The sequence below is a fragment of the Arthrobacter sp. B2a2-09 genome (assembly GCF_027587375.1).
Classification (GTDB): domain Bacteria; phylum Actinomycetota; class Actinomycetes; order Actinomycetales; family Micrococcaceae; genus Arthrobacter.
On sequence record NZ_JAMXIC010000020.1, the window covers coordinates 1 to 55,574 of the forward strand.

The 55,574-nt window shown below is 63.9% G+C and carries 57 protein-coding genes and 1 pseudogene (1 of these 58 running past the window's edge); 27 read left to right on the plus strand and 31 right to left on the minus strand.

The window, feature by feature from the left end:
* Positions 1 to 517 precede the first annotated feature (517 nt).
* Genes rpsN through rpmB form a run of 3 tightly spaced genes read right to left on the minus strand, consistent with a single transcriptional unit; the run spans position 518 to position 1,229 of the window.
* Positions 518 to 823, minus strand: a complete 306-nt coding sequence (gene rpsN / locus NFJ07_RS18455) for a 30S ribosomal protein S14 (RefSeq protein WP_028267656.1) — start codon at positions 821 to 823, stop codon at positions 518 to 520.
* Positions 824 to 825: 2 nt separating this feature from the next.
* Complete coding sequence (rpmG, locus tag NFJ07_RS18460; protein WP_003798558.1) at positions 826 to 993, minus strand: 50S ribosomal protein L33; 168 nt, start codon at positions 991 to 993, stop codon at positions 826 to 828.
* Complete coding sequence (gene rpmB, locus NFJ07_RS18465; protein ID WP_078107326.1) at positions 993 to 1,229, minus strand: 50S ribosomal protein L28; 237 nt, start codon at positions 1,227 to 1,229, stop codon at positions 993 to 995. The genes rpmG and rpmB overlap by 1 nt, the downstream gene beginning before the upstream one ends.
* A gap of 439 nt (positions 1,230 to 1,668) precedes the next feature.
* Here rpmB and NFJ07_RS18470 point away from each other — a divergent pair, with 439 nt between their 5' ends.
* From NFJ07_RS18470 to NFJ07_RS18480, 3 genes are all read left to right on the plus strand, one after another.
* Positions 1,669 to 3,159 (plus strand): ferredoxin reductase family protein, encoded by a 1,491-nt coding sequence (locus NFJ07_RS18470; RefSeq protein WP_269996557.1) that lies wholly within the window; start codon positions 1,669 to 1,671, stop codon positions 3,157 to 3,159.
* Positions 3,156 to 3,728: an FMN-binding protein gene (locus NFJ07_RS18475; RefSeq protein ID WP_269996559.1), complete on the plus strand. Its 573-nt coding sequence runs from the start codon at positions 3,156 to 3,158 to the stop codon at positions 3,726 to 3,728. Before NFJ07_RS18470 ends, NFJ07_RS18475 begins: the two co-directional genes overlap by 4 nt.
* A gap of 61 nt (positions 3,729 to 3,789) precedes the next feature.
* Complete coding sequence (locus NFJ07_RS18480) at positions 3,790 to 4,563, plus strand: FAD:protein FMN transferase (protein ID WP_269996747.1); 774 nt, start codon at positions 3,790 to 3,792, stop codon at positions 4,561 to 4,563.
* Here the strand turns inward: NFJ07_RS18480 and NFJ07_RS18485 are convergent.
* Complete coding sequence (locus NFJ07_RS18485) at positions 4,560 to 5,321, minus strand: SGNH/GDSL hydrolase family protein (RefSeq protein ID WP_269996561.1); 762 nt, start codon at positions 5,319 to 5,321, stop codon at positions 4,560 to 4,562. The genes NFJ07_RS18480 and NFJ07_RS18485 overlap by 4 nt on opposite strands.
* A gap of 67 nt (positions 5,322 to 5,388) precedes the next feature.
* On the minus strand, positions 5,389 to 5,868 hold the full coding sequence (locus NFJ07_RS18490; RefSeq protein ID WP_269996563.1) for a MarR family winged helix-turn-helix transcriptional regulator: 480 nt from the start codon (positions 5,866 to 5,868) through the stop codon (positions 5,389 to 5,391).
* A gap of 121 nt (positions 5,869 to 5,989) precedes the next feature.
* Between NFJ07_RS18490 and NFJ07_RS18495 the strand changes: the two genes are divergently transcribed.
* Positions 5,990 to 6,622, plus strand: coding sequence for an NADPH-dependent F420 reductase (locus tag NFJ07_RS18495; RefSeq protein WP_269996565.1), 633 nt, complete (start codon positions 5,990 to 5,992; stop codon positions 6,620 to 6,622).
* A gap of 60 nt (positions 6,623 to 6,682) precedes the next feature.
* The gene (locus NFJ07_RS18500) at positions 6,683 to 6,967 is read left to right on the plus strand and encodes a YciI family protein (RefSeq protein ID WP_269996568.1); all 285 of its coding nucleotides are present in this window, start codon (positions 6,683 to 6,685) and stop codon (positions 6,965 to 6,967) included.
* A gap of 32 nt (positions 6,968 to 6,999) precedes the next feature.
* Here the strand turns inward: NFJ07_RS18500 and NFJ07_RS18505 are convergent, their stop codons facing one another.
* The 7 genes from NFJ07_RS18505 to NFJ07_RS18535 all read right to left on the minus strand — a co-directional run bounded on the left by NFJ07_RS18505 (position 7,000) and on the right by NFJ07_RS18535 (position 14,109).
* The gene (locus tag NFJ07_RS18505) at positions 7,000 to 7,818 is read right to left on the minus strand and encodes an SGNH/GDSL hydrolase family protein (protein WP_333482071.1); all 819 of its coding nucleotides are present in this window, start codon (positions 7,816 to 7,818) and stop codon (positions 7,000 to 7,002) included.
* 2 nt (positions 7,819 to 7,820) lie between these two features.
* Positions 7,821 to 8,717 (minus strand): SGNH/GDSL hydrolase family protein, encoded by an 897-nt coding sequence (locus NFJ07_RS18510; protein ID WP_269996570.1) that lies wholly within the window; start codon positions 8,715 to 8,717, stop codon positions 7,821 to 7,823.
* A gap of 159 nt (positions 8,718 to 8,876) precedes the next feature.
* On the minus strand, positions 8,877 to 10,034 hold the full coding sequence (locus tag NFJ07_RS18515) for a siderophore-interacting protein (RefSeq protein ID WP_269996572.1): 1,158 nt from the start codon (positions 10,032 to 10,034) through the stop codon (positions 8,877 to 8,879).
* Entirely contained in the window at positions 10,031 to 10,870 is an 840-nt protein-coding gene (locus NFJ07_RS18520) for an ABC transporter ATP-binding protein (protein ID WP_269996574.1), read from the minus strand. The genes NFJ07_RS18515 and NFJ07_RS18520 overlap by 4 nt, the downstream gene beginning before the upstream one ends.
* Before the next feature lies 1 nt (position 10,871).
* Positions 10,872 to 11,924, minus strand: coding sequence for a FecCD family ABC transporter permease (locus NFJ07_RS18525; protein ID WP_269996576.1), 1,053 nt, complete (start codon positions 11,922 to 11,924; stop codon positions 10,872 to 10,874).
* Positions 11,921 to 13,024 carry a FecCD family ABC transporter permease gene (locus NFJ07_RS18530; protein WP_269996578.1) on the minus strand — a complete coding sequence of 368 codons (1,104 nt, stop codon included), beginning with the start codon at positions 13,022 to 13,024 and terminating at the stop codon, positions 11,921 to 11,923. Before NFJ07_RS18530 ends, NFJ07_RS18525 begins: the two co-directional genes overlap by 4 nt.
* Before the next feature lie 14 nt (positions 13,025 to 13,038).
* Entirely contained in the window at positions 13,039 to 14,109 is a 1,071-nt protein-coding gene (locus tag NFJ07_RS18535; protein ID WP_269996580.1) for an ABC transporter substrate-binding protein, read from the minus strand.
* Positions 14,110 to 14,660: 551 nt separating this feature from the next.
* Here NFJ07_RS18535 and NFJ07_RS18540 point away from each other — a divergent pair.
* Entirely contained in the window at positions 14,661 to 15,152 is a 492-nt protein-coding gene (locus NFJ07_RS18540) for an FBP domain-containing protein (protein ID WP_269996582.1), read from the plus strand.
* 148 nt (positions 15,153 to 15,300) lie between these two features.
* Here the strand turns inward: NFJ07_RS18540 and NFJ07_RS18545 are convergent, their stop codons facing one another.
* The 3 genes and pseudogenes from NFJ07_RS18545 to NFJ07_RS18555 all read right to left on the minus strand — a co-directional run bounded on the left by NFJ07_RS18545 (position 15,301) and on the right by NFJ07_RS18555 (position 21,288).
* Positions 15,301 to 18,765, minus strand: a complete 3,465-nt coding sequence (locus tag NFJ07_RS18545) for an ATP-binding protein (protein WP_269996584.1) — start codon at positions 18,763 to 18,765, stop codon at positions 15,301 to 15,303.
* A gap of 236 nt (positions 18,766 to 19,001) precedes the next feature.
* Positions 19,002 to 19,838 (minus strand): annotated as a pseudogene (locus NFJ07_RS18550) (DUF4194 domain-containing protein); the annotation flags it as partial.
* Positions 19,831 to 21,288: a DUF3375 family protein gene (locus NFJ07_RS18555; protein ID WP_269996586.1), complete on the minus strand. Its 1,458-nt coding sequence runs from the start codon at positions 21,286 to 21,288 to the stop codon at positions 19,831 to 19,833. The pseudogene NFJ07_RS18550 and the gene NFJ07_RS18555, both read right to left, overlap by 8 nt.
* Positions 21,289 to 21,533: 245 nt before the next feature.
* Between NFJ07_RS18555 and NFJ07_RS18560 the strand changes: the two genes are divergently transcribed.
* On the plus strand, positions 21,534 to 21,836 hold the full coding sequence (locus tag NFJ07_RS18560; RefSeq protein WP_269996588.1) for a hypothetical protein: 303 nt from the start codon (positions 21,534 to 21,536) through the stop codon (positions 21,834 to 21,836).
* Positions 21,837 to 21,900: 64 nt separating this feature from the next.
* Positions 21,901 to 23,853, plus strand: coding sequence for an acyl-CoA dehydrogenase family protein (locus NFJ07_RS18565; RefSeq protein WP_269996591.1), 1,953 nt, complete (start codon positions 21,901 to 21,903; stop codon positions 23,851 to 23,853).
* A gap of 24 nt (positions 23,854 to 23,877) precedes the next feature.
* Here NFJ07_RS18565 and NFJ07_RS18570 read toward each other — a convergent pair whose 3' ends face one another.
* On the minus strand, positions 23,878 to 24,282 hold the full coding sequence (locus NFJ07_RS18570) for a YchJ family protein (RefSeq protein ID WP_269996592.1): 405 nt from the start codon (positions 24,280 to 24,282) through the stop codon (positions 23,878 to 23,880).
* A 192-nt stretch (positions 24,283 to 24,474) separates the two neighbouring features.
* Between NFJ07_RS18570 and NFJ07_RS18575 the strand changes: the two genes are divergently transcribed.
* Complete coding sequence (locus tag NFJ07_RS18575; protein ID WP_269996594.1) at positions 24,475 to 25,233, plus strand: hypothetical protein; 759 nt, start codon at positions 24,475 to 24,477, stop codon at positions 25,231 to 25,233.
* 125 nt (positions 25,234 to 25,358) lie between these two features.
* Here the strand turns inward: NFJ07_RS18575 and NFJ07_RS18580 are convergent, their stop codons facing one another.
* Positions 25,359 to 25,850, minus strand: coding sequence for a flavin reductase family protein (locus NFJ07_RS18580; RefSeq protein ID WP_269996596.1), 492 nt, complete (start codon positions 25,848 to 25,850; stop codon positions 25,359 to 25,361).
* Between the two features lie 245 nt (positions 25,851 to 26,095).
* On the opposite strand from NFJ07_RS18580, the gene NFJ07_RS18585 reads away from it, so the two are divergent.
* The 3 genes from NFJ07_RS18585 to NFJ07_RS18595 all read left to right on the plus strand — a co-directional run bounded on the left by NFJ07_RS18585 (position 26,096) and on the right by NFJ07_RS18595 (position 28,351).
* On the plus strand, positions 26,096 to 27,130 hold the full coding sequence (locus NFJ07_RS18585; RefSeq protein WP_269996598.1) for an aldo/keto reductase: 1,035 nt from the start codon (positions 26,096 to 26,098) through the stop codon (positions 27,128 to 27,130).
* A 52-nt stretch (positions 27,131 to 27,182) separates the two neighbouring features.
* Positions 27,183 to 27,578, plus strand: coding sequence for an RNA-binding S4 domain-containing protein (locus NFJ07_RS18590; protein WP_236813437.1), 396 nt, complete (start codon positions 27,183 to 27,185; stop codon positions 27,576 to 27,578).
* A gap of 155 nt (positions 27,579 to 27,733) precedes the next feature.
* Positions 27,734 to 28,351 carry a uracil-DNA glycosylase gene (locus NFJ07_RS18595; RefSeq protein ID WP_269996602.1) on the plus strand — a complete coding sequence of 206 codons (618 nt, stop codon included), beginning with the start codon at positions 27,734 to 27,736 and terminating at the stop codon, positions 28,349 to 28,351.
* Positions 28,352 to 28,364: 13 nt separating this feature from the next.
* Here the strand turns inward: NFJ07_RS18595 and NFJ07_RS18600 are convergent, their stop codons facing one another.
* On the minus strand, positions 28,365 to 29,369 hold the full coding sequence (locus NFJ07_RS18600; protein ID WP_269996604.1) for a glycosyltransferase family 4 protein: 1,005 nt from the start codon (positions 29,367 to 29,369) through the stop codon (positions 28,365 to 28,367).
* Between the two features lie 154 nt (positions 29,370 to 29,523).
* On the opposite strand from NFJ07_RS18600, the gene NFJ07_RS18605 reads away from it, so the two are divergent.
* Positions 29,524 to 30,030, plus strand: coding sequence for a DUF1772 domain-containing protein (locus NFJ07_RS18605; protein WP_269996605.1), 507 nt, complete (start codon positions 29,524 to 29,526; stop codon positions 30,028 to 30,030).
* A 15-nt stretch (positions 30,031 to 30,045) separates the two neighbouring features.
* Here the strand turns inward: NFJ07_RS18605 and NFJ07_RS18610 are convergent, their stop codons facing one another.
* Positions 30,046 to 30,663, minus strand: a complete 618-nt coding sequence (locus tag NFJ07_RS18610) for a hypothetical protein (protein WP_269996607.1) — start codon at positions 30,661 to 30,663, stop codon at positions 30,046 to 30,048.
* A gap of 410 nt (positions 30,664 to 31,073) precedes the next feature.
* Here NFJ07_RS18610 and NFJ07_RS18615 point away from each other — a divergent pair, with 410 nt between their 5' ends.
* From NFJ07_RS18615 to NFJ07_RS18635, 5 genes are all read left to right on the plus strand, one after another.
* A complete protein-coding gene (locus tag NFJ07_RS18615; RefSeq protein WP_269996750.1) occupies positions 31,074 to 31,745 on the plus strand; it encodes a FadR/GntR family transcriptional regulator in 672 nt (223 codons plus the stop codon).
* Between the two features lie 20 nt (positions 31,746 to 31,765).
* Positions 31,766 to 32,791 carry an asparaginase gene (locus tag NFJ07_RS18620; protein WP_442865369.1) on the plus strand — a complete coding sequence of 342 codons (1,026 nt, stop codon included), beginning with the start codon at positions 31,766 to 31,768 and terminating at the stop codon, positions 32,789 to 32,791.
* 68 nt (positions 32,792 to 32,859) lie between these two features.
* Positions 32,860 to 34,284 carry an aspartate ammonia-lyase gene (aspA, locus tag NFJ07_RS18625; protein WP_269996609.1) on the plus strand — a complete coding sequence of 475 codons (1,425 nt, stop codon included), beginning with the start codon at positions 32,860 to 32,862 and terminating at the stop codon, positions 34,282 to 34,284.
* A 135-nt stretch (positions 34,285 to 34,419) separates the two neighbouring features.
* A complete protein-coding gene (locus tag NFJ07_RS18630) occupies positions 34,420 to 35,937 on the plus strand; it encodes an amino acid permease (RefSeq protein WP_269996611.1) in 1,518 nt (505 codons plus the stop codon).
* A gap of 195 nt (positions 35,938 to 36,132) precedes the next feature.
* A complete protein-coding gene (locus NFJ07_RS18635; protein ID WP_269996613.1) occupies positions 36,133 to 36,804 on the plus strand; it encodes a FadR/GntR family transcriptional regulator in 672 nt (223 codons plus the stop codon).
* On the opposite strand, the gene NFJ07_RS18640 is transcribed toward NFJ07_RS18635, so the two are convergent.
* From NFJ07_RS18640 to NFJ07_RS18675, 8 genes are all read right to left on the minus strand, one after another.
* The gene (locus NFJ07_RS18640; RefSeq protein WP_269996615.1) at positions 36,801 to 37,652 is read right to left on the minus strand and encodes an amidohydrolase family protein; all 852 of its coding nucleotides are present in this window, start codon (positions 37,650 to 37,652) and stop codon (positions 36,801 to 36,803) included. The two genes, NFJ07_RS18635 and NFJ07_RS18640, sit on opposite strands and share 4 nt — an antisense overlap.
* Positions 37,649 to 38,602 (minus strand): aldo/keto reductase, encoded by a 954-nt coding sequence (locus NFJ07_RS18645; protein WP_269996617.1) that lies wholly within the window; start codon positions 38,600 to 38,602, stop codon positions 37,649 to 37,651. Before NFJ07_RS18645 ends, NFJ07_RS18640 begins: the two co-directional genes overlap by 4 nt.
* The gene (locus NFJ07_RS18650) at positions 38,599 to 38,913 is read right to left on the minus strand and encodes an L-rhamnose mutarotase (RefSeq protein WP_269996619.1); all 315 of its coding nucleotides are present in this window, start codon (positions 38,911 to 38,913) and stop codon (positions 38,599 to 38,601) included. The genes NFJ07_RS18645 and NFJ07_RS18650 overlap by 4 nt, the downstream gene beginning before the upstream one ends.
* A gap of 1 nt (position 38,914) precedes the next feature.
* On the minus strand, positions 38,915 to 40,198 hold the full coding sequence (locus NFJ07_RS18655) for an alpha-L-fucosidase (protein WP_269996621.1): 1,284 nt from the start codon (positions 40,196 to 40,198) through the stop codon (positions 38,915 to 38,917).
* A 64-nt stretch (positions 40,199 to 40,262) separates the two neighbouring features.
* Complete coding sequence (locus NFJ07_RS18660) at positions 40,263 to 41,057, minus strand: carbohydrate ABC transporter permease (protein WP_269996623.1); 795 nt, start codon at positions 41,055 to 41,057, stop codon at positions 40,263 to 40,265.
* 97 nt (positions 41,058 to 41,154) lie between these two features.
* On the minus strand, positions 41,155 to 42,126 hold the full coding sequence (locus NFJ07_RS18665) for a carbohydrate ABC transporter permease (protein WP_269996625.1): 972 nt from the start codon (positions 42,124 to 42,126) through the stop codon (positions 41,155 to 41,157).
* 73 nt (positions 42,127 to 42,199) lie between these two features.
* Positions 42,200 to 43,450 (minus strand): ABC transporter substrate-binding protein, encoded by a 1,251-nt coding sequence (locus tag NFJ07_RS18670; RefSeq protein ID WP_269996627.1) that lies wholly within the window; start codon positions 43,448 to 43,450, stop codon positions 42,200 to 42,202.
* Positions 43,451 to 43,492: 42 nt separating this feature from the next.
* A complete protein-coding gene (locus NFJ07_RS18675; RefSeq protein ID WP_269996629.1) occupies positions 43,493 to 44,818 on the minus strand; it encodes an L-fuconate dehydratase in 1,326 nt (441 codons plus the stop codon).
* Positions 44,819 to 44,962: 144 nt separating this feature from the next.
* Between NFJ07_RS18675 and NFJ07_RS18680 the strand changes: the two genes are divergently transcribed.
* The 5 genes from NFJ07_RS18680 to NFJ07_RS18700 all read left to right on the plus strand — a co-directional run bounded on the left by NFJ07_RS18680 (position 44,963) and on the right by NFJ07_RS18700 (position 50,030).
* Positions 44,963 to 45,874: a fumarylacetoacetate hydrolase family protein gene (locus tag NFJ07_RS18680; protein WP_269996631.1), complete on the plus strand. Its 912-nt coding sequence runs from the start codon at positions 44,963 to 44,965 to the stop codon at positions 45,872 to 45,874.
* The gene (locus NFJ07_RS18685; protein WP_269996633.1) at positions 45,871 to 46,620 is read left to right on the plus strand and encodes an SDR family NAD(P)-dependent oxidoreductase; all 750 of its coding nucleotides are present in this window, start codon (positions 45,871 to 45,873) and stop codon (positions 46,618 to 46,620) included. The genes NFJ07_RS18680 and NFJ07_RS18685 overlap by 4 nt, the downstream gene beginning before the upstream one ends.
* A gap of 94 nt (positions 46,621 to 46,714) precedes the next feature.
* A complete protein-coding gene (locus NFJ07_RS18690; protein WP_269996635.1) occupies positions 46,715 to 48,040 on the plus strand; it encodes an ATP-binding protein in 1,326 nt (441 codons plus the stop codon).
* 79 nt (positions 48,041 to 48,119) lie between these two features.
* Complete coding sequence (locus tag NFJ07_RS18695) at positions 48,120 to 48,779, plus strand: transmembrane-type terpene cyclase (RefSeq protein WP_269996637.1); 660 nt, start codon at positions 48,120 to 48,122, stop codon at positions 48,777 to 48,779.
* 3 nt (positions 48,780 to 48,782) lie between these two features.
* A complete protein-coding gene (locus NFJ07_RS18700; RefSeq protein ID WP_269996640.1) occupies positions 48,783 to 50,030 on the plus strand; it encodes a low temperature requirement protein A in 1,248 nt (415 codons plus the stop codon).
* A gap of 162 nt (positions 50,031 to 50,192) precedes the next feature.
* Here NFJ07_RS18700 and NFJ07_RS18705 read toward each other — a convergent pair whose 3' ends face one another.
* Positions 50,193 to 50,399, minus strand: coding sequence for a DUF7336 domain-containing protein (locus NFJ07_RS18705; protein ID WP_269996642.1), 207 nt, complete (start codon positions 50,397 to 50,399; stop codon positions 50,193 to 50,195).
* Positions 50,400 to 50,863: 464 nt separating this feature from the next.
* Here NFJ07_RS18705 and NFJ07_RS18710 point away from each other — a divergent pair, with 464 nt between their 5' ends.
* The 4 genes from NFJ07_RS18710 (at position 50,864) to NFJ07_RS18725 (ending at position 53,225) form a co-directional block, all read left to right on the plus strand.
* On the plus strand, positions 50,864 to 51,103 hold the full coding sequence (locus NFJ07_RS18710) for a helix-turn-helix transcriptional regulator (RefSeq protein ID WP_269996644.1): 240 nt from the start codon (positions 50,864 to 50,866) through the stop codon (positions 51,101 to 51,103).
* Positions 51,100 to 52,329, plus strand: a complete 1,230-nt coding sequence (locus tag NFJ07_RS18715) for a type II toxin-antitoxin system HipA family toxin (RefSeq protein WP_269996646.1) — start codon at positions 51,100 to 51,102, stop codon at positions 52,327 to 52,329. Before NFJ07_RS18710 ends, NFJ07_RS18715 begins: the two co-directional genes overlap by 4 nt.
* A 120-nt stretch (positions 52,330 to 52,449) precedes the next feature.
* Entirely contained in the window at positions 52,450 to 52,596 is a 147-nt protein-coding gene (locus NFJ07_RS18720; RefSeq protein ID WP_269996648.1) for a lmo0937 family membrane protein, read from the plus strand.
* Positions 52,597 to 52,682: 86 nt separating this feature from the next.
* Complete coding sequence (locus NFJ07_RS18725) at positions 52,683 to 53,225, plus strand: DUF1003 domain-containing protein (protein WP_269996650.1); 543 nt, start codon at positions 52,683 to 52,685, stop codon at positions 53,223 to 53,225.
* Positions 53,226 to 53,256: 31 nt separating this feature from the next.
* On the opposite strand, the gene NFJ07_RS18730 is transcribed toward NFJ07_RS18725, so the two are convergent.
* From NFJ07_RS18730 to NFJ07_RS18740, 3 genes are all read right to left on the minus strand, one after another.
* On the minus strand, positions 53,257 to 53,790 hold the full coding sequence (locus NFJ07_RS18730) for a phosphohydrolase (RefSeq protein WP_269996653.1): 534 nt from the start codon (positions 53,788 to 53,790) through the stop codon (positions 53,257 to 53,259).
* Positions 53,791 to 53,799: 9 nt separating this feature from the next.
* A complete protein-coding gene (locus NFJ07_RS18735) occupies positions 53,800 to 54,927 on the minus strand; it encodes a serine hydrolase domain-containing protein (RefSeq protein WP_269996655.1) in 1,128 nt (375 codons plus the stop codon).
* Positions 54,928 to 55,018: 91 nt separating this feature from the next.
* On the minus strand, positions 55,019 to 55,574 hold the 3' portion of the coding sequence (locus NFJ07_RS18740) for an NADP-dependent oxidoreductase (RefSeq protein ID WP_269996657.1). Its footprint extends 491 nt past the window's final position; 556 of the gene's 1,047 nt are visible here — the last part of the coding sequence; the start codon falls outside the window, past its right edge; its stop codon occupies positions 55,019 to 55,021.

Genomic DNA, 55,574 nt, shown 5'->3' on the forward strand with positions numbered 1-55,574 from the left:
CAAAATCAACCAATTCATAAAAACAAATCGGTATCAACAAACTTGGCACACTATTGAGTTCTCAAACAACAGACACACCCGGCACCACCCAAACCAAACGGTCCAAGATCGCTCCGGAGCAACTTCACTAACTTACCAGACCCGCCCCATCCGCACAACTCCCGAACCCGGGAACCGCACCGGACAAAACAACATCCGCGACCCCCCGGAAACCACACCGGAACACACAAAAGCGAACCAAGAAATTGGTTTCCATTTGAAAGGGAGTCTGCCGCAATTTTTCCGCATCAGCGGCGGCGACTCGAACTACTCTACACACCCCCAACACCCCACGCAAATTCACCTTCAGGCGAGCAAGAACCTCGGCAATCCGGGGCGAAACAGCCGGTTCCGCGCAAAAAGAAGCCGTCGTCGTCGCAATTCGGCGTTGTGTGCTGCACCACTTAATCGGAAGCAACAGTTAAACGCAAGAAGGGCCGGCAACCAAACAGTTGCCGGCCCTTCTAGTGCTTCTGGATTACCAGGAAGACTTGGTGATGCCCGGGAGCTCACCACGGTGAGCCATGTCGCGGAAGCGAACACGGGAGATACCGAACTTCTGGAAGGTACCGCGCGGGCGGCCGTCGATGATGTCGCGGTTACGCAGACGGATCGGGGAGGCGTTGCGGGGCAGCTTCTGCAGGCCGAGGCGAGCCTCTTCGCGTGCTTCGTCAGTCGCGTTGGCGTCAACCAGGGTCTTCTTCAGTTCGAGACGCTTGGCAGCGTAACGCTCAACGATGACCTTGCGCTGCTCGTTGCGAGCAATCTTGGACTTCTTAGCCATGTTTAGCGCTCCTCTCGGAATTCGACGTGCTGGCGGATCTTGGGGTCGTACTTCTTCAGGACCAGACGGTCCGGGTCGTTACGACGGTTCTTGCGGGTTACGTAGGTGTAACCCGTTCCCGCAGTCGACTTCAGCTTGATGATCGGACGTACGTCCTTGTCTTTTGCCACTAGAGCTTCACCCCACGAGCCAGAACTTCGGCGACGACTGCGTCGATGCCGCGAACGTCGATGGTCTTGATGCCCTTGGCCGACAGAGTCAGCGTGACATTACGGCGCAGGGACGGAACCCAGTAGCGCTTCTTCTGGATGTTGGGGTCGAACCGACGCTTGTTGCGGCGGTGCGAGTGCGAAATGCTGTGTCCAAAGCCCGGCTCGGCTCCGGTCACCTGGCAGTTTGCTGCCATGACGACTCTCCTAAAAATAAAATGAAACGGCCAGCAGAGTTCCTGCTTCCCGTGCAATAGGCGACGTCCGCAACCAGTCCACACCGTTTTCGGTAGTTCCCGCAGGGCTGTATCTCTCGACTGAAACCAGCCAATGATCACCGCTGCGGCGAAGGTAGTGGGTCCGGACAACAGGCCGGAATACTGGGCGAATACTGGAATGCACGCAACTTGAGCCCCTAACTACCGGCCCGCGGATATCCCGTTGTTACCAACAGTCACCGCCAACCGGAGCAATTGCACACGCTCCGCGCCACCTAGCGCCTAATAAGTCTAGGGGCTGGGGGAAATTAAGACCAATCGGGTGTATAAGAACCCAGGGCAAAGCGGTCACCCAAATCATAAGCGGAGGCTAGCCCCCTCACAGGAGAACGAAAGGTTGAGAGTTCAATCTTGAGACATGAAGTCACAACTCCTCGCCTCCCCAGGCCAACGTGTGGGTACGTCCCCGGGTCAGCCTCCAGCGCCCACGAGGCGCAATCCCACCAAGGGAAGGTTCGCTGCGCAACATCGCCGACGCATGTTCCGGACGGACATGCTCACGATTGCGCTATGGGCTTCCCTTGCAGCGGCGCTGGCTTTGTGGCTCGCTGACGGCGGGATGTCGTCAGTCGGGAACCTCACCCAAGCGGTCACCGCCGTCGGGATCCTGGCCGGGCTTGCCGGCATGGATCTGGTCTTCCTGATGCTTCTGCTCGCGGCACGCCTGCCTTTTGTGGACGGCGCGGTTGGGCATGACAGGGCGTTGGAATTCCACCGGAAGCTAGGCAAACCGGCCCTCTACCTGTTGCTGGCGCACGGACTTCTCCTGGCGACCGGCTACGGTATGGCCGAAGGCCTGAATCCCGTCAGCGAGGCCGTCGCGCTATGGACCCTGGTACCCGATATGTGGCTGGCGTTCGTATCCATGGCGTTGTTCATTACGGTTGTGGTTACCTCGCTTGTGGCTGTTCGGCGCCGCTTTCCCTATGAATTCTGGTACTTCGTCCACCTGCTCACGTATTTGGCCGTAGCAGTAGCCCTTCCGCACCAGTTCAGTGTGGGCGGCTTGTTCGCCGAAGGCACCTGGCAGCGCTGGTACTGGCTGCTGCTCTACATAGGAACAGGCTCGGCGCTGGCATGGTTCCGCATTGCCCAGCCGGTGATAGCCACCTACCGGCACCAACTGACCGTGCGCCGCGTGGTGCCTCTTGCGCCCGGCGTCTTCAGCATCGAAATGAGCGGCCTGCGATTGAACGAATTGTCCGGAAACGGCGGCCGGTTCTTCGTGTGGCGCTTCCTCGCGCCCGGCATGTGGTGGCAGGCGCATCCGTTCAGCCTGTCGGCGGAACCGATCATGCCGCCGTCGGGCAGGTCAAACGGGCGGTCCGCCCAACAGCCGGGCTTGCGGATCACCGTCCGGAATTTGGGTGCGGGCTCAGCCCGGCTGGCTTCGCTCAAACCGGGAACAAAAGTTGCCGTCGAAGGTCCGTACGGGGTCTTCAGCACGGCAGCCCGGAGCCGGGAACACGTCGTGATGATCGGGGCAGGAATCGGGATCACGCCCCTTCGGGCGCTCCTGGAATCCACCCCCTTCGCGCCAGGCCAGGCGACGGTCTTGCTGCGCGGCAGCAGCGCCGAAGAGCTATTCCTTGGCGACGAGATCCTGGAATTGTGCCGGAAGCGCGGTGCCACGCTCTTCCATCTGACCGGCCCACGGTCCGCGAATCCTCAGAGCACATGGCTGCCCGCTTCTGCTAACGCCTCGAGGCTGGGGGACTTCGTTCCGGACATCACCGACGCGGATGTGTACATTTGCGGTCCATCTGCTTGGGCCCGCCAGGTGCTGGCCGAGGCAAAAAGGTCCGGCGTGCGCGAGGAACAACTCCACTACGAAAGGTTTGACTGGTGAGACTCAGGGCAGGAATTTCAGCGGCGCTAGCGTCGGCGGCCATCCTCCTGGTCGGCTGGCAGTCGGGTGCGCATGTGGCGGAATCGAACGCGTCGGCGGTCACGACTTCCGCCACAGGAAACACAGGCGGGACCACTTCGGGCACGGGCTCGACGGCGAATGGATCCACCGGGGGCAGCGCTTCCGGATCGTCCTCGGGAACCGGAGCCGCCTCCAGTTCCAGCACGGGCTCCAGTTCCAGCACCGGCACGGGCTCCAGTTCCAGCACCACCCTGGGAGCCTCGGCCAAGGCGGGCGGCACCTACGCAGGCACGTCAGTGGAGACCCGCTTCGGAACAGTCCAGGTCCAGGTAACGATCAAGGCCGGCGTGATCACGGATGTCACAGCCCTGCATCTGACTGACCAAGAGCAACGATCGGTTCAGATCAGTGCCAGGGCAGCACCCCTCTTGCGATCCGAGGTGCTGAGCGCCCAGTCGGCGAACGTGCAGACCATCGGCGGGGCCACTTTTACCAGCGATGCGTATCTGACATCCCTCCAGGCAGCCCTCGATGCAGCCCACTTCTAAGCCAAATGAGCCCGGGCAGGCCAATAAAGAGCCCCGCCTTCGCTCCCGCACGTTCACCAGCATGGGCACCGTGGTGAGCCTCGCCGTCCCAGCTGCTCCGGGGACGGTTCCCCAAGCCGCAGTGGAAGAACTTGAGGCGGCCACCGCCGTCGTCGAGCGCTTGTTCAACGGGCTGGAGCGGACGTTTAGTCTCTACCGTCCCGACTCGGAGGCGAGCGCGATGGCACGGGGCGAACTGGCCTTGGCGGACGCCTCGGCGGACATGCGCCGGCTGTATGTCGAGGCGGCCGAATGGCGCACCGTCACGGAAGGTGCGTTCACGGCGGAACGGCCCGACGGCGTCGTGGACTTGGCGGGGATCGTCAAGGGACATGCGATACGGGAGGCTGGAACGTCGCTGCTCGCTCTGGGCCTGAAGGATTGGTGCCTCAATGCGGGCGGGGACGTCCTGGTGGACGGTTCGCCGACGCCGGGCAGTGCGCGGCCGTGGCTTGCGGGGATTGTTGACCCGGAAGATCGGACGACGCTCCTGACCGCGTTTCCGCTCGACAACAAGGGCAAGCACGCGCTGGCGACCTCCGGAACCAGCGAACGCGGCCACCACATCTGGTCAACAGGCCTCAAAATTGCGCGGGACGAGGGATTCCGCCAGGTTTCGGTGGCAGCGGCCGACATCATCACGGCCGATGTCCTGGCCACCGCCATCATGGCTGGGGGCGCCCGGACCCTAGCGCTGGCGACCTCCCACTGGGACGTGGACGTGCTCGCGGTGAAGAACGACGGCGGACTGCTCGCCACACCCGGCTTTCGAAACCTCGCTCCCCAGAACAGTTAGGGTCGGGTGAGCTGCGGATACTTCGGGCTGAGGCCATCACCTGAAGACTTGCCCGTAACGCGGCGGACGACCCACGGGGCGGCGTGTTCACGGGCCCAGCGCGCGTTGGCCCACAAAGCTTCCACCCGCGCAAGCTGGGGTTGCGTGACCGGCGGCGGGACCTCAAGGGAACCTTCGTGCTCCAGGACGGCCAGCACGCGGTTGGCCATGTTGATGTGACCGGCAGTGGACATGTGCATCCGGTCCTGCGCCCACATGTGCCAGTCGTGGTATTCGCTGAAGCGCCAATAGTCCACCAGCAGCGCACCGTGGTTTTCAGCGATTTCCCGCAGCAACTCGTTGTAGATCGCGGTGCGTCCTCGCATGGTGCCGAAAACCTTGGAACTGCGGGCATCGAAACCCGTAAAGAGAAGCAACGTGGCGCCAGTGGCACTTAGCTTCGCGATACCGGCCTCGTAGTCTTCCATGAGCCTGTCGACATCGACTTTTGGGCGGAAGATGTCGTTCGCTCCCGCGTACAGGGTTACCAGCGTCGGTTGAAGCGCGACGGCGGCGTCCACCTGTTCTGCCATGACTTGCCGGAGTTTCTTACCGCGGATGGCCAGGTTGGCGTAGCCGAAATTGTCGTTGCTTCGAGCCAGCTGATGGGCAACGAGGTCCGCCCATCCCCTGACTCCGTTGGGGCGCGAGGGGTCGGCGTCGCCAAGTCCTTCGGTGAACGAGTCACCCAATGCCACGTACCGGGCAGAAAAATCCATGGCGCCAGTCTTTCATCAGTGCGGGGCGGCCGTCACGCGCGGCGCCCCGTCGCCGGCACGCAACGGCTTAGCGCTCGCGCAGGATCCAGTGATCGTCGTCCAGCCGGGCCACGATCTTCTCGCCGATCCGCGCGAGGTCCGCAACGTCGTCGTCGGTCATGGCGTCCAACATCAAGGCGCGGACGGCATCCACGTGCCCCGGGGCGAGGGACACGATGGTCTCCATCCCGGCTTCGGTCAGGTGCGCCACCGTGACACGTGCATCGCCCGGATGGGCCTCGCGCTCCACCCAGCCGCGTCTCTGCAGCTTGGTGACCACGTGCGACAACCTAGACAGCGAGGCGCTGGTGCGGGCGGCAAGCTCACTCATCGGCAGGAACCGACCGTCCGCTTCGGACAGCATGGCGAGCACGTTGTAGTCGAACAGCGACAATTTGCCGGCCGCTTGCAGCTGGGTGTCCAGGGCTGCGGGCAGCAGAGTGTTGATGCTCAGGAGGGCCAGCCAGGCACGGCGTTCGTCGGCGTTGAGCCAGCGCGGTTCGGTCATGGATTCATCTTAGAAGGAAATCAATGCTTGACACTTCAACTTAAGGTCATTATTGTTTTAGTTGAAGCTTCAAGTAAGTGAATGCGAACCAATCATGAGCACTCAAGCAAAGGAAACAACAATGGCTGACATCACCATCATCGGCACCGGCAACATGGCGTCCGGCATTGCGGCCCGCGCGGCCACGGCAGGCAAGAGCGTCCACATCCTCAGCCGCGACGCCGGTTCTGCCGCTGCGCTTGCCGCGACGGTCAACGGGACCTCCGGCACCACCGGATCTCCGGTGGAAGGCAGCATCGTGGTGCTGGCCACCCCGTTCGATGCCTCCAAGGCAGTCCTTGCTTCCTATGGCTCAGCGCTCAACGGCAAGACGATCGTGGACATCTCCAACCCCGTAAACTTCGAGACCTTCGATTCCCTCACCGTTCCCGCCGGAACCTCGGCAGCCGAAGAACTCCAGGCCCTGGTCCCGGGCGCATCGGTGGTCAAGGCGTTCAACACCGTCTTCGCAGCCACGCTCGCCGACGGCGAAGTGGACGGGCAAACCCTCGACGTACTGGTGGCGGGCGACGACGCCGAGGCGAGCGCCGCCGTCGTCGACTTCGTCAAAGGTGCCGGACTGCGCCCAGTGAACGTCGGGCCGCTGCGCCGCTCGCGTGAGCTTGAGGCCTTCCAGTTGCTCGTCATGACGCTCCAGATCAGCGAAGCCCACCCCGACTACAACTGGAACTCCGCGGTCAAACTGCTGCCGTAGTTCATTGCGGTTTAGGAGGGCGGCCCCTTTTGGCCGCCCTCCGCGTTGTAGGCTGGCGGCATGTTCGTCGTCTCACTGACATACAAAGTTCCCGACGAGATCGTCGATTTCCACCGCCCCGCCCACATGGATTGGGTCAAAGAAGCGTTCGACGCCAGCACTTTCGTTGCGTCCGGACGTCGCGTTCCAGCCATCGGGGGTGTGCTGTTGTCCAACGTCGACCGTGCAACACTGGACGCTTCCCTGGCTACGGATCCGTTCTATGTCAACGGGGTAGCCGACTTCGAGATCATCGAATTCACGGTCACCACGGCATCCACAGGTTTCGAAAACCTGCTGGACTAGTCTGAAGGTGTCAGGCGTGACGCTGACGCATTTCAAAGCCTCGCCGATTGAGTCACTTTGGACGTTCCCAGGCGCTCCGGCAAGACCACCGGCATAAGGGCCGGCCAGCGGGCGCTCAGGTGATCCCCGCTCGAAACTCCCCTGATACGGCGCGAAAGCCACGGTGCCACGTCGCGCCTGAGCCACGCGGCGTCGTCGGCCATGATCTCGGCGCGGCTCCGCGGTTGAAGCGCCCCAAGCACCGGTGAGCCCAGTGAGTGCGCGGCGCCCAACACCTCCAAGACTTTCTTGGCCATGTATTCGTGCCCGATGCCGGACATGTGCAGCCGATCCGGAGCCCACATCCGGCGGTCCTGGTACTTTTCGAAGCACCAATGGTCCACCAGAAGTGTTCCATAGGCCGCGGAAATGCGCCGGATGTGTTTGTTGAAAACGGCAGTGCGCAGCTTAAGCGGCTCCAACACTGGCGAGAGCGGCACGTTGTACTCGGTGAACAGCAGGACTTGGGCACCACTTTGTGCGATCCGGGCAACGGCGTCCTCGAATCCACGGACCAGTATGCGCATGTCCAGCCGTGCGCCGAGGAGATCGTTGCCGCCGGCGTGGAAACTGACCAACGTGGGAGCCATCGCGAGCGCCGGCTCAAGTTGTTCAGCCACGATCTGCCTGAGCCGACGGCCACGGAGGGCCAGGTTGGCGTACTGGGTCTGCGGCCGGTGCCTGGCCAGTTCCTCGGCGACGCGGTCTGCCCAGCCGCGGCAGTCGTTGGGAAGGCGAAGGTCGGTGTCGCCGACGCCTTCGGTGAAGGAATCTCCGGCCGCGACGAATCGCAGCGGTGTATGCATGGCCATGGTCATGTCCCCCCGTTGTTTTGAGCTTTGGGTTGTGCGCTGTTTCCAGCATCGGCTGGGCCCGCCCCGGCTGCTTGGCGTTCCGCGAGCTTTCGCAGCCCGGCTTTCCGCGGCACCTTCACGGGCTCCGGCCAGCGGGGGCGAAGGCTGTCCCCGAGTGTGACGCCGCGAAGCTTCCGGCCGAACAAAGGCAGGACCCAATCGTTCACCCAGCGGCGCTGACGACGTTCCCAGTCGCGCAACTTGAGCCGCTGCGGTGGTTCCCAGTCCTTGGGCGAGAACTTGTGCGGGACGCCGAGGTGATCAAGTACCTGCGCCGCCATGTATTTGTGTCCGGCTTTGGACATGTGGAGGCGGTCCGAGGCCCACATCCGGCGGTCGTGGTAGGCGTCAAGGCACCAATAGTCCACCAGCACGGCCCCGTATTTGGCGGCCAGTTCGCGGACGCGTTCGTTGTAGAGGGCGTTCCGCTTCTTGAAGGGTTCCAGCACGGCCGAGACCTTGACGTCGTACCCCGTGAACAAGACCAACGTGGCTCCCGTGGCCGCGAGGCGGGCCACGAGCCTTTCGTACTCGGCCATGAGTAGGTCCATGTCCGTGCCGAAGTCCAGGATGTCGTTGCCGCCGGCATAGAGCGTGATGAGCGTGGGTTCCATGGCAAGGGCCCGGTCCAATTGCTCGTCGACGATGTGGCGGAGCCGTTTGCTCCGGACTGCAAGGTTGGCATATTCCCAGCCAGGTTCGGCCTTGGCCAATTTCTCGGCAACGCGGTCGGCCCAGCCCCGGACGCCGTTCGGTAGGGCCTCGTTCCGGTCCCCCACGCCCTCGGTGAAGGAATCGCCCAAGGCAACAAACCGCCGTCGTCCGTTCTGGTCAGCATGAAGCACGTTCCCAGCCACCACGCCAGCCTAGCCCCGCCCGGTTGCCCGCCGGCAAAGCCCAGGTTAATTCGACGCTCGCTCATTTATGGGGCCTTTTGGCCGAACCCTCGCTCACCTGATGTGAGCGAGCGTCGGGGAAAAAGACGACATATGTGAGCGAGCATCGAAGGGGGTCAGCTAGAGTTCGGATTTCCCCTTGCGCCAGTAGCCCATGAACGCCACTTGTTTCCGGTCGATCCCCACATCCCGGACCAGGTACCGGCGCAACTCTTTGATGACCCCGGCCTCACCTGCGATCCAGGCGTAGAACGGCAAGGCACCGGTGGGAAGGCCCGGGTTGCGGCTCGCTTCGATCGCGGCCGTGTCCATGCGCAAAGGCGTTTCCCACAAGATTTCCTGGTCCACATTGACGTCTTCGGGCTCGGGGCCGGCGGCGCGGTCGAGCGAGATGATGCCCACCCACCCCGGGACCGGTACGGCTCCGCGGACGGCTTCCTTCAGTAACTCGCCATGGGGTCGGGACCGGCCGAGGGCCGCGCCGCGCGCGAGCCACGTGATTTCGATGTCGGCGTCTGAGGCGAGGTCTTGGAAATCGCCGGCCTCCGGGACCTCAAGGAAGGCCTGGCCGGTGATTCCCACGGGCAAGGATTCCAAGATCGCGCTGATGGCGGGGACCGCTGTTTCGTCGCCGGCAAGGAGGACCCGCCGCGCCAAGCCAGGACGCCACTCGATACCGGAGTATGTTTCGGCGGTAATGCAGTGGGCTGCCCGGTTGTTGGGGCCGATGATAGTGATGGAATCCCCGGGTTTCGCGCCGAGCGCCCAGATGGCCGCCGGCCCGCGTGACTTGCCCGACGCCGGCCCGGTCCGGGGCGCGCCGGCCGCACCGCCGTCGACGTCGGGACCGGCCGCATCGACCCGGGTGCCGCTGCCGTCGCCGTGGACCCCACCGCCGTCGTCGAAGTGCATCACGAAGTCGACGTCGATCTCCGGATAGACGGCGTCGAGCCTCTCGTTCCGCACCGTGTAGCTCCGCATCGATCCGCGCACCGCGGGATCCATCGCCAACCACTCTTGGTACCAACCGGCATCGCCCGTGTTGAAGGCGGGCAAGGGCAGGGGGCGGCCGACGGCGTCGAGCGAGGGAATCATGAGTTTGATACGGAGGTCCAGGGTGTTCCCGGAAACACCGAATCCGCGCAGGCAATATCCCCCGAACGTAATGCGGCGGAAATTGGGGCCAAGATCCTCCACGGCGGTGACGGTGACGTCGAAGGCGAGGGTCATCGGCTCCGTGATTGCGTTCCGCACGGCGGCAACGGCGTCTGCGTTCATGAGGCGAACTCCAATTCGATGGGTGTTGGGGTAGCCGCGGTGTGGTGCCGGCCGATTGGGAGAATGAGCGGGGTGCCGGAAATTGGATCTGGAACCACCCGGGACTCCAGGCCGAAAACGTCGCGAACCAAGTCCTCGGTGACCACTTCCAGCGCGGTCCCTTCAGCGACGATTGCCCCGGCCTTCATCGCGATGACGTGGTCCGCGTAACGCGCTGCGAGATTGAGGTCGTGCAGCACGATGGCCACCGTGGTTCCGCGACTGCGGTTGAGATCGGTCACCATATCCAGCACCTCCATCTGGTGTGCCAGGTCAAGGTAGGTGGTGGGTTCGTCGAGGAGCAGGACGTCCGTCTCCTGCGCAAGGGCCATGGCGATCCACACCCTCTGACGTTGCCCGCCGGACAGTTCGTCCACGTTTCGATCAGCCAACTCCAACGTTGCGGTGGTTTCGAGCGCGCGCTGAACGGCGAGATCATGCACCGACAGGTCACCCGTCCTCCAGCTGCGGAAGAATCCTTGGTGCGGATAGCGTCCGCGGCCCACGAGTTCGCGGACCGTGATGCCGTCAGGGGCAAGGGGGTGCTGCGGAAGAAGGCCAAGCGTGCGGGCGAGTTCGCGGGCCGGGCGGGAGTGGATGTCCTTGCCATCCAAGGTGACGACGCCGGCGCTCGGCTTCAGGAGCCTGGACAACCCCCGTAGAAGCGTGGATTTTCCGCAGGCGTTGGCACCCACGATCATGGTCACTTTGCCTTCGGGGATCTGCGTCGAGAATCCTTCGACCACCCGTCGCTGCTCGTATTGGAGCGTCAAGCCTCGTGCGCTCAGTTGTGCCATGTCAGGCTTCCTTTCGGTTGGAGGTGACCAGGAGCCACAACAGGAATGGAGCGCCGAGGGCGCCAGTAATGACGCCGACCGGCAGGACGGTGCCGCTCAGGATCAGGGGTGCCACGTTGTACGCGAAGTAGTCGGCCGCCAGGACAATGAGGGCGCCCGTGAACGCCGACGCCGGAAGGCTGGGACGTCCGACAATCCGCCGAGCGATCGGCCCGGCAAGGAAGGCAACGAAGGCAACCGGCCCGGCAGCCGCCGTCGCCACTGCCGCGAGCGCGACGGCGGTGATCACCAGTCCGAAGCGTACGGCGTTCACGCGGATTCCCAGTCCGGCCGCAGCGTCGTCCCCGAGTTCGAGCATGCGCAACGGTCCGGCGAGGAGGGCCAAAACAGGAATAAGCACCGCGAGGGAGGCCAGGAGGACGCCCACCCGTTCCCAATTGGCCGAATTCAAGGAACCGTTGAGCCAAATGAGGGCCTCGGAGGCCGTCCGGATATCCGCTCGGGTCATGAGGAAGTTCACCACCGCCCCCAATGCGGCGGCGATACCAACGCCGGCGAGAATAAGCCGGCTGCCTGCCGCGTTGCCGCGTCCGCCGCCTGAACGCCCGCCGCCTGAACGCCCGCCGCCTCGCGATATGGCGTAAATGACGAGCGCGACGCCGATCGCACCAGCCAGCGCTGCACCAGACACAGCGGCACCAGACGCGCCGAACACGACGATGGCCAGGACTGCCGCGGCACTCGCACCGTAACTGATGCCGATGACGTCGGGGCTAGCGAGCGGGTTGCGGAGCATGGTCTGGAACAGCCCGCCGGAGAGGCCGAACGCCACACCAATCAGGATGCCGAGCACGGCCCGGGGCAGTTTGTTTTCCATGACGATGAAGCTTGCGCCCGGGATCTTCTCGCCGCCCGTCAGGTGGACGGTGAGGATCCTGAAGAAATCGGGGATGGTGACCGTGTAGCTGCCCAGGAGCACGGTCACCGCAAAGAGGACCACGACGCCGGCGCCCAGGAGTGCGGTCCGGTTCAGTTTCCGGCGGGAGGCGCTCACAGCGAGGCCCCCTTGCCCCGGCGGACGAGCCACACGAAGACGGGAGCACCGACGATGGCCGTCATGATGCCCGCGGGGACTTCGCCGGGCAGCAGCACCACCCGGCCGATCACGTCCGAAACCAGGAGGAGGGCCGGTGCGAGAACCATCGAGAACGGCAGGATCCAGCGGTAGTCCGGGCCGGTAAAGAAACGCACCGCGTGTGGAACCACGAGCCCGACGAATCCGATGGGACCGGCCAAGGCCGTGGCCGATCCGCAGAGCAACACGATCCCGAGCGCCGTGAAGCCCCTGGCCAGCGCCACATTCTGGCCGAGCCCGCGGGCAACGTCGTCACCGAGGGCCAGGCTGTTGAGGATCCGGCCGCTACCCAGCACGATCAATGCCCCAAGCAGCAGGAACGGCAACCCGGTCAACACCACGGACCAGTCGCTGCCGGCAATTCCACCTACCTGCCAGAACCGGAAGCGGTCCAGCGTGTCCTGGCTCGAAACCAAGATGACATTCATCAGGGAATAGAGTCCCGCGCTCAGCGCAGCCCCCGCCAAAGCGAGCTTCACCGGCGTCGCACCGTCACGCCCCATGGACGCAATCAGATAGACGACGACGGCGGCCGCGGCGGCGCCGACGAAGGCGAACCAGATGTAGCCACTGGCCCCTGAGATACCGAAGAGGTAGATCCCGGCGACCACGGCCAGTGCCGCCCCCGCGTTGACGCCCATGATGCCCGGGTCGGCCAAGGGGTTGCGGGAGACTCCCTGCATCGCGGCGCCGGCAAGGCCAAGGGCAGCCCCGGCCACTAAGCCGAGCACCGTCCGTGGAATGCGCGTGTGGACGACCGCATGGTTGCCGTCGTCGGGGTTGAACTGCGTGAGGGCTTGCCACACAGTTTCGAGGGACATGTCCCTTGCCCCGATCGCGAACGAGGCCGTACAAACAAGCACAAGCACAAGCACGACGACGGCGACCAAGAGCCAGGCGGCCTTCGCGCGAGCTGGCAGGTGTTGCCTTTTGGAATCGCTTTTGCAGTCATGAGCTGCCAATTCGCGCCCGGTTCCTCCGCGAGAAGGTGGGCCAACCGTCGTCGTACTCTCTGTCATGTCAGGCGTGTCGCTTACTTGGCGGCCGCGTCGGCGCCCTTGGCCAGCTGGGGCAGGAAAATGTCCAGTGCCCACGGCAGGCTCAGGGGCGAGGATGCGGAGATCGCCAGGGTGAGGGTGTTGTCGGTGTCGGCAACCAGGGCGCCCTTCTTGATGGCGGGGATCTGGCCCAGCAGGGGGTCCTGCTTGATCTGGTCCGTGGTCTTGGAATCCGGCACCCAGGTCACGAAGACGTCCGAGGAAAGCTCGTTGGCCTTTTCAGCGGACCACGGCACGAAGAATTCCTTGGAGCCCTTGCTGGCGTTCTCCACCACGGGGGCGAGCTTCATGCCGATTTCGGACAGGAAACGCGGCCGGTTGTCGTTGGATGTATAGACGTTGACGCCGTCGCCCTTTGCGGGCTCGAGGTTGCCGTAGATGAAGGTCTTGCCAGCGAGCTGCGGGAACGCGGAAACCTTGTTCTTGACGGTGGCCTCGGTGTCCGAGACGAGCTTTTCCGCCTCTGAATTTTTGCCCAACGCCTTGCCGATGATCGTGGTGGCTTCCTGCCAGGGCGTGCCGTACGCGAGTTCGGGCTGCGCCACCACCGGGGCAATTTCGGAGAGCTTCTTATAGTCGGCTTCGGTCAGCCCGGAGTAGGCGGCAAGGATGACGTCCGGCGCCAACTTGGCGATCTCCGTGAAGTTGATGCCGTCCGCCTCGGAGAACCGGGCCGGGGCCTTCGCGGTGCCGAAACCGGCGCCCAACTTCTCAAGCGCGGCGTCCTTCCAAGGAGTGGAGCCCTTGTCATTGTTGCCCCAGGCGACCTTCGGTACACCGACCGGTACGACGCCGAGAGCCAAGGCGACGTCGTCGTTGACCCACGAGACGGTCACCACGCGCTCCGGTTGCGACTTGATGGTGGTCTCACCGAAGACGTTCTTGATGGTGACCGGGAACTGACCGCTTGGGGCCGGCGTCGTCGCGGAACTGGCGGTTGTTGAGCCGGTCGAGCAAGCGCTGAGGGACAGCGCGACGGCGGCAAGCGCTGCGGTCGCTGCACCTGCGGTCTTCAGCAGGGCACGGCGTGTGGGGCGGGAAGCCACGAGACTCCTTAGGTAAGTGATCCAAACCTAAGTAAGGCTAGCCTACCCTTCCGATAATTACGAAACGTTTGCATCACGTAATTGATGCCCTCTGCTGGAGACCCGGACGCTCGCTCACCTTTGGCGGCAAAAACCAAAACGCTCGCTCACATCTAGTGAGCGAGCGTCAGCCGAAAGTGCCATATAAGTGAGCGAGCGTCGGGCCCAGCGGGAGCTTCAACGCACGGGGATTTTTGGAAACCGAGCACCGCGTTTGCAAAGATGACAGAGCCGGTTGATTCAACGAACCGCGCCAAGGCCGTGAAAGCGGCAAAGATCGAGAGGATGAGCATGCGCACTACACACATTGGCGCTGCCATGGTTGGCGAGGTGGCCATGTTGGCCTACTTTGCAGCTCCCTCCGCGTCGGCCATCCCGCCCGGCGGCAAGGGAAACTAGCCCCGCCGCCTCACGCAACAAGCACAACGAGGGGTTCCTTTGCTGTGCCCTCGGATCGCCAGACGCCAGCGTCCTTCCTCTTCGGAGCCCAAACGATCTGAAAGAACTTCGCCGTGCAGAAAATCACCGCTCAACAAATCCGTTCCTCATTCATCAATGCGAGCCGCTCGGAGGCCGCCAAACTCAACCTCCCGAAGGACTTTGATTCCCTCGACTGGGACAACCTCGAATTCCTTGGCTGGCGCGACGAAAAGATGCCGATGCGAGGTTATCTCATCCTTCCGAACGATGGTTCCCTCACAGGCATCCTGCTGCGCGCCCCCGAGGGGGGCTCCGGCAAGAAGCGCTCAGTCCTTTGCGAACTGTGCCGCGACGTGTTTTCCAAGGACGATGTCTATCTTTGGGTTGCCAGGCGCGCAGGCCAATCGGGCCGCGACGGCAACACCGTGGGGACGTTGATCTGCGCCGAATTCGGCTGCTGCGCCAACGTCCGCAAGGAGCCGCCCGTCAATGAGATCAATCCGGACCCGGCCGCCGTCGTCGTTCGCCAAATCGCCGGACTACAGTCCAGGACCGCTCAGTTCCTGGGGCGGGTACAAGGATAGTAGTCGCCCCGGCGGCAGACGCTCGCTCACTTTTGAGGGCAAAACCGCGGACGCTCGCTCACATCTAGTGAGCGAGCGTCCGGCGGAAACCCGCCAAAGGTGAGCGAGCGTCCGCCGAAAATGCCACATAAGTGAGCGAGCGTCCGAACTAGCGGAGCACGATGTCCACAGGATTGGCCTCGGAGCGCCATTCGCCGGGCACGCCCGGGCCACCGATCACTGGAGCCGTGAGCACACCGGAGCGGTTGGTTCGTTTGTCGCGCAGGATTTCCGTGACCGAACCAAGGTGTCGGGAGAGGTCGATGACGTTTTCGGGGGCGGCCAGCAACAACTGGAAACCGAACTCGTGCAGGGCCTTGATGCCTGCACCGGCGAACTCCTCCGAGGCCAGGACGAATGCCTCATCCATCATCACCGTTCCGTAGGTCGTGAAACCCTGTTCGGCGATGCCCAGCTGGTAGCTCAGGGCCGCGGCCATGATGAACGCCGTGAATCGCTGCCGTTCGCCACCGGACATCGAGCCGGTGTCTGCGTGCATGTACACCTCGGTCTTCTTGCCACCCCGCGGGCCTTGGACGGAGCGATGCTCCTTGCACTGGATGAAGAGATGCCCGCGGACATCCAGCACCTCGGCTCGCCAGCGCCGGTCCTCGGGGGTCTGCGAACCGAGCCGCTTGACCAGGGTTTCGAGCGACTTGTAGCGGTTGGTGAGTTCGACGTCGTCGTCCGCCTCGGTCGGGACGCCGGCACCCGAAACGGCGCCCGCCGCGCGCGACGGTCGGGTGTGACGCGTCTTCAACGCGTTGTGGATGGCGTCCTTGAACTGCTTCGCGGTGGCGGGCAGCGTCTGCTTGATGTCGAGCTCCAGGAAGCTACCCTCATGGAAATTGACCTCGGACAGGATGCCGTTGAGGGGCAGGATGCGGCTCGTGATGGCGCGGCGTTCCTCGTCGAGCAGGTGGAGCAGCGTGCTGAACGATTCGTGCGTGCGCTGGTTGAAGAACTGCCGGAATTCGGCTTCCTGCGCGGGCAACCCCTCGCTGACGATCTGGTGATAACGGGACTCGAACTCCCCCGCGGCGCCGATCGAGGTGCCGTGATCGGCGGAAATGGCGGTGCCCCATTCGCGCACGAATCCTTCGAACATTCGCGTTAGCCGCTCGGCCAACGCCTGCCCGCGCGACTCGGCTGTATGGAGTTCCGCCAAGAGCTTACTCCGGACTTCGGCAGCCAGGGTGTCGAGTTCATGGAGCTCGCCCACCTCGCCGAATGCGCTGAAGTACGGTTCGAGGGCAGTGACAGTAGCGCCCGACGGCGGCGCCTGGTCAAGGCGGTTGCGTGCAGCATCCAGGAGGGCGTCCGCCGTGGTCATCTGATGGTCGAGCGTCTTGTATTCGCTCTGCAAAACCGCCGCCGCCCCTGTGGAGGACTGGTGCTTTTCGCGCACGGCCTCGATGTTCGCACGCAGGGGTTCCAAGTCGGCCTGCGCAGCCAAGGCGCCCTGGAGTCGCTGTTCGATCTTCGCGAGTTCCTCGGCCGCCACTGCTGCAGACACCTGTTCCCAGCCACGCTCGTCGTCGGCAATGCGGCGCAACGCTTCGAGCTGGCGCGTCATGCCCTGGTGCGAATCCTCGCGGCTTTGGGCGAGTTCGGCGGCCTTCAGAAGCTCGTTTTCGAGCTCGCCCACCTTCGCCGCCACGAGCTCCAGCTTGGAAGCATTGTCGAAACCGAGAACGTAGTCCTGCCGGCTCGTGAAGCGGTCGTCCTTCTCCACCGTGTGCCTGTTGCGCTTGACCACACCGCCCAGGCTCAGGCCTTTGTCCAGCTTGGCGAGCTCGTCCGGGTCTTCCACGCACGGGTAGTCGAAATCGAGGGCGATCCGCTCGCGGATCCATTCACCGGCGTCGGCGTTCGCCCCCAAGGTGAGGATGTTCAGCTTCGTCAACAGCTCGCCGTCGGACACGTCCTCCACAGCCAAAGCGCCGCCCGCGAGCGGTTTGGAGACGTCCACTGCCCGAAGGGCGCCACGGACCGTGTTGTCGTTGAGGTAACGCGTGACCGCGGCAAAATGCTCGCCGGGAACCAGCAGCGTCGTGGCGAGGTTCCGCAGGGCGCGCTCGGCCGCGGGCCGCCACTGCTCCTCCCCCTCGGCGAGGTCTATCAGCTCGCCGCCGAACGGCATGCGGTCCTCGGGAACGCCAGTGGCCGCGGCGATCGCGGCGCGGTTTTCAATGCTCGACGGCGGCAGCAGGGACTTGCGCGTCTTCAGCGAGACCAGCTCCTGCTGGGCTGCGGCGAGCTCACGCTTCTTGGTGGCGTGGCCGTCGAAGGCTTCGAACCGGAGTTCCCTCAGCGCTTCGGAATCGTCCTTGAGTTCGGCGGAGCGGCTCGCGGCCTGCTCGTGGGCCTGCTCCCAACCCTCAGCGGTCCACTCAATGTTGAGTCCGGCGTCGGCCAATGCTTGGCGGGCCGCCTCCTCCACCTGCTGGCGGAGCTTGAGGCCGACCCGGGCATTTTCCAGCGACTGCTCGATCGCCGAAATCGCGTTCCCGCCCTGGTTGTTGTAGTCCGATTCGAGCTGGCGAAGCTCCTTGGCGAGCGCGTCCCGGACGCCTCGCTCACCGCTGAGTTCCTTGGCTTTCGACTGGGCAAGGTCCTTGAAACGGGCCAGAGTCTTGGCATGTACCGTGACTGAGAGCTGCTGCTTGTAGGCGTCGAATTCCTCGCCGCTGAGCTCCCGGAGCCGGTTGGCCTCCAGCAACGACTGGGCATACTCCTTGTTCATCCCGGGAACGGGGGCGAGCTGATCGCGCTGCTGGCGAACGTCCTCCAGCCGCTGCCTGATGGACATGAGGTTGCTGAATTCCTCGACGACGTCGTCCGCAGCAGTGAGCGTCGCGGGCGCGTCGAGCACCTGGTCGCGGAAGAACGTGTTGACGCTGCCGCCGAGTCCCTTACCGGCCTGGATCACGCGCAAGAGTGGAAGCGCCTGGTCCGAGTTGATACCCAGAAGCCGGCGGAAACGCTCCGCAAAGGCCTTGTGGACATCGAAGATCTGGGCGTCCGGGAAGATGGTCTCCAGCGCGCCCTTGGTGAAGCGCTTCTCCGCGATGCCCTCGATCGCGCCGAGATCCAGGGGCTTGTTGTCAATCACGTAGAACCGGCCGACGCTGGACTCCGTGCCGTTCTTGGGCAGGTCAAAGAGGGCCGAGATAGTGATCTTGGTGCCGGCCGCGTTGTCGAACGTCAGGGCGACGGCGGACCAGGTGGCACCCGGGCGCTGGAAGGCACTCGCCGAACCCTCGCCCACGGCCTTGTCGCCCACTTTTCCGCGCATGTACGTGAACGTGGTCCTCTTGTCCTCCACAGCCCCGCCGGCCCGCTGTGCGGCAGCCTCGTTGGAGCGTGGACGGGCATCGAAGACGCGGAGCATGGCGTCGAACAACGTGGACTTACCGACGCCGGAATTGCCCGTCAGCAACGTGCCGTTGCGGTCCACGTGCATCGTGTGGGCGCCGTGGAACGTGCCCCAGTTGACTACCTGGACCAAGGCAAGGCGCATCTGGCCCGGGTTGGTGAGTTCGCCGATCGGAAGCATGGTTGCGATCGTCACTTGGCTGCCTCCATGGTTTCGCTCTCGGTTGAGTCAGTTGTGGTTGCGTTTGCCTCCGCGGTGGATGCCGGCCCCGCCCCTTCGCCGGACAGCATTCGTCCTCCGGACGATGCTGCCGGCTCCGACAGCGGCAGTGGCCTACCCAACACTCGCAAGCTCGCGTCGGGGCCCTCGGCCAGTGCCTTAGATGCCACTCCCTGGCCGGCATCCACCGCTGCGGCTCGTTCGTCACCGTTGGTGTCATCCGCCTCGGTGTCGTCGGGCAGCTCGGACCCGTCGCCGTCGTCGTCCGTTTCTGTTAGTTCGATCAGGGGTTCCGTGCCTGATTCGTCGGCTGCTACTGCGATCAGCGCTTCGATTTGGGCTGGGATGTCGCCGATGTTTTCGAAGGGGAGGGCTAGTGGGAGGGCCTTGGAAATCGCGAAGGTGTCTTCGATGCCCGTGGCCAGGACGAGTTGGCGGGCCAGGAGCTTCGTGACCGTGCGGTTGACGACGTCGGTGTCGCGGAGGGCGTCTTGTTGGCCGGATGGCTGGTAGTGCGCCACGAGTTCGGCGATTTCTTCGCGAGTGATCACCGGGTCGGTCTGGGCCGTCACGTGGCGGTCGAGGAGGAGCCTCAGGCGCAGAAGCACGATGGTTTCCACGCGGCTCAACGCGCGTTGCTGGCGAAGGATGCTCGAGCGGGCGCTGCCTCCGATGGCCTCCGGATCGACCGGCCGGAGCACCGCAATCTTGCGCTCGTGGTCCAGTTGCAGGTTCAGGAAAAGCTCTGAAAGCCGGCTGCGGAGAATCACTTGGTTGTCCAGGAGGGTGGTCCAGAGCTTTTCGTCGCGGCCGCCGTCGACATAGGGGCCCTTGAGTAGCCGCACGAGGGCCTGGCGGACCTTCATGGGCAGGACGCCGGTGTCGCCTGGGAACAGCGCCGCGCCGTCGACGAACGTGTCGCGGGGCGTGACTCGGAACGGATCCTGATGGACATGTCCATCCTGGGAAGCCTCAGAGTGGACATGCTGCGTTATGTCCACTCCTTGCTCCGAAGAGGCCGCATGCTCGGTGGGGTGGGCGTCAGTCATCGGAATCCTTAGTCAGCGTCACGAGCGGCAGGTACGCGGTGCGTGTGCTGCCATCGATTTGTTCGAAGTCGACGTTTTCCCAGGCGGCCCGGTCGAACTCCGCACCACCGTGCAACGCTTCGGACAGGAGTGCCCGGACCGTGTTGATGTGGCGTTCTTCCTCCGGGAGGTTCGCCCAGGCCCCCGCCAGTGTGGAGGCGCCCGCCATTGCCGAGCGGACGGCGTCGGGCCTTGCCTTCGCGGAGCGCAGCGAACGGACCCGGTCCGAATCGCTGAAGGCGATGGGGTCGGCAAGCTTTGGAGGCGCAGCAAACTCATCCGGATCGAAGAGCTTGACCATGGCGAGTGATTCGAATCCCGCATTGAACAACACCGGGCCTCGGACCAGGCCGGGACGGTCGCGTTCGTAGGGCATGGAGCGGATCGCCTGTTCGGCTTCGCGCAGGACCTGCCGGAGCCGGACGGACTGGCGGATGTCGTCGCTCTGGATGTAGTTGTTGAGGCTTTCGGACAGCCGGCCGTAGATGCGCTGGATCTGGCTGTGCTGGGTACGCAGTTCCGCCACGAGGTTCTTGAGGGTTTCCCGGTCCTCCTGGCTGAGGTCGTCCGCGAATTGGCGACTCAACACGTCACCGATCGCCGAACGGAAGCGCAACTGTTGCTGCGGGTCCTCGAGGAACGCCGTGAAGGAGCGGAACGTGCGGCCTTCGGGACTCTGCCGCAAGCGTTTGTCCGCCTCCAGGACCTGCGCCATGGTGGCACCCTTGCTGAGGGACTCCTCGATGATCTGGTTGCGGAGCTCGCCTACCAGTTCTTCGATGCGGTCACGCATCTTCTTGTAGTCGGCAGGCAGGCTCGCCGCAAGGTCCAGGATGTTCCCGGCCGCTTCCACGGCTTCCTCATCGTCCAAAAGACCGTCGAAGTCGCCGGAACTGATGTCCTCGATCAACTGCTGACGCTCTTGAATCTCCTCCGAGAGGGATTCCAAACGGGCGCTTTGGTCCGGGTTGGTCTCGTTGGCGAGCTTTTCGACGTCGCCCAGCAGCGTTCCGAGGCGGGAACCGTTGAGGGTGGAGCGTTCGCTGGACAGGCTGTCCAGGAAAGCCAGGACGCGCGCGGCGGCCTCGGTGATTTCGTAGACGATCTGGCCGGACTGGCCGCGTCGGGTCAGGAACTGCTTGCGGGTCCATTCGTCGGCAAACGCCTTGCCGCTCCCCTGCCCGCCCAGCCCGGGATCCTGCCTGCGGAGCTGCTCAAGGAAAGCGTCGAGGTCGGCATGGAACTCTTCGAGCGGAAGCTGCGGCCTTGTTCGGGTGAAGGATGCTTGGAGCACCGCGATGACCCAGGGGGCCGAGCGTGTGAGGGCCCACGCGGGGCCTTTGGTCAGGAGTTCGAGGTCTCTGAGCCGTGCACTGATGGCGTCGGCTGAGGACATTGCTGAGCGGGACACTTACTCTCCTTCAGCTGCCGCGGAACCTTCTGGCAGCGGAAATCCCGAAAACTGCCCCGTACAAGGTTAACGCAGGGTGCGCCGCAACCCTTCCGTGATCTACCTGCCGGTAGGGTTTCGATCGCGTATCAACAGGCGCAGGGCCCGTGTTTCCGGTGGCCGAACCTTCAAGCTCGCCCCTAGTGTCGTGACCAACGACGTCGACACTCCGACGTCGGCTTTGGCAGCGTTGCGGAGGGGACCCAATGCAGTTCGACTTGACGACCTTAGACACCAGCACCTACGTCTTCGTGGGAACACTAATCCTTGGCCTGGTTCTGGCAGCATTCATCGCGGTAGCCGCCATGGCCACGCTTGCGTTGGTCGGAGCGGGGAGCCTCGCCTGGTACACCGTGAAGAACGTGCTGGGTGGGCTGGTCCACGGCATCAATTTTGCGTGGGACCAGTTGGTTCACCATGCCGGAAAAGTGGAACTGCCGGTGGAATTCCCCTCGCAAGCCGCCCCTAGCACAGGTACCTACCCGCGGGTAGCATTGAGGGACAGCTGAAGGGTTCTCCACCCGAGGCGGATCCTGGGCTCGAACCGGCATAGCCGGCCAGAGGAGTCTTCCCATGACCTCCGCCACTGACAACAAGAGCTCCGGCGTCACCGCGGAAGAAGCCCGCGCCGTCGCCGAGGCCGCCCGCGACACCGAATGGACCCGCCCAAGTTTTGCCAAGGGGCTGTATTTGGGCGATTTCGATCTTGGACTGATCCATCCCTGGCCCCAGGCTAGAGCCGAAGACGTCGAGCGCGGCGAAGAGTTCATGGCGAAGCTGGCGGAGTTCTGCGGCACGATGTCCGGCCGCGTCATCGAACGCGATGCCAAGATCCCGGACGAATACCTCGCCGGCCTCACGCGGCTCGGCGTTTTCGGCATGAAGATTCCGCGCGATTACGGCGGCTTGGGCTTGTCGCTGGTCTATTACGGCAGGGCGTTGGCGCTGTTGGGGTCGGTCCACCCGAGCCTTGGCGCGCTGCTTTCGGCCCACCAGTCCATCGGCGTCCCGGAGCCGGTCAAAGTCTTCGGCACGCCCGAACAAAAGCAGGAGTACCTGCCGCGTTGCGCTGCCGGCGCCATCACGGCATTCTTGCTGACAGAGCCCGACGTCGGCAGCGACCCCGCCCGGATGGGCTGCACGGCAGTGCCAAGCGACGACGGCGAGTCTTACCTTTTGGACGGCGTCAAACTTTGGACTACCAACGGCGTGATCGCCGAACTGGTAGTGGTCATGGCGGTTGTTCCAGCCCGCACCGCTCCCGACGGCACGGCACTCAAGGGCGGGATCACAGCGTTCGTGGTGGAAATGGACTCCCCCGGCATCACCGTGGAGAACCGCAACGCCTTCATGGGCCTTCGCGGTATCGAGAACGGCGTGACGCGGTTCCACCAAGTCCGCGTTCCGGCAGCCAACCGGCTGGGCCGCGAAGGCCAGGGGCTCAAGATCGCGCTCACCACGCTCAACACGGGCCGGCTCTCCATCCCCGGGCTGTGCGTGGCTGCGGGCAAGTGGTCGTTGAAGATCGCCCGCGAGTGGTCCAACGCCCGTACCCAATGGGGCCGGCCGGTCGGAAAACACGAGGCCGTCGGCAAGAAGATCGCGTTCATCGCCGCCACCACCTTTGCCCTTGAAGCTGTCTTTGAACTCTCTGCCGAGATGGCCGATGCCGGCCAGAAGGATGTGAGGATCGAGGCTGCGCTGGCCAAGCTTTGGTCCACTGAGCTGAGCTACACGGTGGCTGATGAGCTGGTGCAGATCCGGGGTGGTCGTGGATTTGAGACGGCGGATTCCTTGGAGGCCCGCGGGGAACGCGCGGTGGCCGCCGAGCAGTTGCTGAGGGACATGCGCATCAACCGGATCTTCGAAGGCTCGTCCGAGATCATGCGCCTGCTCATCGCCCGCGAAGCCGTCGACGCCCACCTTTCGGCCGCGGGCGAGCTCGCTTCGGCGGACGCAACCCTGCAGGAGAAGGCCCGTGCCGCCGTCGGCGCCTCAGGTTTCTACGCCAAATGGCTCCCAAAGCTGGTGGCCGGAGCCGGTATGGACCCCCGGTCCTACAGTGAGTTCGGACGCCTGGCCAAGCAATTGCGGTATGTGGAGCGGGCTTCGCGCCGGCTCGCCCGGCAGACGTTCTACGGGATGGGCCGCTGGCAGGCGAGGCTTGAGTACAAACAAGCGTTCCTTGGCAGGATCGTGGATATCGGGGCCGAGTTGTTTGCCATGGCAGCGTGCTGCTCACGGGCCGAGATGCTGCTGCAGACCGCACCGGAGCAAGGCGCAGCGGCGTACGAACTTGCCGAGGCCTACTGCGAGCAGGCCCGGATTCGCGTGGACGGATACTTCGATCAATTGTGGCGGAACACCGACGACGTCGATCATGAGTTGTCCTCGAACGTCCTCGCGGGCGACTATGCCTGGCTCGAGGCTGGGATCCTCGACCAATCAGAAGGAACGGGTCCATGGATCGCCGACGCCACCCCGGGCGCTTCGTTGAAAGAGAGCCTGCACCGGAAGTACCGCTGAGCCTCGCCGCTGATCGAGGCAGAGCTAGCCAACGTCGCCGTCGAGGTAGTACCAGCGCCGGTCGATCCGCAGGAAGCGGCTGTTTTCGCGCTGGACTCCACGTTCGCCGTCGGAACGGTAGTGCGCCGCGAACTCGACCGTCCCTTTCGCGTCCAAGGGACCGCCTCCGCGCGTCGCCAGGATGTCAAGCCGGCGCCATTCAATGTCCGGGTCCAAGTCCAGCGCGGCAGGCCTGGTGTCCGGGTGCCATGTGCGCAGAAGGTAATCGCTATCAAGGACCACAAAGGCCGAGTAGCGCGAACGCATGAGCTGTTCTGCCGTGGGCGCGTCGCCGTCTCCGCGGTGGAAACGTCCACAGCACTCGGTGTACTGCTCTCCGGACAAGCAAGGGCAAGCCCCGTGGCGGAGGCGGGCCGGATCGAGTGGCATTGATGCCCTATCTGGAAGAGAAGGTGAGAGCTAGGTAACAAATTTTGTCACAGCAGATAACAGCTTCGAAACAACCTCGGCGAGCCGCAGTATGGCGGATGATTCATTCGGATTTCGACCGTAGTCTAGAAGACATGCCCGCAGACCTTCGGTTGCGGCGCCCACCTCACAACTCTGGCTCGGGGAGGCTACGTGGAGGATCCAACAACACTTGGCCTCAATCTGACCTTTTTTGGAACGCTCGGGCTGGCTTTGCTGATGTTCCTTGGTTTGGGCTTCCTGATGGTTGTCACCTTGGTGCTGGCTGGCGTCGCGAAGCTGGTTTCGATCATCCTGCTCGCGATGGTGGGGATCTTCCCGAAACGCGATGCCGTACCGGTTGTGCACTTGCCCCCGCGGCCTCGGCGCACCCCCGTCATGCCGCTCGATTCTGAGGAATCGACGACGGCGGAAGAGGGCTCACTGGGCACGGTTCCGGCGGTTCCCAGGAAACCGGGTCTTGGAATCATGGGGACCGCCAGGTTGCTGTGGTCGGCGTCGTGGTCGACTGTCCGGAACCTCCCTTGGAAGTCGCTGGTGAACCCGCGGACCTGGCCTAAGCCCGCCCAGGTCAAAGCCGGAATCGCAGCGACAGCCACAACCCAGGCCAAGGAACATCCCTTTGTGGTTGCGGTAAAGCAGGATCCTCCGGTCCTGAACAGCCAGTGGGCTGCCGCCGTCGCCGAGGCTGACGCACGGGCCGCAGCACGCGACGCTGAACGAGACGCTGACCGGGCAACCGAGGCGTCAGCCGATGACGCGCCAGCTTCTGACGAACCCGCGGAAGGGAACGTCGACGAGTCGCCCGGGACTGCCGCTCCGGTCCGCGAACACCGGGGAGACTCCCACGGCGGCAAGCCTGTCCCTTCCGGCCGAGTGACGGCCTCTGCCGGAGCCCGCCCCCGGGCGTAGCGTCCGCAGTGCCCGGCTGCCGCGCCCACCCCGCAGTGCCCGGCTCACCCAACTAACTCGCACTTGTTGTCGTTTTGACGCGCGAAAACGACACCTACTGCGATCTAGTTGGGCCGCGCCCAACCTCAGGCGGCCAGTTGCCTGAACCCGGCCCCGTGGTAGATGAGGGGCTCGGCATCGTGGTTGATCTCCACGGACTTCACTTCGAGGACGACGATCGCGTGGTCACCCGCGGGGGTTTCGGAGACCACTTCGCATTCAAGCACCAGCGCCGCGCCGTCGATCAACACCGCACCGGCGTCGCTCGTTGAGGTCGCAAGGCCCGCGAATCGGTCCTGGGTCCGCGAGGAGAGCTGCAGGCACACGGCTTCCTGGCCTTGGGCCAAGATGGAAACACCCAGCCGCGGGGCGCGCCGGAGTTTGGGCCACGTGGTGGAGGAGTTCTGCACCGCAAACATGACCAGCGGTGGTTCGAGCGAGACTCCCACTGTGAAGCTCGATGCCACGAGGACTTCCGGCGCGAAGCCGACCATGGCACTGAATGCCGCCACGCCTGAGGGAAATTGCGCGAACGCCTGCTTGATCGAAGCGGCTCCATCCACCGTTACCTGGGTCATGGCGGGTTCCTTTCTCTGTAGTTTCGTGCCTGCCTTTCTACTAATTCACTGGACACCGATAACGGCAATATTTGTGTATTCGCGTGTCGATTCAAGTCAATTCATAATTCGTCACGCGCTGTTTTCATTACCCCGCAATACGAAAAGCGAAGAATTTGTACGTTTTTCGAGTGTCCCGACCGCGACATGTGTAGCGTCGTGTCAATCCATTGCACAGCCTTGATTCTTCACGGAGGAAGCCGGAGATGAGCCTCAGCGAGCTTCGAAGCCTGGGACGCACAGGCGCCCTGATCAGCCCCCTTACCCTGGGAACCCTTAACCTTGGGACGGGCTCGGCGCCCACCGGCGCCGAGGAAAGCATCCGCGTTGTCCATGCGGCCCTCGACGCCGGCATCACCAGCGTCGATACCGCAGACATCTATTCGCAAGGCGAGGCAGAGGCCATTGTGGGTCGTGCCCTCCATGGCAGGCGGGATGACGTTTTCCTTTCCACCAAGTTCCACGGACAAATGGGGCCGAATCCCGCGCACGCTGGGAATTCCCGGCGCTGGATCATGAAAGCGGTCGAAGGCAGCCTGCACCGTTTGCAGACGGACAGGATCGACCTTTACCAGGCGCACCGTCCGGACTACAACACCGACGTCCTGGAAACCATCACGGCCCTCAACGACCTCATCCGGCAGGGCAAGATCCTCTACTACGGAACGTCGGTGTTCACGCCGTCGCAGCTTGTGGAGGCACAGTGGATCGCCATCACGAACCACCTCATACCGCCAGTGGTGGATCAGGTCCCCTATTCCTTGCTGGTCCGCGCGAATGAGCGCGACGTCTTCGCGATCACGCAGCAGTACAACCTTGGCGTGCTCAGCTATGGACCGCTCGACGGCGGCTGGCTCTCCGGGAACTACCGCGTGGGAGTTCCCCAGCCCGCAAGCTCCCGCGCGTCGGCCGTTCCCGGACGCTTCGACGTCTCGGCACCTTTCAACAGGAACAAACTCCTGGCAGCCGATGCCTTGGCCCGCGTCGCCGAACTGCATGGACTCACCCTCATCCAGCTTGCAGTCGGCTTCGCCCTGAATCATCCGGCCGTCAGCAGCGTGGTTATCGGTCCACGAACGGAGGACCATCTGGTCGACTACCTCAAAGCAGCGGATGTTGTCCTCAACGAAGCCGTCCTGGACGCCATTGACGACATCGTCGCGCCCGGCACCAACTTCCTGGAGCGGGACGCAGGGACCGTCGTCCCGCACCTTGAATACGCGGAACTTCGACGCCGGTAATCGGCTTTGCGGACAACGGCCCAGGCCGCGCCGACTATACTCGTTCGCAATCATGACTAGCCTTCCGACCTCCGCCCAAACATCAAAAACCGGCAACGTGCGCATTGACGCCTGGCTCTGGGCCATCCGCGCTTACAAGACCCGTTCCGCAGCCACAACCGCTTGCAGGGCTGGACATGTGCGAATCAACGGGAACCCGGTCAAGGCCTCGCAGTCCGTGATTATCGGCGACACCATCCGAGTCCGGCAGCCAGGCTTCGAGCGCATCCTTGAGGTCCGCAGGCTCATTGCCAAAAGGGTGGGGGCCGAAGCAGCATCCCACTGCTTCACCGACCACACTCCGGAGCGCCCCGCCGCACCGGCCCTCGGCCTACCGCAGCGCGATCGCGGCGCAGGACGGCCCACCAAGAAGGACCGGCGCGATATGCAGAAGCTCAAGGGACAGTAGCCGAACCCGAAAGGCGCGGCGGGAAGCTCGCCGCGCGGCCCGTCGTCGGGCAGTTTTATCCCTCGGCTCTGCAGGAGCGTGAGCGACGCGTAAGGTGACGGCGTAAAGTGGCAAGGGACGCCGATTCTGGACGCCGCGCTGCCGAAGGAGAGAACGTGACCATTGACTGGGACGAAAAAAGGGCCTTGCTACAGGAGCCCAACATTGCTGCCGTGACGCAGCTGTGCGACGAACTGATGGCCAAAAGGCCCGGTTCTTCCGTGCCTTACATCGATCCGGTGCATGACGAAGATGAGTGCCGGATCGTCACCCTCCAGACCAGCCCGGGGCGGGCCCCCACCTCGGGCTTCGTATCGCACCTCAACGACGACGACGCCGCCCGACGTGCGCAGCTGATTTATGACTCCGCCGACTTGGACGTCCGCTACGTCATGCCGTGGAACTGCTACCCCTGGGTCCGCGACCCCGAACTGCCGCCGGCACTGAGCGCACAGGAGAAGACCGACGGGCTCCGCCCGTTCCGCCAGTTCCTCAAGATCAACAAGAGGGTCTCCGCCGTCGTCGCGCATGGCGCGGAGGCCGCAGCCTTCCTGGCGCTCTATGAGAAGACCTACCACTCGCCGCTCCGGCAGCACGGGATCAAGGTCTACAAGGCCAGCGCGCTCGGTGGACGGGCGTTTGCCCTGTCCGAGGCGAAGCAGCAGGAACTCCTGGCCAAGAACATCGAAACCTACAGGGACGCCATGCAGCGGGCAGGCATCCAGCACCTATAAGGCGGGGAAGCCCTCACGCCGCCGTGACGGCGCGAAGGACCTCCCGTGCCGTGTCTTCCCATCGCGGCAACCGCCCGCTGGCTGCCGCGGCTGCGTCCCACCACCCCTTCCGTAGGGCAGGGTCGCCAAGCCACATCCGAAGGAGTTTCTCCAACGATCCGATTCCCGCGGTGAGATCGATCGCTTCACCGGCACCGTGGGCGCCGAGCGCTTCGACGGCGCCGGTTCCTTTGCGGACCACTGCCGGTATGCCGTGAGCCAGGGACTCCTGGACCACCATGCCGAAGGACTCCGAGTGTGAGATCAACAGACTGAGATCAGCACCGAGCCACTGCTCCTCCAAGGCCGAGCCGGAAAGCTCACCAGTTACTTCCACCCGCTTCTCGAGTCCGTTCCGGAGGATGCGCTCTTGCACGGCCGCCGCGTACGAGGGGTCTGCTTTTGTGGAGCCCACAAGCGCAGCGGTCCACGCCAGGTCCTTGATCCGTTCCAGAGCATCGACAAAGAAGATCTGGTCCTTATTGGGGAGTAGGGCGCCCACCATAATGAAATGCGGTGCCGCCGCAGCCCCTCGTGGACTTGGGCGTGCTTTCGATGGGAGATCTACACCCGGAGTCGCCAGGTGCACGTTGCTCAGGCCCAATCGATTAGCTGCTTCGGCGGTACGGGAACCAGTGCAGAGAAGACCTGTCGCGGCGCGGAGCGCCCTCGTTTCCACTGGATCCTCCCCTGAAGGGGGCACGTGGAGTAACACCCAGACACGGCGCCCGGCAGAGGTCGCGGCCTCGATTCCCGTGGGCACGCCGGCGGCAATCAGGCCGTCGACAATGTAGATGGGCAGATCGCCTCCGGCAAGCGCACCGGCAAAGCGACTCCGGTCTCCGGCAGTTCCCGAAGGCCAGTCGCCGTCGAGCTTGCAGACCGAGACCTCTGCGCCCAGGGCGCGGAGGGCTTCAGCCAGCCTCGCGTTGTAGATACTTCCCCCGGAACGATGGCGCACATTTGCAGGCAAAATCATACGGATCCTGACCAAGGGCTGCTCCTCCATCTTGCCGCTCATTTGGCCTCACGGCTCAACGACGCAATCCATGGTGCTGACCATATAGCCCGGGCGGCTGGCGTGGAAGGCGGACTCCACGTCCAACGCTGAGCATCGGCGGTAGATTGTGGGCATGGGACAGACTTCTTCAGACCGTCGGGATGTGTTTGCTGATTGGCTCTTGGGTGTCGCGGAGTTCACCCACGCGCACTGGTTCTTCGGCAATCTCTACGAGGCCATCGTCAAAATCCCGGACCGGGTCGCGGCTTCGGAAGCGAGGCGCGAACTCCCTCGAACCCCCTTTGGAGCGGGAAGCCCCGGTCGCTACTACGCACCGATCGCGCCGCTCAGTGCCCCGGCCGCCGTCGCTGCCCTTATCGCCGGGTGGAAGCATTCCGACAGCAGGGCTTGGCTGATGGTGGGTGCCGCCAGCTCCGCTACGGGGGCGGCCGCTACGGCGTACCTGCTTCGGTCCGTCAACCCCAAGCTGTTCTTCAGCCCCCAGCCGCTCGACGAGTCGCGCCGCAGGCCCCTGTTGAAGCGGTGGTACAGGGTCCACGCCCTCAGGCTCACGGCCAGCGCAGTTGCCTTGGCCGCCATCCACCAAGCCCGGACGATCCGGCTCAGAAGCCACGGATAAGGCCCGCAGGTACCACTACGGCAATTGAGGGAAATGCTGGCGGTTCCTGATCCGCGATTCGCCGAACGCAACCGCCACTGTTCCAATTTCCCACGGTCCGCGGCCCCTGTGCATTGGCCTGCCCACAGCCACATGGGGTACCCAGCGAGGCGAGCGGAATCCAAGGGCGGGGGAGCTGAGGATGAAGTCGTCGATGTTGTCGACAAGCAGTTCATCCAGGAGTTCATGGAGGGCGTGCACGAGGGAGACCTGAAAGTCACGCACCGAGACGGGTACGTCTACTTCCAGTCCGCACACTCCGCCGCTGCCCAGGACGATCAGCCTTTCGGCACTGCCGGAAAAGGCGTCCAGCACCGGCAGACCCTCGAGCCACGCAACAGTCCTGAGCAGGGCTGACTCTGCGCTGGTGTTGCCTTTGGTCCAATCGGCCACGTCCCGGCAAAAGTCATCCAGGACGCCCAGGTGCAACAGCGTCATGTGCAATCCCCGCGGCCTACGCAGGGCAAACACGTAGCGCGCCAACTCCTCATAGTCTGAAGGCCCTGCCCCGATGCCGAGGACCGGCACCTCCACCGTGATGGGCGGTGCTGTTGGTGTCGTTGAATCCCATCCCCCGCGCGGACGGTTGGCCATGGATGCAATTATGCTCCGGCAGCAGTTCGTTCGCCTCACGAATGCCGCTTCGAAATCCTCCTACCGTCGCCAATCGGCTCGATGCCGGAGTAATTTTCGCCAGGGTAGTCATAACAATTAAGGCTGTGCCCGGATTTGCCCCTAGAAATCAACCCACTTGCCGCCATGAGCGCATCAGACAATTAAATCTGGGGCATCCAGCATTTAAGTCGAGGGCCCACCCGGCAAGCCGGCGAATCTTGACACCGCCCTGTGACCCGTGCCATATTCGTAGAGTGAACCTGTCAGACAGCCGGACAGCCGGACAGGCCGCCACTGGACAGCCAGCCGTCAGCCAGAAAGCTGCGGCTGGCCAGCGCACCGCCACAAGCGGCGCCGTCCCCCGGCCGGTCCAAGCGCCCAGGCCATCAATCCCCCGGCCCCTCGCCCGCTTCAGTGCTGCGGAAGCCGTGTTCAGCGCCATCCGTCAGGAGATCGAGGACGGAACCGTGGAAGTGGGGGCCAAACTCAGCTCTGAAGCCACGTTGGCCGCGCAGTACGGGGTGAGCCGCTCGGTCATCCGTGAGGCGCTCCGCTCCTGCACTGCGCTCGGGCTAACGGTCACCAAGACCGGTAAAGGCACGTTCGTCGTCGCGGACCGGGTGGCCAATGACCTCACACTCGGCCAGTACTCGGCACGCGACCTCAACGAGGCACGACCCCATATCGAAGTCCCGGCAGCCGGCCTGGCCGCGAAACGCCGCAGCCCGGAAGAACTTGAACACCTCAAGGAAATCGTCGGGTCAATGGCCGCCGAGACCGACCCTGAGACCTGGGTCAGCCTCGACGCCAGTTTCCATTCTGCCATCGCCCGCGCAAGCGGCAACAAGGTCTTCGAAAGCGTTGTCGCAGACATCCGCGAAGCCCTGGCCCACCAATCCGAAACCTTGAACATGGTGGCCGACCGCCAACATGTTTCAGACGATGAACACCTCCGCATCGTCGAAGCCATCGAATCCGGCGACGCCCCAGCCGCCGAAGCCGCCATGGCCGACCATCTCAGCGCTGTCAGCGTTGCGTTGGACACCATCCTCAGCAAATGATCCACCAACTGAAGGAAGTCATGCCCACCCCGCATGCAACGCGCACCGCTATGCCCGTAACCACCCCGGCGGCAACCATTCCAACAACCCCGCGCCACGTCCCGCTCGCGGAACAGACCCGCGACGGCCTGGTCGAGAGCATCCACTACGGCTCCCTTATCGCCGTCGGGCCGGACGGCGAAACACTCCTCGAAGCGGGCGAGCCCGACGCCGCGTTCTACCCGCGGTCCTCCCTCAAACCGCTGCAGGCGGTCGCCATGGTCCGTGCGGGACTCAAGCTTCCGGAGAACCTCCTCGCCCTCACCGCCGCGAGCCACTCCGGCGCTGCGATGCACCTCGACGGCGCCGCACGCATCCTCGAAATGCACGGCCTGGACAAGACCGCGCTGGAGAACAGCACCGACCTCCCCTACGGCACCGCCGAGCGCGAAGCATGGCTCCGCGCCGGCGGCAAGCCAACGCAACTCGCACAGAACTGTTCCGGCAAGCACGCGTCCATGGCCGCCACGTGCGTAATCAACGGCTGGCCTGTCCAGGGTTACCTGCACCCCGAACATCCCCTCCAGATGCTCGTGAAGGACACCATCACCGAGCTCACGGGCGAAGACGCCGCCGCCGTCAGCACGGACGGTTGCGGCACCCCGCTCTTTGCCCACAGCCTGCACGGCATGGCCCGGGCCTATGGCCGTATGGCGGCGGCGGACAGCACGGAACCAGAGGGTCAAGTAGCCCACGCCATGCGCGCTTTCCCCGAGATGGTGGCCGGCGAGGGTCGCGACGTCACAGCGATCATGCGTACCGTTCCCGGGCTGCTCGCCAAGGACGGCTTCGAAGGCCTCCAGCTCATCGGGCTGCGGAATGGCACCGGCGTCGCCATCAAGATCTCCGACGGCGGCGATCGCGCCCGCATGCCCGTCACCGTCCGCGTCCTTGAAGAACTAGGGCTCGACGGCGGCCAGCTCGCCACGCTCGCCAGCCCGCCCGTGTTGGGCGGCGGCCACCCTGTCGGCGTGCTGCGTGCCGCGAACTTCCTCGCATCCAACTGACTTCGCATCCAACTGACTTCGCATCCAACTGACGTAGCCAAACAAGCACAGAAGACCAAAGGACAGCAATGACATCTGCCGTGCACTCCACGACAATTCCAGGGTTCCGTTCGGAACACGATCTCCTCGGTGACCGCGACGTCCCTGCTGATGCCTACTGGGGCGTGCACACGCTGCGTGCCATCGAGAACTTCCCCATCACCGGCCACCCGTTGGCCAGCAACGCCAACCTCGTCAAGGGCCTCGCCGCAGTCAAGCTCGCCGCTGCCCGCACCAACCGCGAGCTCGGCCTCCTGGACGACGAACGCGCAGACGCGATCGGGCAGGCCTGCCAGGACATCTTGGACGGCAAGCTCCACGAGCAGTTCATGGTGGACGTCATCCAGGGCGGAGCCGGCACCAGCTCCAACATGAACGCCAACGAGGTCATTGCCAACCGGGCCCTTGAAATCCTTGGCCACCCCAAGGGCGACTACGCCAGGCTGCACCCAAACGACCACGTCAACTTGAGCCAGTCCACCAACGACGTCTACCCCACCGCCGTCAACCTGGCCACCATTTTCTCGGTCCAGGGCCTTCTGGAGGCTCTTCAGGAACTCCAGGTGGCGTTCGCGGAAAAGGGCCAGGAATTCCGTACGGTGGTCAAGATGGGCCGCACGCAGTTGCAGGACGCCGTCCCCATGACCCTCGGCCAGGAATTCGGCGGCTACGCCGTGACTGTGGGCGAGGACCGGGCGCGACTGGCCGAGTCCCAGCTGCTCATCCACGAGATCAACCTTGGCGCCACCGCCATCGGAACCGGCCTGAACGCCCCCGTTGGATACGCCGCAGCAGCATGCCGGCACCTGGCCGAGATCACCGGCCTGCCCTTGGTCACGTCTGTTGACCTCATCGAGGCCACCCAGGACGTGGGCGCGTTCGTCCACCTCTCGGGTGTGCTCAAGCGCGTCGCCGTCAAGCTTTCCAAGATTTGCAACGACCTCCGCTTGCTGTCCTCCGGACCGCGTGCGGGATTGGGCGAGATCAACCTCCCGGCTGTGCAGTCGGGATCGTCCATCATGCCAGGCAAGATCAATCCGGTGATCCCGGAAGTGGTCAGCCAAGTGGCCTATGAAGTCATCGGCAACGATGTCACTGTCACCATGGCAGCCGAAGCCGGACAGCTCCAGCTGAACGCCTTCGAGCCGATTATCGTCCACAGCCTCCACAAGAGCATCTCCCACCTGGAAGCCGCGTGCCGCACACTCACGTCGCGCTGCATCCGGGGCATCACCGCGAACACCGAACGCCTGCGCCTCACAGTAGAGCAGTCGATCGGACTCGTCACGGCCCTCAATCCGCACATCGGCTACGCCTCCGCCACTGCCATCGCCCAAGAAGCGCTGGCAAGCGGCAAGGGTGTCGCCGAGCTCGTTCTCGAACACGGATTGCTGACCTCGGCGCAGCTCGATGAGCTCCTCCGCCCCGAACGCCTGGCCAACCTCAGCAACTAGGCTGAGCCGAGCAGAACGTCCGACGACGGCGGCGCCCACCAGCCGCCGTCGGGCCTGCCCCCGGACAGACAGCCCGGACAGACAGGCCGGACGGCGAGATCCGGACCCCCAACAGGACACCCCCTAAGGATTCCCATGACCAATGCACCCATCACGGACCACACGGTCCCGCCACAGGCGCACTCCACTGAAAAGCTCCTCCACGCTGAGGACAAGGGCTATCACAAAAGCCTGAAGCCGCGTCAGATCCAGATGATCGCGATCGGCGGTGCCATCGGCACCGGCCTGTTCCTGGGTGCCGGCGGCCGCCTCAACGCTGCGGGCCCCTCCCTCGTCATCGCGTACGCGGTCTGCGGCTTCTTCGCGTTCCTGATCCTGCGCGCCCTCGGCGAACTCGTGCTGCACCGCCCGTCGTCGGGCTCCTTCGTCTCCTACGCCCGCGAGTTCTTCGGCGAGAAGGCTGCGTTCGTTTCCGGCTGGTTCTACTGGATCAACTGGGCCACCACCACCATCGTGGACACCACCGCCGCAGCCCTTTACATGAACTTCTTCGGCAAATATGTCCCTTGGATCGGAGTCGTCCCGCAGTGGGCCTGGGCACTGATCGCACTTCTCGTGGTGCTTTGCCTGAACCTGGTCTCGGTCAAGGTCTTCGGCGAAATGGAGTTCTACTTCGCCCTGATCAAGGTGGCTGCCCTGGCGGCGTTCCTGGTGATCGGCACGTACTTCGTCATCTTCGGCACGCCGGTACCGGGCCAGGAAGTGGGCTTTAGCCTCCTCAATGACCACGGCGGGATCTTCCCCACCGGCATGCTGCCCATGATCATGCTTATGCAGGGCGTGCTGTTCGCCTACGCCTCGATCGAGCTCGTGGGTACCGCCGCGGGCGAAACGGAGAACCCCGAGAAGATCATGCCCAAGGCCATCAACTCCGTGGTCTTCCGCATCGCCGTCTTCTACGTCGGTTCCGTCATCCTGCTGGCGCTGCTGCTGCCGTACACTTCCTACGTCAAGGGTGTCAGTCCGTTTGTGACCTTCTTCGGCCACATCGGCGTGCAGGGCGTGGACGTGATCATGAACCTCGTGGTCCTCACCGCTGCCCTGTCCTCCCTGAACGCCGGCCTGTACTCCACCGGCCGCATCCTGCGCTCCATGTCCGTGGCCGGGTCCGCTCCGAAGTTCGCGCAGCGCATGAACAAGGCCGGTGTCCCCTACGGCGGCATCGCCATCACGGCCGGCGTCTCCCTGCTCGGCGTCCCGCTGAACTACCTCGTACCGTCCGACGCCTTCGAGATCGTCCTGAACGTCGCTTCCGTGGGCATCATCGTCACGTGGGCCACGATCGTCCTGTGCCAGATGCAGCTCAAGCGCTGGGCGGACAAGGGCTGGCTGAAACGTCCGTCCTTCCGGATGTTCGGCGCCCCCTACACCGGTTACCTCTCGCTGCTGTTCCTCGTCGGCGTGCTGGTGATGGTGTTCATCGACTCCCCGCTCACCATGCTGGTCACGGCCATCGCCTGTGCGCTCATTGTGGTTGGTTGGTACATGTGCCGTAAGCAAATCCACGAGATCGCCGCAGCCCGGGACGGTTTCACCGGCAGCTCCCCCGTGATAGCCAACCTGCCGGTTGCCGGTTCAGAGGACAAGATCTAGCTCTTCCGTGCTGCCCAAGCACAAAGTGCCCGACGGCGGCACCTGAGGTTCCGTTCGCGCGGGACCCGGGTGCCGCCGTCGTGCGTTAGGTCCCCCGCTGACTCGCATTTGTTGTCGTTCTAGGCCCTCATAACGACAACAAATGCGAGTCAGTTGGGTGCCAAACATCGGATCATTCGCCGTTAGGATGTAGCCATGGCTGTCACAGATGAAGCGATCGGCAAGATCAAGGACATGCTGATCCGCGGCGAACTCAAGGCCGGGGACCGCCTCCCGCCGGAGAAGGAACTGAGTGAGCGGCTCGGCCTCTCCCGTAGTTCCCTGCGCGAAGCCGTCAAGGCCCTTGAGCTCATCCGGGTCCTGGACGTCCGGCGTGGGGACGGCACTTACGTCACCAGCCTTGACGCCAAGTTGCTCAACGAGGCCGTGGCGTTCGTCGTTGATCTGCATCAGGACCGTTCCATCCTGGAACTCTTTGAGGTCCGACGAATCCTGGAGCCCGCCACCGCATTCATCGCCACGGGCAAGATCACTCCCAACGCCCTCACGGCCCTGCGCGCCACGATGGACGGCATTGACGAGAACACCGACGTGGAAGAGCTCGTGGCCCACGACCTCGAATTCCACGGCATCATCACCCAGGCCGCCGGCAACGACTACCTCGCAGGCCTGCTCGAAGCCCTCTCCAGCAGCACCGTCCGGGCACGCATTTGGCGCGGCTTGACCCAGGAAAAAGCCGTGGCGCACACCCTCGCCGAACACAAGGCCATCGCGGAAGCGTTGGAACGCGGCGACGCCGAGCTGGTCCGGGCGCTCGTTACAGTCCACATCAGCGGCGTCGAGAGCTGGTTGCGCCAGGCGCTCTAGCTCGCGCCGGCGCCTCGCTCTTGAAGCCCATACGTCCGCACCGCCGTCGCTTCAAGGAAGTCCTGGCGCTCCGCTGAAGTGAGCTCCCCGGCGAGTCCCAGAAGCACTTCCAGGGTGCGTCCGTACGGTGCACCCAAGGTACTGACGGGCCAATCGCCCCCGATCATGAGCCGTCCAGGACCGAAAGCCTCCAGCGCCTCGTCCCACAGCGGACGCAAAGCCTCGGCCGTGTACGGGACGCCCGGCACAGACAGACCGGACACCTTCGCCACCGTGTTGGGCAGCTCAGCCAGGGCCCGGAAGTCCGCACGCCACGAGGCCATTGCGGAAGCATTGGCCAGCGGCGGCTTCCCGAGATGGTCCAGCACAATGGTCAGCTCGGGCAGGTCCCGGGCCAGCTGGACCGTACGCCCAAGGTGCCTCGGAAAGGCGTCCGGGACATCGAACACCAATCCATGGCTGGCAAGCCTGCTCAAGGAATCGCGGACTGCGGGCAACTCGAGGAAGTCGTCCCGAGGATCGTCGTGAACCAAGTGCCGCACGCCCCGGAAAGCGGGGTTCCCAAGGAACCGTTGCAGCTCTTTCTCCGCCGCTGCGGGCTTGTCGAGGGGAATCCAGCCCACGACGCCGAGTACCCAGGAGTTGCGGTCGGCGACAGCGAGCATGGACTCGGTATCCGCCACGGTGTCGTCAGCCTGGACGAGCACCACTCCCCCGACACCCGCCGCATCCAGGGTTTCCCAGGCCTCGGCCTCGCCGTAGCTGCGGAACAGTCCGCCGTGCTGCGGCCCGAGCCACGCATAGGAGTGCGGTCCGAGGTCCCACAGGTGCAGGTGGGAATCAATCACCCGGGCACACCTGCCAAAGCCGCCCACAGCTCTTCGGGCACGTCCTCATTCATCCGCGCGACGTTGGCGGTGATCTGTTCGGGACTGCTGGCCCCGACCGTCACGTTCACAACGGCCGGGTGTCGCAGGCTGAACTGGAGGGCCGCCGTCGGGAGCTCCACCCCGAAGTCCCGGCACACGCCGGCGAGCGCCCGTGCACGCTCCACCAGTGCGCGCGGGGCACGCGCATAGTTGTAGTGCGCGTCCTCCGGGACTTCTGGGCGCGCCAGCAGCCCGGAATTGAACACGCCCACGTTCACGACGCCGGTGCCGCGCGCCACGCAGCGGTCCAGGAAGGGAACGCCGGGCTGCTCAAGCAAGGTGTACCGGCCGGCGAGCATCACGAGGTCCAGATCCGCCGCTTCGACGCATTCGAGTGCGGCTTCTGCCGAGTTCGTCCCGACGCCGATCGCCTTCACCACGCCGTCCGCACGCAGCTTTTCCAAGGCCGGCAGCGCTTCGCCAATTCCCTTGGCGAGGTCGTGGACATCCGGATCGTGCAGGTAGGCGATGTCCACGTGGTCCAGGCCGAGGCGTTCGAGTGATTCCTCGATGCTCCGGCGGATGCCTGCTTCGGAAAAGTCCCACTGGCGTTTGCTCGTTGCCGGGACGTCGAAGCCTTCGTCGTCCATCGCGTTGGCTCCCGCCGCATTCGGTACCAGCAGCCGGCCCACTTTGGTGGACACGGTGAACTCGCTGCGCGGCTTCTCCCGCAGTGTCGCACCAAGCCTGCGCTCGGACAGGCCCAAGCCGTAGTGCGGGGCGGTGTCGAAGTAGCGGACCCCGGCATCCCAGGCCGCGTTGACAGCGGCGGCGGCCTGGGCGTCCGGCATGGCACGGTACAGGTTGCCGATGCCAGCGGCGCCGAAGCCGAGCTTACCCAATTGGTCATCCCACAGCGCGCCGCTCATGCCAGCTCCCATACCAACGGGATGCCCGAGTCATTGCCCGAATAGTCATCCTGGACGTCCAGAAGCTCCGCCATGCGGGCTTGCCACGGGACATTGGCCGGATGGTTCGCGAGCGCCCGGCGCATGGCTTCATAGTCCGCCACCTCAACCAGATGGAAGAGATCCTGGCCGCTCCGCCAGATCCGCCAATTGCCCACGCCGGCCTCGTTCAGGGCAGCGACAAGCTCGGCGGGGATCCCCGCATGGGCATCCGCATAGTCCTGCTCGGCACCCGGCTTGAGCCGGGTGTGCAGGGCAATGGTTTCCGGCACGCTACACCCCGAGCTTCAGGAAGAGTTCGACGACGGGCACCGCCACGTCCGGTCGCTGGACGGGCAGCTTCAGTGTCAGGGTACCTGCTGGCTGCCCTCCAGGCGTGGTGTTGATTGCTTCCCGGTCCGGTGCGATCTCCAGCATCGCGACTTCGGAGGCGTCGTTGAGCAGCTGGGCGTATTCCACCTTGCCGGCGAGTTCGGGAAGGTGGACGTATTCGAACGGCCACGCAAACAAGTGCACGTAGAGGCGGTCACCGCGGCGCGTGTACCGGGCATCGGCAGGCGGAGTCCAGGCCGCAGGGCCTGCCCCGTAGATGGACCGGGAGTGCAGTTTCATCCAGTCGCCGATGCCGCGGAGCGATTCCACAGCCCGGGGATCGAAATTTCCGCGGCCAGTGGGGCCGACGTTGAGGAGCAGGTTTCCGTCCTTGGACACTCCATCCACGAGCATGCGCACCAGCAAATCCACGGACTTGTAGTCCAGGTTGTCCCGGTCATAGCCCCAGCTGCCGTTCAGGGTCTGGCATGCCTCCCAAGGCACCTCGACGCCGTCCACCACCATTGGCCCGGAAGGCTGGTACTGCTCGGGCGTGGCGAAGTCGCCGGGAATGTCCAGGCGGTCGTTGACGATGATGCCCGGCTGAAGTTCCCGGACCATCTTCAAGAGTTCCACGGAACCCCACGCCTCGCGGCCTTTGCCGCCCCAAATGTCCTTGTGGTCCTCGCTGGTGTAGGAGAAGTCGAAGAAGAGGTAATCGATCTGGCCGTAATTGCTCAGCAGCTCGCGCACCTGGCCATGGAGGTATTCGCGGTAGCGGGCCATGTCGCGGTCCTCGTTGAGCTTTTCGGCCTCGGGGTTTTCCCGTTCGGGGTGGAACCCGTCGATGGTGAAATCCGGGTGGTGCCAGTCAATGAGTGAATGGTAGAAACCCACCTTCAGGCCGAATTCCCGCAGTGCCTCGACGTACTGGGCCACCAGGTCTTGCCCGGACGGCGTCTTGGTGGATTTGTAATCGGTGAGTGCCGAATCCCAGAGGCAGAAGCCCTCGTGGTGCTTGGTGGTCAGCACCACGTACTTCATGCCGGCATCCTTCGCGGCACAGGCCCATTCCCGCGGATCGTAGAGATCCGGGTTGAAGTGCTGGAAGTACTTCTCATATTCCCCGGCAGGAATGCGTTCGCGGTTCATGACCCACTCGTGGCGGGCTGGCAGGGCGTACAAGCCCCAGTGGACGAACATGCCGAACCGGGACTCCGTGAACCAAGGTGCTTGGGCGATCATTGGCGGTACTCCTTCAAAGTTGTTGCGGGTCTTTGGGTTGTTGTGCGTTGTGGTCCAAGTGGGGTTAGCGTCCGCCAAAGCCGCTCGTGACGATGCCTTTGACGAGGTGTTTCTGCAGGAGGATCAGCAGAAGAAGGGTGGGCGCCATGGAAATCACCGAGGCGGCCATGACCAGGTGCCACTGATTGCCCTGTTGGCCGAAGAACATCTGCAGCCCCAGCGGGATGGTGCCGAGGTTGTTGACGTCATTGATCACCACCAACGGCCACAGGAACGAGTTCCAGTAGCTGATGAAACTGAACACGGCCAGCACGGCCATCGTGGGCCTGGCAAGCGGAAGCATGACCAACAGGAAGGTCCTCAGGGTTCCCGCGCCGTCCACCCTAGCCGCATCGTCGAGTTCTTGGGGTACGCCAAGGAAGAACTGCCGGAGCAGGAATGCGCCGAATGCCGTGAATGCCCAGGGCACAATGAGTGCCTGGAAAGTGTTCACCCACCCCACCTTCTGCATCATGACGAACATCGGGACAATCAGGACCTCTTGGGGAATCATCAGCGTTGCTAGGAACACCATGAACACCAGGTTCCTTCCCCGCCAGCGCTGCCGGGAGAACGCGTAACCGGAGAAAGCCGAAACCACCAAGGTGAGTGCCGTTCCAGCGGCCGAAACCAACAGGCCGTTGCCCATGAAGCGCAGGAACGGCATGTAATTCAGGGCCTCCTGATAGTTCTGCCAGCGGAATTCCGAACCGAACAGTTTCGGCGGAACGCTGAAGATCTCAGCAGGGGGTTTGAACGATGTGGCAAACATGTAGATCAGCGGGGACAAGAAGAGAAGGGCGATAAGGCAAAGGATCACGTAGCCAATAGCGGGCCGGATTCTTGCGGTCCATCGTCTTCCGGGCACTCTGGAGCCAAGGGGACGGGCGGTGAGGGGGCGTATCCGGCTGGTCGTCTCAAGCATCGTAGTGGACCCACTTCTTTTGTCCGAGGAACTGGACTACCGTCACGCCCAGGATGATGACGAACAGGATCCAAGCGGCCGCGGATGCCAGGCCTAGCTGGTGGAACTGGAAGCCCTGGTTGTAGATGTACAGGACGATCGTCGAGGTGGACGAGCCGGGTCCTCCCTTGGTGAGGATGAACGGCTGGGCGAAGACCTGGAAGGAGGTAATGAGGGTCATCATCGTCCCGAAGAAGATGGACGGCGAAATGAGCTTGAGCTTGATCCGCCAGAAGATGGTCCACGCGTTGGCGCCATCGATTGCCGCCGCCTCGGTGAGGTTCTCAGGGACGGCGTCCAAGGCGGCCGAGAACACCAGCATGTTGTAGCCGAACCCCTGCCATACGCTCATGACGACAATGGCCATCATTGCCCAGTGTTCGTCTCCGAGGAAGTTTGGCGCTGAAACTCCCGTGGTGCTTTGGAGGGTGCCGTCGATGAATCCACCGGGTTGGTACAGCATCCGCCAGACGACGACGTTGGCCACCACGGGGGTGATCGAAGGAATGAAGAAGATGACCCGGAAGATGTGGCGGCCTTTGATGCGCGGAGTCAACCACGCGGCAAGGCCCAGGGAAACAACCAGGTTCAGGGGCACATAGAGCACCACAAACAGTACGGTGTTCGCAACAACCTGCCCGAAGATGGGATCGCTGAACAGCCGCTGGTAGTTGCCCAGGCCAAGGAAACTCGGGGTTCCCAGAAGCGGCCAGCGGAAGAGGCTGATGACGAGGGAAACAACGATCGGGAGCAGCGTGAAGATGGCGAGGCCGAGCCCATGCGGCAGGGCGAAGGCCGGTCCCCACATCGTCCTCCGGCCGAGCTGGGCATCAGGCTCTGCCTTCACCTTCGTTTTCGCCTTCCCGAGGGAGATGGTTGCCGCGACTTCCGAACGCGGCGACTTTGTGGGCTTGAGTAGTGTCATTTCTCATTCCTTTGCGAAGAGTGCGTGCCTGCCCGGCGGTTGGTCAGGAACTGCCGGGCAGGCACCACACTGATCATCGGGGCAGCTGGGCCGCAATGTCTTTCATGACATCGGCTGCGCTCTGCTGTCCGTTGATGGATTTGACGAGGTACTGATTGAAAAGCTGGCCCAGTTGGTCGCTGTTGGTGTTGCTTGGCATGGGCACTGCCGTGGCTTCGGCGCTCTTAAGGGTCTCCGCGACTCCCGGAATGCCGGCATTGTCAACCCACTTTGTCTGCTGGGCGGTGCGTGCGGCCAGTGCGCGCCCTGCTGCTGCCAGATCCCCCAGAACCTTGTCGCCGGTCATTTCCTTGAGGGCGGCAAATGCCTTGTCCGGAGTGGCGCATTGCTTGGAGATGCCCCAGCCTGAGCCGGCGCTGAAAGTCTTCCCGCCGCCCGGGCCGGCGGGAAGGGTGGTGACGCCGACTTTGAACTTGGCTTTGCCCTTGACGTCCAGCAGGGACCACGGGCCGTCAATACTCATGGCGGTATTGCCGGCCAGGAACTCATTGGCGCTGAACGCCGGATCGCCACCGGGCAGCTGCGGGGAGACCTTCTCTTTGTTTGTCAGGTCGGAGACCCACTGGAGTCCCTGGGCAAAGGTCGGATCGCTTGCGTCCATGGTGCCGTCTTCCTTGAGGACGCGCCCGCCGTTGTAGGCGAGGACCTGCGACTCAATCAGGAGGTCGGAGGTGTTGGGCGCGATGGCATGCTTGCCGCCGGCGGACAGCTTCTTCGCGGCGGCCACGAACTCATCGGCCGTCCAGCCTGCCTTGGGGACGGGCACGCCTGCGGCGTCGAACATGTCCTTGTTGTAGAACATCATCACCGGGCCCACGTCATAGGGCAGGGCGTACAGATTGTTGTCGGCGCTGAGCCCCTTGATCATGGAAGGGTCGAAGGCGCTCAGGTCCAGGTTGTTCTTCTTCACCAGGTCATCGAGCGGGAGCATGCCGTCTTTGAGCTGCGCTGTCCGCAGGCTCTGGACCGCCACCAGGCACGGGGCCGTATTCGAGCTGAGCTGGGTGCTCATCTTGGTGAAGTAGTCCTGGAAAGTAGAACCCTGCAGGGTGATCTTCACATCTCCCAGGGTATTGCTGACATCATCGGCAACCTTCTCCCAGTTCTTCTGGTCTTCCGTGCCGCCGACCCACATGGCCCAGGTCATGGCGGTCTTGCCGTCTGCGGTACTGCCGGAAGAGCTGCCCCCGCAGCCAGTGAGTCCAATCAGGCCTAGTGCCAAGGCACCAGCCACCAACGCTTCTTTGCGCATATCTTTCACCACGTGCTTTCAGTAGGGAACTGTGCTTTCGAGGAATTTCGAAGGTTATTGCCGGGGAGTCAAAGGATTGGATACCGCGGCCCACATCGGGCCGTCGGGAAAGCTGAAGTCGGCCAGTGTTCCGCCGACCATTTCACCGCCTGCCCCTGGTGCGGACGGAGGCCAGTAGCAGCCGTCGTGGACATCCACCGGGGTGACGAAGTGCTCGTGCAGGTGGTCGACGAATTCAATCATCCGACCATTCTTGTCGCCGGAAACTGCCACGAAATCGAACATCGACAAGTGCTGGACGGCCTCGCAGAGACCAACTCCGCCGGCATGCGGGCAGACACGGACGCCGAATTTCGCCGCAAGGAGGAGGATGGCGATGTTCTCGTTCACTCCCGCAACCCTCGCGGCGTCCAATTGCAAGACCTGCAGGGATCCGGCCTGCAGCATCTGCTTGAACATCACCCGGTTCTGGACATGCTCACCCGTAGCCACGGGAATCGGAGCCACGCCCCGGGCAATCGCGGCATGCCCGAGGACGTCATCGGGACTTGTGGGTTCCTCAATCCAGGCAATGTCATAGGGAGCCAAGTGCCCCATCCATTCAATGGCTTCCTGAACGTCCCAGCGTTGGTTCGCGTCCACAGCGATCTTGATATCCGGTCCCACTGCATCGCGGGCGGTGCGGACGCGCCTGATGTCGTCTTCCAGCGAGGCCCCCACCTTGAGCTTGATCTGCCCGAAACCGTCCGCAACGGCCTCCTTGGCCAGACGCACAAGTTTGTCGTCGCTGTAACCCAACCAGCCCGGCGTCGTGGTGTATGCGGGGTATCCCTCCGCAAGAAGCGCTGCCCTTCGGGCGGCGCGCCCCGGCTCCGCCATCCGTAATATTCCCAGCGCTTCTTCGTGAGTAAGCGCATCGCTGAGGTACCGGAAGTCCACGAGTGCCACGATCTCCTCCGGACTCATCCCGGAAAGCAGCTCCCAGAGAGGGAGCGCTGCCCGCTTGGCCTTGAGGTCCCAAAGCGCGTTGACGACGGCGCCGATCGCCATGTGCATCACGCCCTTTTCGGGGCCGAGCCAGCGGAGTTGGGAATCGTGGGCGAGGAGCTTCCATGTGCCGCCCATGTCGCCGAGCAGTTCCTCGACGTTGCGGCCCAGGATGTGGTGCCGAAGGGCCCCGATCGCCGCGGTCTCCACCTCGTTGCCGCGCCCGATGGTGAAAACGAAACCGTGGCCTTCATGACCGTCCCCGGCGTCGGTGCGGATCACCAGATATGCCGCCGAATAGTCCGGATCCGGATTCATGGCATCCGATCCGTCCAGTTCCTGGGAGGTGGGAAAGCGGATATCGAAGGTGTCCACCGCGGTGATGACGCTCATTGTGCTCCTTGCCTTACAGCAGCTCGTTTGCTGGGATGAGCGTAAACATCCGATGTCTGCATTGTCAATGGGTCACATTTCCGTATTATGGAGAGCAACAGCAGACTAGAGCTCGGATGTTAGAGCCAGAGCACGGAGGAATACATGAACATGAAATTCGCCCGGCTGGGCACTGCCGGAAATGAAAAGCCGGTTGTCATCGCCCAAGACGCCAACGGCACCGAAAAGTACTTCAGCCTTGACCCGCTGACGAAGGACATCAACGGAGAGTTCCTCGCCACGGACGGCATCGCACGCACCCGGGAAGCCCTTGCTGCGGGGAATCTGCCGGAGATTTCGGCCGAGGGGCTCCGGATCGGTGCGCCCATCGCCCGCCCCGGCTCGGTGGTCTGCATCGGCCTCAACTACACGGCCCACGCGGCCGAATCCGGAGCCACTCCGCCGGAATCGCCCGTGGTGTTCCTGAAGCCAAGCAACACGGTCAGTGGGCCGTTCGACGCCGCGCCCATCCCGCCGTCGTCGGAAAAGTACGACTGGGAGGTGGAACTCGGAATCGTCATCGGCCGCGAAGCGTCATACCTTTCCAGCACGGACGAGGCCGCGGACTGCATAGCGGGCTACGTCGTCGCCAACGACCTCTCCGAACGCTACTACCAACTGCCCGGAGCCGCGGGCCAGTGGACCAAAGGCAAGTCGCTTCCGCAGTCCACTCCCCTGGGCCCGTGGCTGGTTCCCGCGGATGAGCTCGACGCCGGCCACCTCGCGTTGCGCACCTGGGTCAATGGCGAGATCCGCCAATCCTCGGACACTTCGGACATGATCTTCGACGCCCTCACCGTGGTCCACCACCTCAGCCAATACATGGTCCTGGAGCCCGGCGACGTCATTCTCACTGGCACTCCGGAAGGCGTGGCGCTCTCCGGCCGCTTCCCGTACATCCAGCCCGGCGACGTGGTGGAGCTTGAGGTAGAAGGGCTCGGCCGCCAGCGCCAGGAGTTTTACCGGGCCCGCTCTGCCTCGCTTGCAGCAGTAGGCACGGACAAGGCCACGCGGTGAGCACCGAGTTCGAGGGACTCGTAGCGCTGGTCACCGGCGGTGCGTCGGGCATCGGCGCGGCTATCGCGGACCGGCTCGCCGCCGGCGGCGCGCAGGTTGCGGTACTCGACCTCAACCCGTCCGGGACCCCGCATTTCGGCGTCGAATGCAATGTGGCCGACGACGCCTCGGTGCGCGCCGCCGTCGACTCCGTTGCCCGGAAGTTCGGCCGCCTCGACGTCGTGGTCAACAACGCGGGGATCGGCGCCCAAGGGGACGTCTCGGCCAACGACGACGACGAATGGCACCGGGTGCTGGACATCAACGTGGTGGGCATCGCCCGCGTCAGCCGTGCGGCCCTGCCGTACTTGCGCGAATCACCGGCTGCGGCGATCGTCAACACGTGCTCCATCGCCGCGACGGCCGGCCTGCCGCAGCGGGCCTTGTATTCGGCGTCCAAGGGCGCCGTTTTGTCCCTGACGCTGGCCATGGCGGCCGACCATGTCCGCGAAGGGATCCGCGTTAATTGCGTCAACCCGGGCACGGTGGACACGCCGTGGGTGGGCAGACTGCTCGAATCCTCCGCCGATCCCGCCGCGGAACGCGCTGCGCTCAACGCCCGTCAGCCCCACGGCCGCCTCGTGGAAGCGTCCGAGGTGGCCGGCGCCGTCGCCTACCTCGCGAGCCCGCTGTCCGGCTCGACGTCGGGCACGTCCCTCGCGATCGACGGCGGCATGCAAGGCTTGCGGTTGCGCCCCGTGGGGTAGCAACGTAACGCAACGCCCGCGCAACCCCTCTCCACCACCGGTTCGCCTATGCTCAACACCAGGCAATCGATGGCGATCCACCAAGGAGCAGGGCATGAGCAATTGGCGTATCAGGGACTTCCACTCGTCGGACATGGACGGCATCCTGCACCTTTGGGAGTCGCTCAAAGCGGACAACGTGGAGCCGGTCTATGCGCTCTCCGAGGTCCTGGCCTCGTGCGAGAAGGACCACGCCGTGGTGGCGGTCCAGGGCGAGCAGGTGGTGGGTGCCGCCGTCGGACGTGCGGCCCATGACCAGGGCTGGATCGTTTTCCTGGCCACGCTGCCCGAGTTCCGCGGCCGCGGAATCGGCACCTCGCTGCTGGCCGCCGTCGAGAACCGGATGACCCCGCACGGCCTCAACAAGCTCTCGGCGCTCATGCCGGAGTCCGAGACCCGAGTGGAAGCCTTCCTGGGCCGCGGCTTCCTGCTCAAGCAAAACCTGCACTACTTCGAGCGGACCATCCCCGTGCAGCGCCAGGAGCTCGAGCCGCTGAGCCAGCTCGGCGGCCGCATCCTGGCCCGCGACCTGTGGGAAAACGTCGCCGGCATGCGCCGCGAAAAGGAACTGCTGGAACGCCGTCTGGTCCTTCCCCTGGCCGAGGCCGACCTCGCCGACGAGTACGGCGTGGTGCCGCCGCGCGCCGTCGTGCTCTTCGGTCCTCCCGGGACCGGCAAGACGACGTTCGCCAAGGCAATCGCGTCCCGGCTCGAGTGGCCGTTCGTGGAGGTGTTCCCCTCGCGGCTGGCCTCCGACCCCAAGGGCCTGGCCGGCGCGCTGCGCGAGACGTTCCTGGAAATCGCCGAACTGGAGCACGCCGTCGTGTTCATCGACGAGGTGGAGGAGATCGCGTCGCAGCGGTCCGGCGAGCCGCCGTCGCCGTTGCAGGGCGTCACCAACGAGCTCCTCAAGATCATCCCGGCCTTCCGCGAACAGCCCGGCCGCCTGCTGGTGTGCGCCACGAACTTCATCCGCGCCCTGGACACCGCCTTCCTGCGCCACGGCCGCTTCGACTATGTCATCCCCATCGGCCTGCCCGACGTCCACGCCCGCGAGGCCATGTGGCAGCGCTTCATCCCGGCCAGCGTGGTGGACTCGGTGGACGTGGCATTGCTCGTGTCGCGGACAGAAGGGTTCTCCCCCGCGGACATCGAGTACGCGGCACGCAGCGCCTCCCAGCGTGCTTTGGAAAAAGCCGTTTACACAGCCGGCGCTCCCGGAGCCTCCGGCGCTTCCGGGGGCGCCGCACCGGCGTCGAACGCTCGCAAGGGACCTGTCACGCAGGACTATCTCGACGCCATCGCCGATACCCGCACGACAGTCAGTGACGAAGTCCACCAAGGCTTCCTTGAGGACATCGACGTACTCGGCCGGGTTTAGAGCAACGCGGGGTCACTTACGGCCCATATTCGGGCCCGGAATGGGCGCTAAGTGACCCCGCGTTGCAGAAGGAGGAACCGTGAACCTGTTTCTGACAATCCTGAGCGGCGTCGCGTGGACGACGGTTTACATTTGCGCGATCCGGATCGGGTTTCGCGACAAGACGTACGCGATCCCGGCAGCGGCGCTGGGTCTGAACTTCGCGTGGGAGGTCATCTACTCGGTGCATTCGCTCAGCACGGGACTCTCCGTGCAGGGCGTCATCAACATTGCCTGGGCGTTGGCCGACGTCGTGATTGTGTACACCTTCCTTCGGTTTGGCCGGCGGGAACTCCCCGGGTTCGTCACGAGGCCGCTGTTCATCGGATGGGCGGTTCTGCTGGGCCTGGCATCCTTCGCAGTGCAGTGGCTGTTCATCGCCGAGTTCGATTGGGAACCCGCATCCCGCTACGCGGCTTTCCTGCAGAATCTCCTGATGTCCGGCCTGTTCATTGCCATGTTCGCGGCCCGGCGCGGCCTGCGAGGGCAATCCATGGTGATCGCCGTGGCGAAGTGGATCGGGACCCTCGCGCCCACCATCAGCTTCGGCATTCTCGAGAATTCACTGTTCATCCTGGGCATTGGCGTCCTGTGCAGCATCTTCGACCTGACGTACATTGGGCTGCTGTTGTGGGCCAAAAGGAACCCGGGGGCCCTCTCCCGGGACCGGGACTCGGGGGGCCTCCCGGCGGTATCCTGAACCATGTCCATGAATCCATTGCGCCATGCATTGTCGCGCATGGGCGGGCGCGATCCCCAGGAGCTGAATCGCACAGCCACGCCCCTGGAACTGTTCTTTGACTTGACGTTCGTTATCGCCTTTGGGGTTGCCGGTAGCCAGTTCGCGCACGAGCTGGCCGAGGCCCGTTTCGGCTCCGGGTTGATGGGCTTCACCTTCGCGATGTTCGCCGTCATGTGGGCCTGGATCAATTTCTCGTGGTTTGCCAGCGCCTACGACACTGACGACTGGGTTTTCCGGGTTGTCACCATGGTGCAGATGGTGGGTGTACTCATCCTTGCCATGGGCATCGAACCGATGTTCCAATCGCTCGACGAGGGCCACCGGGTGGACAACTCCACCATGGTGCTGGGTTACATCATCATGCGCTTGGCGTTGGTGTTCCAGTGGCTGCGTGCGGCGAAGCAGGATCCCGAGCGCCGACGAGCTTGCCTCACCTACGCGAAGTTCCTGGTGGTGGCGCAGATTGGCTGGGTGGTGGTGCTGATTGTCCACGCCGACATCCTGACGAATTTCCTCATGGCTGCCCCGCTCTTCCTGCTGGAAATGGCGACGCCGTACATCGCCGAGCGCAAAGCCAAGACGCCTTGGCACGCGCACCACATCGCGGAACGCTACGGGCTCCTGGCCATCATCGCCCTAGGCGAGTGCTTGATTGGAGCCATCGAAACCCTTAGGGCGATCGTGGCCCTGCACGGCTGGTCCGTTGATGCCGCTCTTGTGGGTCTCGGCGGTACCGGGCTGGCTTTTGGAATGTGGTGGATCTACTTCATCCTCCCGGCAGGCCACGCCCTGCATCACCAACGGCATCAGGCATTCGCCTTCGGATACGGCCACATGTTCATCTTTGGGTCGATCGCCGCCACGGGGGCAGGTCTGCATTTGGCCGCGTTCTTCATCGATCATGAGGCACAAATTAGTGCGACCGCCGTCGTGGCCAGCATCGCCGTCCCGGTGGCCCTGTTCGAGGCCTCCTTGACGTCCCTCTACAGCTACATGCTCGGCCTCGATCGGTCGATTATTGTGATGTCCGCGGCCGTGGCGGTGTTCCTCGCTGGCACCGTGGGGCTCGCAGCGCTCGGCGTCTCCGTTCCCCTCTGCATGATGGTGATTGTGGCGACGTTGGCTATCTCGATCGTGATCGATGAAAAGCGCGGGGCCGCGCGCCGGCAAGCAGCGCTGGAAAGGCTGAGGGCACACCCGGCCACCTAGGCGGGTTCGCGGGTCTGGGCACGGGACCGCAGTACCGGAACGCAGCGGACGGCCCACACCCACGAAGTCGCCGCGCGAGGTCGGTACAGTTCGCACCGCCACAATGCCGAAGTCGTTAGCAGCACGGTCAACGGCCGTGACCCAGACCGGGGATTGGCGAGGTTATCGGTCGCCGGGGCCGAAACTCATGTGTCCGGGTCCCCTGTTGTAGCGGTATCCGATCTCATAGCGGGAGTAAATGACACCCCTGGCGTACTCAAGTTTGATTTTCCCGGCGAACTCTTCCGCCTCGTCTTGAGATGCGAAGACGCCAAGCACGGCATTGAAGGATTCCTCTTCATCATGTTGGACTATCCACACCGCAGCCATGCTGACAGGGTACCCAAAACTTGAGCGCCTTGGCCTTCCTAGTAAGACTCGACGGTCTTCCGCGGACCATCTTTCGCACAGCAAATAGCAAGGCCATCAAAGGCAACTGAAAACCCAGGTGTGGGACTAACTAAGCCGTAAGCCCCAGGAGCTAAATAGCCACACGTCAACAGGCAGCCGCCTGGCGTCTGGGGCCCAGCACCGGACGGTGCCGGCCACCTAGGCGGATTCGTGGGTCTGGGCACGGGACCGCAGTACCGGAACGCAGCGGACGGACCGCACCCACGATTTCGCGACGAGCGACCGGGGCCAACCACGCCAGACCGGCACGAACGTACCGATTCGTGGCCACCAACCCTTGATTCGCCTCCCAGGGTGGCGGAAAATGGTGAAACCGGCACGAACGTACCGGACGTGCACAACTGCGCACGCGGGGCGCGGCAACCACGCAAGGAAGGGTGGACATGTCCCCTAAGGAATTCGCCCAGTCCCTCGGCGCCAAGGTCCGTGCCCGCCGCGCCTCCCTCAGCCTGAGCCAGTCCGACCTCGCAGACCTCGCAGGAGTCTCGGAACGATTCGTCCGCTTCGTGGAGCAGGGGAAGACCACTGTCCAATTGGAACCACTCCTCGCGGTCCTCGGCACGCTGGGCCTTGAACTCATGGTGCAACCCGCGAGCAGCCAGACTGCAAACAACCGGTCATGACATTCCACCGGATCGCCGACGTATACAAGCAGGGCATCCTGGCTGCGCGCATCGAGCGGCATGAAGGCGGCACCAAGTTCAGCTACCTGCCGCGGTACCTCGACTCAGGCGGTCCGGCCGTCGCCACTACGCTCCCGCTGACAAACGAAGCCGTGTTCACCCCAAGCGGCGCCGTCCCGCCCTACTTCACCGGACTCCTCCCGGAAGGCCGCCGCCTGAATTCCCTGCGCCGGGCGGTCAAGGCAAGCGCCGACGACGAGCTCGCGCTCCTCATGGGCGCTGGCGGGGACGCCGTGGGCGATGTCCAGACGGTCCCCCACGGTGAGCCACCCACGGAGGGAGGCTCCGCCGTCGTGCTCGATTCGAAGCTGCCGCTCGACTTCGATGCCCTGCTCGGCGATTCTGGCCTCATCGATCCCGTGGCGCTGGCGGGTGTGCAGGACAAGTTGTCGGCCGGGATGATTTCGCTCCCGGTGGCGCAAGCAGGCAAGCGCTTCATCCTCAAACTCAATGCTCCTGAGTTCCCGTTCGTGGTGGAAAACGAGTTCCTGATGTTCCGTTATGCGCGCAAGCTGCGGATCCCCGTGAGTAGCGTGCAGTTGGTGCACGACGTCGGCGGGCGGGCCGGGCTGCTCGTCGAGCGTTTCGATCGCCTCACCGGGGCCGACGGCGCTGCGGTGCGCCTCGCCGTCGAGGACGGGGCCCAAGTGCTGGGACTCTATCCGGCCGACAAGTACAGCGTGCCGTTCGGCGAAGTGTGCGCCGCTTTGGCGGCACACTGTTCCGCGCCCCTGCCGGCCTTGCGGAACCTGGCCATTCAGTTGGCTTTCGCTTGGCTCAGCGGCAACGGCGACCTTCATGCCAAGAACGTGTCCATAGTCCAGTCACAGTCAGGGGTTCAGTCACAGTCAGGGGTTCAGTCACCGCAGGGCGAGTACACCATCGCCCCGGTCTACGACATCCCCTCCACAGTGGTCTATGGGGACAAGACGCTCGCGCTGGGCATCGGCGGCAAGAAGAGCGGGATCTCCCGGAAGCACTTCCTTGCCTGGGCCGGGAAGCTTGGGCTCACAGAGCGCGCGGCGGAGGGAGTCTTGGGACTCGCGCTCAGGGCCTCGGGCCCGCTTATCGCGGAGCTCGACGCCGGCGCCTCACCTTTCGGACCGGCGCAGACAAGGGACTGGGTCAAGGAGCTCCGGCATCGGCGAAGGTTGATGGACGGGTAGCTCATTATTGTTCAGCCGTTAACAGGGACCCGATCCGGGCATAAGGTGAGGGCACCACACGATACCCGGGTGGGGCGCAGAATCAGCATTTCCATCGGCAGACAAACAAGGGAGACTCTCATGTTGCTTTGGATAGCCATCATTATCGCTGTTCTCTGGCTTCTCGGCTTGATCGGCAACATCGGTGGCGGGTTCATTCACCTGCTTTTGGTTGTTGCTGTGATCGTCCTGATCTTCCACTTCCTTCGTGGAAGATCCCGTACGTAAACACGATCCTAGGTTGACGGGCATGGCGACGCTAGGCTCGCTCTCAGAGGCGAGATGGGCTCGCCCCGAGCCAAGGGATTGAACGTATGGCACAGCAGGCCGGACACCAATCGACATCCACCACGGGCACTCTTCCGCATTCACGCTCCTACCTGAGACCAACGCGGTTGCTCTCTCAAAGCGAGCGGTCAAAGCTCCACCCATCGGTCCTGGCAGAGGCCGAGCGCCGGGCCGCAAGCATTCAGCTTCGAGTCGCGGATGCAATCACGGCCTTCGCCGGATCGATGAACTTCGTCTACCTGCACATATTGCTTTTCGCCGTCTGGATGCTCGTGTTCGAGCAGAGTCCGTGGCCGACGTTGACGCTGATCGTCTCGCTCGAAGCGATCTTCCTTTCGACCTTCGTCATGATCGGGCAGAACCGTCAAGCGGCCTTCCAGCAGGTGAAGGCAGATCATGACTACAACGCCCAAGAGCATCTGCTCGAGGAGAACACCGACCTGACGCGTGCGATTCACGAGCTCACCGCCCAGATCCACCAGCGGGTCCTCGCGGAAGTCACCGCATCCACAAGCCGGGAGGCGGCGGCCGCTGCCAACCCGAGGAGGGATGAACCGACGACGCCGTAGCCAGGGCAGACCTGCCAGACGAGTCGAACTGCTAGTCCGCCAACCGGTCCATCTCGGACAGCAGATCCGGGTTGATGCGCTGCAGGACCAGATGGGTTTCGCCCCGAGGCACCGCCTTGTAGAGCACTTCCCGGGCGTCAGCGTAGCGCGTGGTGGGTGCCTTGTCGGGCCATTTCTCGGCGAGCGCCCGCACCCGCTCCGGCACGGAGTTGTGGGCGTTGCAGGCGATCTTGACCAAGGTGGCGTCGTGGTCCTGCGCGATATGCAGAATAAAGACCTCATCGCCATCCGGGTCGTCGCTGAAGCGGCGCGTTACGCGTTCGATGATGCCCACGGCACGCTCGGAAACACCCATATCGAGCAGCGCCTGCTTGGTAATAGGGGTGTCCTTGGCGATGTCGTGCAGGTAGCCCGCGATCCGGATGTCGTCGTCGAAATCGGCGAGCGCATCCCCTACCGCCAGCACGTGCTCGCGATACGGCCGCTTCAGCTTGTCCTTCTGGCGGTTGTGCGCCACTTCGGCAAGGACCATGGCTGTTTCAACGGTGAATCTCGGTTCGGTCATGGCTTCATCCTACTGAGCCAGTTCGGTGACTGCCTTCCGCACGGCGGCGCTCAGCTCAAGGTTGCGGCATCCAGCTCCGCCCGGCTCGGCCTGTTGCGGCACGTACCCGAAAGCGAGTTCATACACAGGGTCAGCGAACCCCAAAGATGCGCTGGCGCCGTCGTGCCCGAACGCGCGGTAGCTGCCGTAAGGCGAGCGTGCATGCGATTTCATGAACACGGTCCCAAAGCAGCTGGTCTCGCCGAACACGCGGTCGATGCCGAAGACCTGCTCGGCCGTGACCGTCTGGATGGTCTCTTCGCTGAGGAGGGGCGCGACGGCGGGACGGTCGCCGTCGGGGGCAAGCCCGGTGAGTGCCGCAGCGTAGACGCGGGCCATGCCTTCGGCGCTGGCGACTCCCGCGGCGGAACTCAGGCCGGCGGCGCGGACCTCGCGGATGTTGGGCAGGTCAAGGATGTCCCCCACTGCCGAGTTTGCCGAAAGGCCGAAATGGCTGGCGGGATCGGTCCACGGCTGGGAAGGGTCCGCGGCCCAACGGAGGGTGGCATAGCGGGATTCCTCGGACTCAGGCAGTCCCAGGAAGAAGTGGGCGCCCGTGACCGAGCGGATGCGCTGTTCGTAGATTTCCTGGAGTGTGGACCCGGTGATCCGTCGGCAAAGCTCCTCCATGAAGACGCCGATGGTCAGGGCGTGGTAACCGAAGGCGGTCCCGGGCTTCCAGAGCGGCCGCATCTGCGCGAGTTTGGCGGCGGCTAACTCGGAGTTGTTGTATTCCGCCAGGGTAAGTCCCCCTTCGACTCCCAGAAGCCCGGCCTGGTGGGAGAGCAACTGGGCCACGGTAATCGTGGCCTTTCCTTCGGCGCCGAATTCCGGCCAGTACTTGACCACTTCGGCGTCGAGGTCCAGGAAGCCGTCCTGGACCAGCAGTGCGATGACCAGCCCGGATACTCCCTTGGAGCAGGAGAAAACACCGGTTACGGAATCCGGGCGGCGGTGCGGCCCGCCGCTGATGTCCAGTACCTTGACGCCGCGGTGGTAGGCCGCGAGTTGGGCTGAATATTCCGGGTCCTCGCTGAGGAAACGGCCAAAGAGTTCGGCGACTGGTTCGAATCCAAGGGCAATCGTCTGTGCATCCACCCGGACAGCCTAATCCCTTCCGCCCCCTAACCTCGCTACGCTCGGCCAGGGAACCCGGCAGAATGGGCCCACTTTCCGCCCCCTAACCTCGCTACGCTCGGCCAGGGAACCCGGCAGAATGGGCCCAGCCGCCGGTGTCCATGGTCACCACGATCTTGCCCTTGGCGCGTCCCTGCTCCAGCGCAGCGAAAGCGTCGCCGATCTTTTCGAGCGGATAGCTGCGGTCCACCACGGGTTGCAGTTTCCCTTCGGAAACCAGGCGCGACAGGAATTTCAGGTCCTCTCCGCTGGGGTGCATGAAAAGGTAGCGGTACCGGACCTTGGCTTCACGGGCGCGGCTCCGGATTCCGAGGCTGATTGCCCAGAACAGCGCGGTCATCCAGACCGGGGCGGCGAGGTCCTTTAGAGCCGTCTGCGGTTCGGGCATCCCCGCGATGCTGACCACTTTCGAGCCCGGCTTGAGGATCTTGAACGTTTGATTCAGCGTCTCCCCGCCGACGAGATCCAGCGCGGCGTCGAAGCCACTGAGTACTTCGGCCAGGTTTTCCTTCGTGTAGTCGACGACGGCGTCCGCCCCGAGCCGCCGCACCAACTCTTCTCCGCGCAGAGACGCAGTGGTGGTCACCTCGGCGCCAAAGTATTTGGCC

Bases quoted from the DNA above. Each gene is read 5' to 3' on its own strand.
- NFJ07_RS18730 (WP_269996653.1), bottom strand. From the start codon at position 53,790: ATGACCGAACCGAGATTCACCGTTGAAACAGCCATGGTCCTTGCCGAA.
- NFJ07_RS18490 (WP_269996563.1), bottom strand. From the start codon at position 5,868: ATGACCGAACCGCGCTGGCTCAACGCCGACGAACGCCGTGCCTGGCTG.
- rpsN (WP_028267656.1), bottom strand. From the start codon at position 823: ATGGCTAAGAAGTCCAAGATTGCTCGCAACGAGCAGCGCAAGGTCATC.
- NFJ07_RS18505 (WP_333482071.1), bottom strand. From the start codon at position 7,818: ATGGCCATGCATACACCGCTGCGATTCGTCGCGGCCGGAGATTCCTTC.
- NFJ07_RS18530 (WP_269996578.1), bottom strand. From the start codon at position 13,024: ATGACAGAGAGTACGACGACGGTTGGCCCACCTTCTCGCGGAGGAACC.
- NFJ07_RS18690 (WP_269996635.1), top strand. From the start codon at position 46,715: ATGAGCAATTGGCGTATCAGGGACTTCCACTCGTCGGACATGGACGGC.
- NFJ07_RS18675 (WP_269996629.1), bottom strand. From the start codon at position 44,818: ATGAGCGTCATCACCGCGGTGGACACCTTCGATATCCGCTTTCCCACC.
- NFJ07_RS18705 (WP_269996642.1), bottom strand. From the start codon at position 50,399: ATGGCTGCGGTGTGGATAGTCCAACATGATGAAGAGGAATCCTTCAAT.
- NFJ07_RS18520 (WP_269996574.1), bottom strand. From the start codon at position 10,870: ATGGCACAACTGAGCGCACGAGGCTTGACGCTCCAATACGAGCAGCGA.
- NFJ07_RS18565 (WP_269996591.1), top strand. From the start codon at position 21,901: ATGACCTCCGCCACTGACAACAAGAGCTCCGGCGTCACCGCGGAAGAA.
- NFJ07_RS18560 (WP_269996588.1), top strand. From the start codon at position 21,534: ATGCAGTTCGACTTGACGACCTTAGACACCAGCACCTACGTCTTCGTG.
- NFJ07_RS18515 (WP_269996572.1), bottom strand. From the start codon at position 10,034: ATGAACGCAGACGCCGTTGCCGCCGTGCGGAACGCAATCACGGAGCCG.
- NFJ07_RS18620 (WP_442865369.1), top strand. From the start codon at position 31,766: ATGCCCACCCCGCATGCAACGCGCACCGCTATGCCCGTAACCACCCCG.
- NFJ07_RS18725 (WP_269996650.1), top strand. From the start codon at position 52,683: ATGGCACAGCAGGCCGGACACCAATCGACATCCACCACGGGCACTCTT.
- NFJ07_RS18645 (WP_269996617.1), bottom strand. From the start codon at position 38,602: ATGAGCGGCGCGCTGTGGGATGACCAATTGGGTAAGCTCGGCTTCGGC.
- NFJ07_RS18680 (WP_269996631.1), top strand. From the start codon at position 44,963: ATGAACATGAAATTCGCCCGGCTGGGCACTGCCGGAAATGAAAAGCCG.
- NFJ07_RS18470 (WP_269996557.1), top strand. From the start codon at position 1,669: ATGAAGTCACAACTCCTCGCCTCCCCAGGCCAACGTGTGGGTACGTCC.
- NFJ07_RS18720 (WP_269996648.1), top strand. From the start codon at position 52,450: ATGTTGCTTTGGATAGCCATCATTATCGCTGTTCTCTGGCTTCTCGGC.
- NFJ07_RS18590 (WP_236813437.1), top strand. From the start codon at position 27,183: ATGACTAGCCTTCCGACCTCCGCCCAAACATCAAAAACCGGCAACGTG.
- NFJ07_RS18500 (WP_269996568.1), top strand. From the start codon at position 6,683: ATGTTCGTCGTCTCACTGACATACAAAGTTCCCGACGAGATCGTCGAT.
- NFJ07_RS18610 (WP_269996607.1), bottom strand. From the start codon at position 30,663: ATGGCCAACCGTCCGCGCGGGGGATGGGATTCAACGACACCAACAGCA.
- NFJ07_RS18585 (WP_269996598.1), top strand. From the start codon at position 26,096: ATGAGCCTCAGCGAGCTTCGAAGCCTGGGACGCACAGGCGCCCTGATC.
- NFJ07_RS18665 (WP_269996625.1), bottom strand. From the start codon at position 42,126: ATGACACTACTCAAGCCCACAAAGTCGCCGCGTTCGGAAGTCGCGGCA.
- NFJ07_RS18570 (WP_269996592.1), bottom strand. From the start codon at position 24,282: ATGCCACTCGATCCGGCCCGCCTCCGCCACGGGGCTTGCCCTTGCTTG.
- NFJ07_RS18605 (WP_269996605.1), top strand. From the start codon at position 29,524: ATGGGACAGACTTCTTCAGACCGTCGGGATGTGTTTGCTGATTGGCTC.
- rpmB (WP_078107326.1), bottom strand. From the start codon at position 1,229: ATGGCAGCAAACTGCCAGGTGACCGGAGCCGAGCCGGGCTTTGGACAC.
- NFJ07_RS18700 (WP_269996640.1), top strand. From the start codon at position 48,783: ATGTCCATGAATCCATTGCGCCATGCATTGTCGCGCATGGGCGGGCGC.
- aspA (WP_269996609.1), top strand. From the start codon at position 32,860: ATGACATCTGCCGTGCACTCCACGACAATTCCAGGGTTCCGTTCGGAA.
- NFJ07_RS18480 (WP_269996747.1), top strand. From the start codon at position 3,790: ATGGGCACCGTGGTGAGCCTCGCCGTCCCAGCTGCTCCGGGGACGGTT.
- NFJ07_RS18495 (WP_269996565.1), top strand. From the start codon at position 5,990: ATGGCTGACATCACCATCATCGGCACCGGCAACATGGCGTCCGGCATT.
- NFJ07_RS18710 (WP_269996644.1), top strand. From the start codon at position 50,864: ATGTCCCCTAAGGAATTCGCCCAGTCCCTCGGCGCCAAGGTCCGTGCC.
- NFJ07_RS18600 (WP_269996604.1), bottom strand. From the start codon at position 29,369: ATGATTTTGCCTGCAAATGTGCGCCATCGTTCCGGGGGAAGTATCTAC.
- NFJ07_RS18580 (WP_269996596.1), bottom strand. From the start codon at position 25,850: ATGACCCAGGTAACGGTGGATGGAGCCGCTTCGATCAAGCAGGCGTTC.
- NFJ07_RS18485 (WP_269996561.1), bottom strand. From the start codon at position 5,321: ATGGATTTTTCTGCCCGGTACGTGGCATTGGGTGACTCGTTCACCGAA.
- NFJ07_RS18655 (WP_269996621.1), bottom strand. From the start codon at position 40,198: ATGATCGCCCAAGCACCTTGGTTCACGGAGTCCCGGTTCGGCATGTTC.
- NFJ07_RS18635 (WP_269996613.1), top strand. From the start codon at position 36,133: ATGGCTGTCACAGATGAAGCGATCGGCAAGATCAAGGACATGCTGATC.
- NFJ07_RS18715 (WP_269996646.1), top strand. From the start codon at position 51,100: ATGACATTCCACCGGATCGCCGACGTATACAAGCAGGGCATCCTGGCT.
- NFJ07_RS18630 (WP_269996611.1), top strand. From the start codon at position 34,420: ATGACCAATGCACCCATCACGGACCACACGGTCCCGCCACAGGCGCAC.